The following is a 55,866-nucleotide window of genomic DNA, read 5'->3' as shown; positions in this document are numbered from 1 at the left end:
CATCTCGCGCGACATCTGCGCGGCGCGCGACCACTCGCCGCGCTCGCGCAGCACGTAGGCGAGGCAGGAGACGCACGCGCTCGCGTCGGCGTTCGGCGTCAGCCGGCACAGCTCGAGCGCGGCGTCGAGCGCCTCCTCCGCGCGGCGGAAGTCCGCCGCCTCGTAGAGCGTGACGCTGAGCCGCTGGTACAGCTCGGCCGCGACGTCGGTGAGGTCGTGCTCGAGCGCGAGCGCCAGCCCGCCGCGCACCGTCTCGAGGCCGGCCTCGTAGTCGCTGTGCTTCGCACGCGCCATGCCCTCGATGCCGAGCGCGCGGATGCGGAGGTCGAGGCGCCCGGCGGCGTCGGCGTCCCGGCGCGCCTGCTCGGCGAGCCGGATCGCCTCCTCGTGCCGCGCCGCCAGCCGGCGCTGGTTCGCCATCGCCAGCCGCTCGGCCGCCGCCTCGTCCGCCCGGCCGTCCGACGCGAACCTCTCCGCCGCGGTCGTGCGGGCGCGGATCGCCGCCTCGAGGTCGCCGCGCTGCTCGTGCACCGACGCGAGCGCGCGGTGGGCCTCGGCGCTCGGTGCGACGGCGATGAGCTCGCGGTACGCCCGCGCCGCGTCGGAGAGCTCGCCTGCGAGCTGGCAGCAGCGCGCCTGCCGGGCGAGCGCGTCGGCGCGGCCGCGGGTGTCGACGTGCTCGGGCCACAGCTCCAGCGCCTGCTCGAACGCCTCGGCCGCATCGATGTGCGCGTGCACGGCTTCGGACTCGGCGGCCGCGCGCAGCAGCGCCTCGCGGGCCCGGTCGTTGACCCGCGCGGCGAGCCAGTGCGGCGCGACGTCGCGTCCGGGCGCGCCGGCCGCCTCGAGGCCCTTCGCGAACGCCGCGTGCAGGTCGCGCCGCACCGGCCACGGCACGTCGGCGTAGAGCGCCTCGCGGGCCAGCGCGTGATGGAACGCGCCGGTTGCGGCGCCGGGGCACTCGCAGACGAGTCCCGTCTCGAGGAGCTCGGTCAGCCCTTCGCCGCTCGCCAGCGTGGTGACGAGCGCGAGGTCGAACATGTCCCCGCCGACGGCCGCGACCTCGGCCGCTCGGCGCCCGGCCTCCGAGAGCTCCTGCGCGCTGATGAGCACCGCGTCGCGGACCGTCTCGGGCAGCGGCACGTCACGGTCGGCGGCGAGCGCCAGCCCGGACGGGGTCTCCGTCAGCGCGCCGCTGACGCGCAGCGCGGCGGCGAGCTCCTCGACGAAGAACGGCACGCCCTGCGTGCGGTCGTGGATCGCGTCGGTCAGCGAGCGCGCAGGCTCGCCGCCGAGCGCGTTGCGCAGCAGGGCCGAGGTGGCGGGCACCTCGAGCGGCCGCAGCGCCAGCTCGTCGAGATGGCCGGCGCGCCGAAGCTCCAGCCGCAGGCGGCGCACGCCGTGCGTCCGCGGCAGCCCGTCCGAGCGGTACGCCGCGAGCACGAGCAGCGGCAGTGCGTGCAACGGCTCGGCGAGCGCGCGCAGCACCTCGAGCGTCGCCTCGTCGGACCACTGCAGGTCGTCGAGGACGACGACGCCGGGACCGATCGAGGCGAGCGCGCAGCGCAGCGCCTCGAACACGCTGGCGCGGTCAACGCGCTTCGGCGCGTCGCCCAGCTCGGGCAGCAGCAGCGCGAGCTGGTCGCGCAGCGGGCCGCACTGGTTCAGGCCGTCGGGCCGCTGCTGGAGGAACGCGCGCAGCACCGCGACGAGCGGGCCGTAGGGCGCCGTGCGATCCTGGATCGCGGCGCCGCGCAGCACCGGGACGCCGGCGCGGTCGGCGAGCGACGCGGCGAGGCGCGTCTTGCCGACGCCCGCGTCGCCGGACAGCAGCACGAACGCCCCTTCGCCCTCGACCGCGCGGGCGAGCAGCTCGTCGAGATGACGCTCCTCCGCGTCGCGTCCGACCAGGGGCGTCCTCATGGCGGCGAGCCTACGCGCGCGAAGGGGCCGGAGGGAAGGGCTCCCGCGGCGATACGGCATGCCGTACGGCGAACTACGGCAGTCCCGCTGATGGCACCGCACCGGGCCGGACGTAGCGTCGCCGCCATGCAGCTCTACGCGATCATCCGCCGCAACGGCTTCACCTCGCTGGACGAGCTCCAGCGCGCGGCCGTCCGCTCCACCGAGGCCGGCGACGCGCCCGGCTCGGGCGTCCGCTGGATCCGCTCCTACGTCCTCTGGGAGGAGTCCGGCGAAGTCGGCACGCACTGCCTCTACGAGGCCGAGAGCCCCGAGGCGATCCGCCGCCACGCGGCGGCCGCCGTGCTCCCCGTCGACGAGATCGTGCCGGTCGTCGACACGGTCGTCGTCCGCCCCGACCCGGTCGCCCTGGCCGTCGCCGCGTGATGTCCGCGCGCCGTCTTGCCATCGCCGCCGCCGTAGCCGCGCTGCTTGCGGGCAGCGCCGTCGCGACCGCCTCCGCCGGCTCGCCGTCGGTCGACGCCGCACGTGCCGCCACCGCCCGCTTCCACAACGGGCATCCCGGCTACGGCCTGCTCACCGACGCCGCCGGCATCGCGTGCATCGACAAAGCCGGCGAAGGCGGGATGGGCATCCACTTCGTCAACGGCGGACTCGTCGCCGACGGCCAGGTGAACGCCCTGACGCCGGAGCTCGTCGTCTACGAGCCGGAGCCCAACGGCCGGCTGCGCCTCGTCGCCGCCGAGTACGTCGTCTTCCAGGACGCCTGGGACGCCGCGCACGACGCGCCGCCGGAGCTGTTCGGCCACGAGTTCGAGCTCGTCGAGGCCGGCAACCGGTACGGCCTCCCGCCGTTCTACGAGCTGCACGCCTGGCTGTGGAAGCACAACCCCGCGGGCATGTTCGCGGACTACAACCCGCGGGTGACCTGCCCCTAGCGCACCCGCAGCGTGAAGCTCCGCGAAGCCGTCTGGCCGTCCCGCGTCGCGGTGACGGTCAGGCGGTAGCGGCCCTTCGCCGCGCGGCGCCCGGCGAGCCGCCCGTTCCAGGTCAGGGTCCGCACGCCGGGCCTCACGGATCTCCGCGAGACGACGCGCGCCTTCGCCCCCGCGGCGATCCGGCGGACCGACAGCCGCACGTTGGCGGCGTCGGTGATGACGAAGCGGACGCGCGCGGTGCGGCCGCGCCTGACGCTCTTCGGCGGGTTGAACACGACGAACCCGATGCGGCTCGTTCCCGCCGGGCCGGTCGCGCCCGCCGGTCCCGTGGGACCCGCCGGACCCGTCGCGCCGGCAGGTCCGGTGGCGCCGGCCGGGCCGGCCGGGCCGGGGATCTGGAAGGTCGACTTCGCCTGCGCCGTCGTGATCCGCCCGATCGTGTCGTACGACGGCATGGTGACCCACACGCCGCCCGCGTCGGCCGCGATGCCGAGCGGGGCGCCGGGCAGGATCTGCGCGCGCAGGACGACGCCGCCCGCGGTGCCGAGGCGGCCGATCTCGTCGCTGCCCTCCATCGTGAAGTGCAGGAGGCCCTCCGGGCCGACGACGATGTCCATCGGGCCCTTCGGGCCGACGCCGGCGATGGCGAACTCGTTCGTGATGACGCCCGCGGTCGTGATGAAGCCGATCTCGTCCGAGCCCGACTCCGTGAAGAAGAGGGTCCCGATGCCGGCGGCGGACGTGATGCCCGTCGGCCAGCTGCCGACGCCGGGCACGACGAACTCGGTCAGCGCGCCCGCCGGCGTGATGCGCCCGATCCGGTCCCCGCGGCGCTCGGTGAACCACACGTTGCCGTCGGCGGCGGGTCCGTTCGTGATCCCCCAGGGCTCGCGGTCGGCGGGCAGCGGGAACTCCGTCAGCGTGCCGGCGGTGGTGATCGCGCCGATCTGGCTGGAGCCGAGCTGGGTGAACCAGAGCCGGCCGTCCGGTCCGGTGGCGATGTCCCACGGCGTGCTGCCGGCGCCCGGGACCGCGAAGCTCGTCACCGCGCCGTCCGTGGTGATGCGGCCGATCCGGTCCACGGCCGGCTGCGTGAACCACAGCGCGCCGTCGGGGCCGGTCGTGATGTTGAGCGGGTTCGAGCTCGCGGGCAGCGGGAACTCGGTGATCGTCCCGTCCGCCGCGATCCGGCCGATGCGGTTGCCCGCGGTCTCGGCGAACCACATCGCCCCGTCCGGTCCGGCGGTGATCCCGCGCGGGTCGGCGGGCGCAGCCGCCTGCGTGGTTCCGGTCAGCGCGAGCGTCCCGAGCGCGGCGGCCAGGAGCGCTGTCGTCGCCCTCATGAGACGACACTACCGGCGCCGCGGCCGGCTATGCGAGCAGCGCGTCGAGCTCGGCGTCCAGGTGGTCGGCGAAGCGGTCGGCGTCCGGCAGCGTGCGGCGGTCGGCGTACAGGCCGAAGCAGGCGCGGTCGGCGACGCTCATCATCCCGATCGACAGCGCGTGGGCGTCGGCGAGCGGGACGATCGGGTACGCGGACTCCAGCCTGCAGCCGCGGAGGTAGAGCGGCACCGCCGGGCCGGGCACGTTCGACACGACGAGGTTCGAGACGTGCGGGCTGGCGAGCACCTGCGCGACCGCGTTCTGGAGGAAGCGCGGCAGCACGCCCGCGGCGTCGACCGCCGCCTTCGCGCCCTCGGAATCGCCCTCGTCCTTGTGCCGGCGCATCTGCGTCGCGACGTCGTCGAGCCGCGCCGCCCGGTCCGGCTCGTCGCAGGGCAGGCCGACGAAGACGAACGAGATGCGGTTGCCGAGGCCGCCCGCGCCATCGTCGCGCACGTTGACCGGCACCATCGCCTTCAGCGGCGCCGGCTGCTCGCCGCGCTCGAGCAGGAACGCGCGCAGCGCGCCCGCCACCGCGGCCAGCAGGACGTCGTTGATCGTCACCTCGTGACGGCGCTTGGCCCGGCGCAGGTCGTCCAGCGGCCGGTCGACGGCGGCGAGGTGGCGGTACGGCGAGGACGGGCGGTTGAGCAGCGGGTGCGGCGGCGTCGGGCGCAGCGCTCCGGTCAGCGCGCGCAGCGCGCGCTCGAGCTCCACGGCCGCGCCGGCGACGCGCCTGCCGTCGAGCAGGAGGCCCGCGCCCTTGCGTGCCAGGCGGACCGGCTCGGCGACGCGGTCGCGCACCGCTCCGGCGAGCACGCCGAGCGACGACGGCGGGCCGGCCGGCGCCGCGTCGCCGGCGGGCGGCCGCTCGTCGCCCTCCGGCGAGGCGTCGAGCAGCATCGACGTCAGCTCGACCGCGGCGATGCCGTCGACCATGCAGTGGTGCGCCTTGCCCACCATCGCCATCCGCCCGCCGTCGAGATGGGCCACCCACATCTCCCACAGCGGCCGGTCGCGGCGAAGCGGCTCCGACATCACGGCGTCGACGAGCTCGTCCACCGGCACGTCGGGCGCGGGAAGCACATGGCGCGCGACGTCGAAGTCCGGGTCGTCGATCCACACGGGGTTGTGGACGTCGAGCGGTACGCCCGCCAGGCGTTGCCGGTACCGGGGCGCCGCGCCGATGCGCCCGCCGATGTGCTCGCGCAGGTCCTCGAACGAGGGAGGTGCGCCGCCGTCCCGGGGCGCGGCGAAGTACGCCTTCCACCCGACGTGCATGTGCGCGGTCGGGCGCTCCACGGCGAGGAACGACGCGTCGAGGGTCGAGAGCCGATCGGTCATCGAACCACCTCCTGACGGGCGACTTGGTGGGTCGCGAGCAGTCTGTCCCATCGCGTCCGCTGTGCGAAGGCGCAGAGCGGCGGAAGTACGCAAATTGCGGCATCGCTCCCCGTGCGAAGCGCTTTTACCGGCGTCCTACCGGCATGCAACTGCGCCGCGGTGGACTCGCGGCATGCCGCTTCGCACCCCCATCTCCGTTCCCTCGCGGAACCGTCTCGGCCGCCTCGGCGGCTGGGCCGCCGATCACCGGCGCGCGATCGTCGTCGCCTGGTGCGCCGTCGTCGTGTGCCTCGGCACGCTCGCTCCGTTCGCCGACCGAGCGCTGTCCGGCGCCGGGTGGGAGGCGACGGGGTCCGAGTCGGTCGCCGCGCGGCACGCGCTCGGCGAGCGCGGCAGCTACGCGCTGTCAGCGGTCGTCGCCGGGGACCCGGCCGCGGTCCGCTCCGCCGTGCCGCGCGTCGAGGAGGTGCTGAGCGCCGATCCCGCCGTCGCCGGCGTCGAGGCGCGCGGCGAGCGGACGGTCGTGGTCACCGGGCTCGCGGGCGGCGACGCGAACGAGATGGTCGACGCGGCCGGACGGCTCTCCGATCGCCTGGGGCGGCTGTCGGCCCCCGGCGTCACGGTCCGCCTCACCGGGCCCGCGGCGATGTGGGCGGACTTCAACGAGTCGAACAAGGCGGCGATGCTGCGGTCCGAGATGCTGTCGTGGCCGTTGACGCTCGGCCTGCTGCTGCTCGCGTTCGGGACGCTCGTCGCCGCCGGGCTGCCGGTGCTGCTCACAATGGCGGGGCTGATGGGCGCCGGCGGGCTGCTGTTCGTCGCCGGGCAGTTGGCGGACGTCTCGATCTGGGCGATGAACTTCGCGATGATGTTCGCGATCGCGCTCGGGATCGACTACGCGCTGTTCATCGTGGTGCGGTTCCGTGCGGCGCTCTCGGCCGGCCTCGATCCGCGCGAGGCGACGGTGGCGACGATGGCGACCGCCGGCAAGGCGGTCCTGGTGAGCGGCCTGACCGTGCTGGCCGCGCTGCTCGCGCTGACGCTCGTGCCGGTGCCGGCGTTCCGCACGGTCCCCTCCGGGATCGGGCTCGCGGTGGTCATGGTCCTGGCCGCGACGCTGACGCTGCTGCCCGCGGTGCTGTCGCGGCTCGGGCACCGGATCAACGGCGGCCGCCTGCGGATGCGCGGCGCGATCGAGCATCGGAGCGAGCGGTTCGCCGCGTGGGGCCACCGCATCTGGGCGCATCCGCTGCGCTGCGGTCTAGTCGCCGGGGCGATCCTGCTCCTCCTCGCCGTCCCGGCGCTCGGGCTGAAGACGGGGATGCCGGCCGCCGAGCAGCTGCCGGCGGGCGCCGACGCCCGCGAGGGGCAGGCGCTGCTCGAGCGCGGCTTCGGCCCCGGCGCCTCCGATGCGCTGCAGGTGGTCACCGACGAGCGGGACGCCGTCCGCGCCCGCGCGGTCCTGGCCGCCGATCCCGGCATCGCCGCGGTGAGCACCGCGGAACCCTTCGGCCGCAGCGAAGTGCTTCTCACCGCGACGCCCGGCGAGGACGACCTCGGCGCGACGATCGACCGTCTGCGCGCGGAGCTCCCGAGCCGCGCGCTCGTCGGCGGGCCGGCGGCGGAGACGCACGACCTCGAACGGGCGCTCCTCGCGCGGCTGCCCGTCGTGGTCGGCGTGGCGCTCGGACTCGGGTTCCTCCTGCTGCTCGTGCTCCTGCGTGCGCCGCTTGCTGCGGCGGCGGCCGTCGCGATGAGCGTGCTCGCCACCGCGGCCGCGTTCGGCGTCGCGCGGCTCGTGTTCCAGGAGGGAGCGATCGACGGGCTGCTCGGCTGGCACGCGCAGGGGTTCGTCGACGCGTGGGCGCCGATCTTCTTCTTCGCGCTCATCTTCGCGCTGGCGATGGACTACACGGTGTTCCTGCTCTCGTCGGTCAAGGAGGTCCACGACCGCACCCGCGACGAGCGCCACGCGCTGGTCGAGGGGCTGACCGGCACCGGCCGGGTGATCAACGCGGCGGCCGCGGTGATGGTCGTCGTGTTCCTGACCTTCGCGCTGTCGGGGCCGATCGCGCCACGCGAGATGGGCGTGATCCTCGCCGTCGCGGTGCTGCTCGACGCGACGCTGATCCGGCTGCTCCTCCAGCCCGTCGCGCTGCGCCTCCTCGGAGCGCGGGCGTGGTGGATGCCGCGCTGGCTCGACCGGCTGCTGCCCGACGTCGGGCTGTCGCACGGGCGCGCGTAGATGGGGTGCCCGGGCGGCTGGTAGCGTCGCTCGGGCGCATGGAGTTCCGCCTGCTCGGCCCGCTCGAGGTGCTCGACGAGGACGGCCCGATCGGCCTCGGCGGTCTCAAGCAGCGCGCCCTCCTGGCCCGGCTGCTCGTGTCGCCGAACCGCAGCGTCGCGGTCGACCGGCTCGTCGAGGACCTGTGGGGCGAGGACGCTCCCGACTCGGCCGCGAAGATGGTGCAGATCCTCGTCTCGCAGCTACGCAAGCGGCTGCCGGCCGGGCTGCTCGTCACGCGTCCGCCCGGCTATCTCGCCGAGGCCGACGAGGACGCGATCGACGTCTGCCGCTTCGACCGGCTGCGGCGGCTGGGGCGGGCGGCGCTCGAGGCGGGCGAGGCGGACACCGCGGCGTCGCAGCTGCGCGAGGCGCTCGCGCTGTGGCGCGGCGACGCGCTCGGCGAGTTCGACGAGCCGTTCGCGGTCGTCGAGCGCCGCCGCCTGGAGGAGCTGCGCCTCACCTGCCTCGAGGACCGCATCGAAGCGGACCTGCTGCGCGGCCGGCACACCGAGCTGGTGGGCGAGCTCGCCGGCGAGGTCGCGCGCCTCCCGCTGCGCGAGCGGCTGCACCGCCAGTCGATGCTCGCGCTCTACCGGTCCGGGCGGCACGCCGACGCGCTCGCCGTCTACCAGGCGTTCCGCCGCCGGCTCGACGACGACCTCGGGCTCGAGCCGTCCGCCGAGATGCGCGAGCTCGAGAGCCGGGTCCTCCGGCAGGACCCGTCGCTCGAGCGGCCTCCCGCCGCCGGCCACGACCATGACGGCGTCGCCGGCTCCGGCCTCTCCGCCGGGCCCCACCCGGACCTCGCCGCCGGCTTCGAGGCCCTCGGCCGCGGCGCGTGGGACGACGCGCGCAATGCCTTCTCGCTCGCCCTCGATGCGGGCGAGAGCGCGGAGGCGCTCGAAGGGTTCGCGCAGGCGACGCGCTTCCTCGGCGAGGGCGACGCGAGCCTCGACGCGCGGGCGCGCGCGTTCCGCGCCTACCGCGCGCGCGGCGACGCCCGCTCGGCGGCGCGCGCAGCGGCGTGGCTGGCGTACGACACGGTCGTGTTCCGCGGCGACGACGCGGTGGCGCAGGGGTGGTTCGCGCACGCCCACCGGCTGCTGCGCGACGACGACGACGCGGTCGAGCACGGCTGGCTCGCGTTCCTCGAGGGCGAGGTCGTGCTCGTCGCGTACGGCGACACCGCCGGGGCGGCGGAGCACGCGGCGCGCGCGCTCGAGATCGGCCGGCGCCACGGCGTGATGGACCTCGAGATGCTCGCGCTCTCGCTCATCGGGCTCGCGCGCGTGGCGGCCGGCGAGATCCGCGAGGGCATGCGCGACCTCGACCAGGCGACGGCCGCCGCGGCGGCCGGCGAGCTGTCCGGCCTGCCGTTCGCGGGCGCGATCTGCTGCCACATGATCTACGCGTGCGAGCGCGTTCACGACGTCGAGCGCGCGGCGCAGTGGTGCGAGACGCTGAGCGGCCTCGGCGAGCTGGCGAGCGTGCCGCAGCTCTTCGGCTTCTGCCGCTCTCACTACGCGTCGGTGCTGATCCGGCGCGGCCAGTGGACCGACGCCGAGGCCGAGCTGCAGCTCGCCGCGCAGGCCTTCGAGCGCGGCGCCCCCGCGCTGGTCTTCGAGGGGATCATCCGGCTCGCCGAGCTGCGCCGCCGCCAGGGCCGGCTCGACGAGGCCACCGAGCTGTGCGAGCGGATCGCCTGGCACTCCGCCGCCCTGCTCTGCCTCGCCGAGATCGCGCTCGACCGCGGCGATCCCGCGGCCGCCCGCTCGCTCGCCGCGCGCCACCTGCGCGCGCTGCCGCCCGGCGAGCGCCTCGGCCGCGCGTCCGGCCTCGAGCTCGAGACGCGCATCCACCTCGCCCTCGGCGACGTCGCCGCCGCCGAGACCGCGGTGCAGGAGCTCGAGGACCTCGCGAACACCGCCGGCACCGCGCAGCTGCGCGCCGCCCTGCGGTTCTCCCGCGGCCTCGTCGCCCGCGCCCGCGGGGAGACGGACTCCGCGCGCTGGAACGTCGAGGACGCGGTCGACCTCTGGAGCCGGATGCGCGCGCCGTACGAGCTCGCGCGCGGCCACCTCACGCTCGCCGAGCTCGCGCTCGAGGCCGGCGCGCCCGACGAGGCCGAACGCGAGGTGGGCCGCGCCCGCGCCGCCCTCGAAGGCCTCGTCGCGCCGGCCGAGCTCGACCGCGCGACGGCGCTGTTCAGCGGAACGGCACGTCCCAGAACAGCGTCAGCGTGAGATCCGGGAACGCCTGGTGGCGCCCGCGCATGACGGCGGCGACCTTCCGGTTCCGCCGCGCGACGACCCGCCACGATCCGGTGCCGGCCATCTGCCCGAGCCGGGCCCGCCCCGACCGGACTCGGGCGCAGTGCCGCAGATCCGACAGCGTGGGCCGGCTCTTCCGCGTGACGCAGATGTCGAACCCCGCCGCCGACGGATCCCGCTCGCCCTCCTTCGTCACGACGACGCTGAGCTTCATCGGCTTCGTCGCCGCCGGCGCTGCCGTGGGGCCGAGCATCGAGGCGGCGAGCAGCGTGGCGAGCGGCAGGAGGCGGCGCGGCATGGCGCGCCACGGTACTGGCGGCCCGATCCGAGCGCGTCGACTGACGCCGCCCGTGCCGGGGAAGACCGGTCCCGTGGCGGGCACCGCTGACATCGTCTCCGCCGTCGCGGCGCTCACGGCCCTGAGGGACGAGCTGGTCACGCTCGACCTCGCGCTGACCACGCCCGGCGCGGCGGAGGGGCGGGCGATGCGCGACGAGGTCGCCGGCCAGGTCGACGACTACCTCCTGCCGCGGCTGCGCAACGTCGACGCTCCTCTGCTCATGGTCGTCGGCGGTTCGACCGGCGCCGGCAAGTCGACCCTCGTCAACAGCCTCGTGGGGCACGAGGTGAGCAGCGCCGGCGTCCTGCGCCCCACGACGCGCGCACCGGTGCTCGCGTGCCATCCCGGCGACGTGCGCTGGTTCGAGGACGACCGCGTGCTCCCCGGCCTGGCGCGGACGACGGGCGGTCCCGCCGGGCCCGGCGGCCTCCAGCTCGTTCCCACCGACCGCGTGCCTCCGGGCGTCGCGCTGCTCGACGCACCGGACATCGACTCGGTCGTCGAGGCCAACCGCTCGCTGGCGCGCAAGCTGCTCGCCGCCGCCGACGCCTGGCTGTTCGTGACCACGGCCGCCCGGTACGCCGACGCCGTGCCGTGGGACCTCCTGCACGCGGCCCGCGATCGCGGCACGTCGCTGTCGCTCGTCCTCGACCGGGTGCCGCCGGATGCGGTCGGCGAGATAGAGCCGCACCTGCACGCGATGCTCGCCGAGCGCGGGCTCGGCGACACGCGCGTGCTCGTCGTCCGCGAGACCACGCTCGCGGACGGCCTGCTCCCGGCGGCGGATCTCGAGCCGGTGCGGGCGTTCCTCGACGGGCTCGCGGCCGATGCGCGGTCGCGCGCGGAGGTCGTCCGCCGCACGCTCACCGGCTCGCTCGACAGCCTCGAACGGCGCGTCGGCGTCGTCCGCGACGCGGTCGCCGAGCAGGAGGCAGCGGGCCACGCGCTCGCCGCGGCAGTCGACGGGTCGTACCACCACGCGCAGGAGGAGGTGGGCGAAGCGGTCAGGAACGGCTCCCTGCTGCGCGGCGAGGTCCTCGCCCGCTGGCACGACGTCGTGGGCACGGGCGACCTGATGCGGTCGATCGAGTCGCGCGTCGGCCGCGCGCGCGACCGGCTGAGGGAACTGCTGACCGGCGTGCCGCGCGCGGACGCCGAGCTGCGGACGGCGGTGGAGAACGGCGTCGAGGCGCTCGTGCATGCCGAGGCCGACCGCGCCGCCGAGCGCATCGCCCGCGCCTGGCGCGCGGAGCCCGCCGGACGCGCGCTGCTCGAGGACGTCGACCGCGCCGATCGCGCGTCCGCGGCGCTCGAGGCCGAGGTCGCCGACCTCGCGCGCGCCTGGCAGGGCGACGTCTTCGAGCTCGTGCGCGCCGAGGCGGCGGGCAAGCGCACCACCGCGCGGCTGGCGTCCCTCGGCGTCAACGGCGCGGGCCTGGCCGTCATGATCGCCGTCTTCGCCAGCACGGGCGGGCTGACCGGCGCGGAGCTCGTCGTCGCCGGCGGCACGTCCGCCGTCAGCCAGCGGCTCCTCGAGGCGATCTTCGGGGACCAGGCGATCCGGACGCTCGCCGCCCGTGCGCGGGAGAACCTGCTCGACCGCGTCGCGCGGCTCTACGACCACGAGGCCGAGCGCTACCGCGGGCCGCTGGAGCGCCAGCTGCCGCCCGCCGGAAGCGCCGACCGGCTCGCCGCCGCGACGCAGGCGCTGCGATGAGCATCACGCTGCGCCGCCGCGGCGGGACGTCCGCGGAAGGTCTCGACCGGCGCCTGGAGGCGCTGCGCGAGGCCGCGCAGCTGGCTCGGGGGCGCGCCGCCGACGAGGCGGTCGACGCCGCCGACGCGGTGATCGCGCGCGCGGGCGCGCGTCTCGGGCTCGGCGTCGAGGCGACGGTCGTCGCGCTCGCGGGCCCGACGGGCGCCGGCAAGTCGACGCTCTTCAACGCACTCGCCGGCGAGGACGTCGTGACCGCCGGCCGGCGCCGCCCCACGACGTCGACCTCGACCGCCGCGGTCTGGGGCACCACGCCCGATGCGCTGCTCGACTGGCTCGAGGTGCCGCGGCGCCACAGCGCCGGCTCAGCGGATGGCGCGCCGCTCGTGCTCCTCGACCTGCCCGACTTCGACTCGGTCGAACGGGCGAACCGCGCCGAGGTGGAGCGCGTCATCGCGCTCGCCGATCTCCTCGTCTGGGTCGTCGACCCGCAGAAGTACGCCGATGCCGCGTGGCATGAGCGGTACCTGCGGCGGCTGACCGGCCACGCCGGCGTCATGGAGGTCGTCCTCAACCAGGTCGACACGCTGGGCGCCGAGGGCTCACGCCGGTTGACCGACGACCTGGCGCGGATGCTCCGGGCCGACGGCCTCGACGACGTCCCGGTGCACGCGGTGTCCGCGCTGACCGGCGAGGGCCTCGACGGGCTGCGCACGGCGATCGAGCGCCGCGCCGCCGCGCGGACCGCGGCGGTCGAGCGTCTTGCCGCCGACGTCGGCGCGGCCGCGGAGGCGCTGGGCAGCTCGTGCGGCGCGAGCGGGCGCGCGCGGGGCGTTCAACCGGCCGACCGCACACGCCTGGTGAGGGCGCTCGGCGAGGCGTGCGGCGTCCCGGCGGTCGTCGACGCCGTCGATCGTGCCCACCGGCGCCGCGGCGCGCTCGCCACGGGATGGCCGGCCGGACGATGGGTGCGCCGCCTGCGGCCCGATCCGCTGCGCCGCCTGCGGCTTGACCAGCCGTCGCCGGAGGGCGCGGCCGCGCGGCCGTCGATCCCCGCGCCGACGGCGGTCCAGCGCGCGGGCGTCACCACGGCGACGCGCGCGCTCGCCGACGCGGCTTCGGACGGGCTGCCGCACCCGTGGCCGCAGACCGTCCGCGACGCGGCGACGCGCGAGGAGGATCGCGCGGTCGAGGAGCTCACCGCGAGCCTCGGCGAGGTCGACCTCGGCACGGGCGCGCCGCGCTGGTGGCCGGTCGCCGGGGCGCTGCAGCGGGCGCTGCTCGCCGTAACGCTCATCGGGGTCGTCTGGCTCCTCGCGCTCGCCGCGCTCGGCTGGCTGCGGGTCGAGGACTTCGTCCCGACGCCCGACCTCGAGGGCGTCGCCGTGCCGACGCTGCTCGCGGTCGGCGGCACGCTCGCCTCGCTGCTCGTCGCGTTCATCGCCCGTCTGCTCAACGGCGCCGGAGCGCGCCGCCGAGCCCGCACCGCTCGACGCCGGCTCGACGCCCGCGTCGCCGAGGTGGCCGAGGCCCGCGTCGTCGAGCCGGTCACGACCGAGCTCGACGCGCGCGAGCGCCTCTGCGCGGCGATCGCCGCCGCGCGGGAGCGCTCCTGACCACTGCGAGGGGCCGAGGCTCACGGCCAACCCCATAGGGAGGTTGCCTGCATCGCTTCTCCCTCGCCGGGTAACTGGGCTTCAGGGATGGAACATCGAGCCTCCACGTTGAGCCACCGGCGCACCCTCCTGCGCGAAGCGCAGGCGATCATCGACGCCGAGTACGCCATGCCCCTCGCGCTCGATGACATCGCCCATCAGATCGCCACCTCGCGCCGGCAGCTCCAGCGGTGCTTCGCGGAGCTGGCGGGGACGTCGTTCCGCACGTACGTCCGCCGCGTGCGCATGACGCGCGCCGCCGAGCTCCTCCTCGAGAGCGACCTGCCGGTGGCCACGGTCGCCAGGCGCGTCGGCTACGAGGAGGCCGGCCAGTTCGCGAAGGCGTTCCGGAGCGAGTTCGGCGTGGTGCCGAGCGAGTACCGCGCGAAGGTCCCGACGCAGCGCCTCGTCCCGGCCTGAACCCGCCGCACCGGCTTCTACGGCACGAGCACGAGCTTCCCCTTGTCCGCCGAGCTCTCCAGCAGCTCGTGCGCGTGGCGTACCTCGGACAGCGGCAGGCGCTCCGCGACGACCGGATGGATCTTGCCCTGGCGGAGCAGCTCGAGCAGCGCGCTGAAGTCCTCCCTGAACCACTCGGGGTTGCGCGGGCCGCCGCCCACCGGAAGCGGTCGGCCGAAGCCGCTGACGGGCAGCACCTGGTGGCCCTCGCGCAGCTTCTGGACCCGGTAGGCCAGCAGCTGCCGCCGGGGCGGCACCAGGCTCCACAGCGCGACCGCGGCGGTCGTCGCGTACCACTCGATCCATCCGCGCCAGCTCTTCCGGCCGTTCGCGACCGTGCCCGAATGGCCGTACAGGACGAGCCTGCCGCCGGGCCGAAGCGCGCGGAAGGAGCGGATCGACAGCGGCCCGCCGAACCCGTCGAGCACGACGTCGACGCCTTCGCCGGCGGTCATCTCGCGCACGCGCGCCACGAAGTCCTCGGTGGGACACACCGGCCGCGAGAACGCGGACGAGCACTTCCCCGGGGCCCGGTCGCGGCTCCTCGTCCTCCACGACCTTGAGGACCTCGGGTCCGCCGTAGTGGTCGACGACGACGCGCTTCATCTGATCGCCCCCCTCGGGCTCGGTGACCCACCGAGGATCCCGCCGTGGCCTGCGCGGGCATCGGGGGTTCCGTGCCTACCGAGGGGGGCTGACTACGGAGCTGCGCTAGAGACCGAAGCCGCGCCGGCGCCCGCCGTAGCGGGCGCGTGGATCGCGGTGGCCGTAGCCGTGCCCGGCGCGCTCGCGCGAGCGGCGGATGAGCCACACGAACAGCGTCGCGACGGCGACCGACAGCACGAGCCCGCCGCGCGGGCGGCCGTCGAACAGCGCCATCGCGATCAGGCCGGCGACGAACGAGCCGGCGACGCCGACGAGCATCGTCTGGAAGAGGCTCATCGGGTCGCGGCCGGGCAGCGCGAGGCGCGCGAGCGCACCGACCACGAGGCCGGTGATCGCGAGCAGGATCAGGTAGGTGATCAGACCCACGTGCTACCGGCCGCGGTCGTCGTCGGCGTCATACGGATCGCGGCTCCCCGACTTGGCGAGCCCGCGGCTGATCATGTAGCCGACGGTGAGGATGGTCGCGTACAGCCAGACCTGACGAGCGCCGTAGCCGCCGGCGTCGGAGGAGTCGACGACCTGGCCGGCGATGAGGATGCCGACGAGGACCGCGAGGTACGCGAAGAACTCGGTGGTCTTGAACGCGGCCTTGGTCTCAGTACTGAGACGGCGGTGCTGCCGCACGCCGCGACCAGCGGTGACGGGGTCGTGGCCCCGGGTGGTTCCTGTGGTTCCTGCAGCCATGGGACAGGCTCCTTCTGAGGTAGAGGTGCTGTGACCGAGATCCCCACATCGGGCGGGAGAGCAACCCGCGAACTGACCGAACGTCAGTTGGCAACCTCGCTCGGGGGAAGGTCCGCGGCGCTCACGCCGGCGCGAGCTCGGATGCGGAGCCCGGCAGCGCGTCGGACAGCTCGTGCCGGGACCGGATCCCGAGCTTGGCGAAGACCTTGCGCAGGTGCCACTCGATCGTGCGCGGGCTGAGGAACAGCTGCGCTCCGATCTCCGGGTTCGACAGCCCGTCGCGGGCGAGCCGCGCGATCTGCCGCTCCTGCGGCGTCAGGTCGTCGCGCGTCTCCGCCGTTCGCTTGCGGACCCGCTCCCCGGTGGCGAGCAGCTCGACCCGCGCGCGCTCGGCGAAGGCCTCCATCCCGATCTCGTTCAGCATGTCGTGCGCGGTCCGCAGCTGCTTGCGCGCATCGACGCGGCGGTGTTCTCGGCGCAGCCACTCGCCGTAGAGCAGATGCGCCCGTGCGAGGTTCGGCCGCAGCCGCGTGCGCCTCAGGCGGTCGATGGCCTCGCGGTACGAACGCTCCGCGGCTTCGCCCTCGCTCACCAGCGCGCGCGCATGGGCGTGGATCCCGCGCGCCCAGTGGGCATCCGTGGCCTTCGTCTGCTCGCCGAGCCGCGCGACCGCGTTGCGCGCCTGCTCGGCGTTGCCGGTCCGGGCAGCCGCCTCGACCAGCTCGCCGAGCGCCCAAGACGCGATGAAGATCTGCGGGAGCTGCGCGCTGGCCTCGGCGGCCGCCTCCAAGGCCTCCTCGTAGCGACCGAGGCCGTTCATGAGGACGGACTTCGCCCAGTGCGCGTACTGGACCGCGGTTCCCTGGCCGGCCGCGGCGGCTCCCTCGATGACCGCGTCGATCAGCTCCGCGGCCTCGGTCTCGCGGCCGCGGAGCCCGACGAGCGAGATCGCGGCGTACGGGCCGATGCGGCTGCCGGTCGCCTCCTTGACCGCCTCGACCTCGGCCACCATCAGCGCGCCGAACTCGAAGTCGCCGCCCCACACGGCGGCCTGCCCGCACACGTTGTTCGCCACGGCGAGCACCTCGAGCGCGCCGTGGTCACGCGCGAGCCGGACCGCCCGCGCGGGGATCTCGAGGCCGTTGTCGTAGTCCCACAGCCAGATCGCCGCCCGGGCCGCGATCCAGCCCCACCGGAGCACCTCCTCCGCCGACGCCTCGCCCGTCGCGAACGCGGCGATCGCGCGCTGCAGCACCGGCGTCGCCGCACGCACGCCGTCGGTGAAGATCAGCGCCAGGCCGTCGAGCAGCAGGTCGCGCGGCAGCGCGCCGTCCGGCGCAGCGGGAGCGGCGGCCGCTGCGCGGCAGACGTCGAGCAGGTGGCCGCCGGGATCGGCGAGGTGGCCCGCGAACAGCGCCGCGCCCCAGGCATCGAGGTACGTGTTGCGTGAGAGGCGCACGTCGAGCGGCTCGAGCCGCGTCGCGGCTCGGAGGAGCAGCAGCGGGGCGTCGCCCCCGCGGCGCTGTGCGAAGACGATCTCGGCCCGGAGCAGATCGATGCGCGCTCGCCCGAGCTCGTCGAGCGGCCCGGCCGCGGCGATGCCCAGCAGCCGGCGCGAAGCGTCGAACGCTCCCGCGCCCAGGCTCGCCCGGGCGGCCGTCAACGCACGGTCGGCGCGCCGCGCGGGGTCGCTCGTCAACGCGACCGCACGCTGCAGGAACGCGGCGGCGGCGGCCTGGCCGCCGCGCGCCTCCGCGCGGCCGGCCGAGAGCTCGAGCTCGCGCGCCACGTCCTCGTCGGGCCCGGCGGCCGCCGCGGCCAGATGCCAGGCGCGGCGATCCGGGTCGACGTCCACGTCCGTCGCCTGCGCCAGCGCGAGGTGGGCCGCCCGCCGCTCCGGCTGGCTGGCGGAGCGGTACACGGCCGAGCGCGCGAGCGGATGGCGGAACGTCACGGTCTCCTGCACGGCGAGCAGCCCGTCGGTCGCATGGACCGCGGAGAGCGCGATCCCGAGCCGGTCGCACGCGCGCTGCAGCACAAGCGGATCGCCCACCGGCTCGGAGGAGGCGACCAGCAGCAGGCGTCGCGCCTCCTCGGGGAGCGCCTCGAGCCGCCGGGCGTAGCTGTCCTCGATCCGCTTCGAGAGGTCGTGCGCTTCCGGCATCCCGAACCCGCCGGCCAGCTCGGTCGGCGTCAGCCCGCGCGGCAGCTCCACCAGCGCGAGCGGGTTCCCGCGCGTCTCGGCGATGAACCGGTCACGGACTCGCTCGTCCAGCGGGAACCGGACGGCCGAGCTCAGCAGCGCGCGAGCGTCGCCGTTGACCAGCCCGCGCACCTCGAGCGCCGGGATGTGCCGCAGCTCCTCGCCATGGTCGCGCGCCGCGAACACGAGCCCCACCGGTTCGGCCAGCAGCCGGCGAGCGACGAACGCGAGCGTGAGCGCCGAGGTCCGGTCGAGCCACTGCGCGTCGTCCACGACGCACAGCAGGGGACGGTGCTCGGCCACCTCGGAGACGAGGCTGAGCACGGCCAGGCCGACGAGGAAGCGGTCCGGCGCAGGTCCCGCGCTCAAGCCGAAGACGATGCGAAGGGCGTCGCGCTGCGGAGCCGGGATGTCCCCGAGCCGCCCGAGCAGCGGCCCGCAGAGCTGATACAGGCTCGCGTAGGCGAGCTCCATCTCCGACTTGACGCCGGTGGCCCGCACGACCCGCATGTCGTCGGCGGCCTCGACGAGATGCCCGAGCAGCGCCGTCTTCCCGATGCCGGCCTCGCCCCGCACGACCAGCGATCTGCTCTCGCCGCGGCGGACGTCCGCGATCAGGCCGTCGAGCGCGGCGCACTCGTCTCTTCGACCGAGCAGGCTCATGCCCGCGCCGGTCCGGAACGCCGGCGCCCGGCCGGGGCCGGCGAGCGCGAGGGCATGGCGGCAAGCCTCCCACGCTCGCCCCCCGATTCCTAGTGGCCGGCGGCGACGCGTTCAGCGCAGCGAGCGGAAGGCGGCGCGAAGCTCGGTGGCGAACAGCTCGGGCTCCTCCCAGGCGGCGAAGTGGCCGCCGCGGTCGACCTCGTTGAAGTACGCGAGGCCGGGGTAGACGGTCTCGGCCCAGCTGCGCGGGGCGGCCCAGATCTCGCCGGGGAACGTCGTGAAGGCGACCGGGACCCTCACCGGCGGAGGCGCCTGGCCCGAGGCGGCCACTTCGGCCAGGAACCGCCCGAACTCCCAGTACCACCCCGCCGCCGAGGCGCCGGTGCCCGTCAGCCAGTACAGCGTGATGTTGTCGAGGAGCGTGTTTCGCGTGAGGTTGCCGACAGGGGCGTCCTCGACGAACGCGCGCGAGATCTTGTAGTAGCTGTCGGTGTCGTGGTCGAGCAGCCAGGCCGCGAGCCCGACGGGCGAGTCGACCAGCGAGTAGCCGATCGTCTGCGGGCGGGTCGACTGCTCGAGGAAGTAGCCGAAGCCGTCGGTCATGAACGTGGTGAGCGCCTCGAGCGCCTTGCGTTCCTCATCGGTGTTCGCCGGCAGGGCGTCCTTGATGCCGAGCGCTCCGGCGAGCAGGCTGACGTGGATGCCGGCCAGTTCCTCCGGTCCCTGGCGGCCCATGGCGTCCGTGACCGAGGCGCCGATGTCGCCGCCCTGGGCGACGTACCGCCTGTAGCCGAGGCGGCGCATCAGCTCCGCCCACGCGAGCGCGATGCGGCCGGACTCCCAGCCGAGCTCGGACGGCTCGCCCGAGAAGCCGTAGCCGGGCAACGAGGGCAGGACGAGGTGGAACGCGTCGTCGGCCGTGCCGCCGTGCGCCGTCGGATCGGTCAGCGGGCCGATGGAGTCGAGCAGCTCGATGACCGAGCCGGGCCAGCCGTGGGTCATGATCAGCGGCAGCGCGTTCTCGTGCCGCGACCTGACGTGGATGAAGTGGATCTCGACGCCGTCGATCTCGGTCCGGAACTGCGGCAGCGCGTTCAGCCGCGCCTCGCACGCCCGCCAGTCGTACTCGGTCGTCCAGCACCCGGCGAGCGCCTGCAGCGTCGCCAGCTGCACGCCCCGCGAGCGATCCCCGACGATCTCGCGGGACGGCCAGCGCGCGGACGAGACGCGGCGGCGCAGATCGTCGAGCTCCTCCTCCGGCATCTCGACCCGGAACGGACGGATCGCTGTGGCTTGGGCGGTGACGGACATGCGCGCCTCCTCGGTTGCTGACGTCCCGAAGCCTCATCCGCACGCCGTCGCCTCGCGCCCGTGGGTCCCCAGTCGGGCCACTGGTCGTACGGAGCTGCTGTAGAAGGCGGCGGTCATCATCCGACGTGTGGATGAAGACGATCCACAGAAGGAGCGATCCACATGCGGTACATGGTGTTCGTGAAGATGCGCGAGGACGTCGGGCCCGCCCCGGAGGCGCTGCAGCGAGCGATGGGCGAGGAGATGGGCGCCGCGTTCGCGGCCGGGTCGATGATCGACGCCGGCGGCTTGGGCGGTTCGGCGCAGGCGACCGAGATCCGGCTGTCGGGTGGCGAGGTGATCACCACCAACGGCCCGTGGACCGAGGCGGTCGAGGTCGCCGGCGGGTACTCGATCCTGGAGGCGCGCTCCCACGAGGAGGCCGTCGAGGGCGCGCGGCGCGTCATCGAGCTCCACAAGGAGCACTGGCCCGGCTGGGAGGGCTCGGTCGAGGTGCGCCCGATCTCCGGTGGTCCGGACGGTTGACGGCCGACGCGCAGGCGGCCGTCACCGCCGCCTGGCGCCATGAGTCGCCGCGCCTGATCGCGGCGCTGACGCGAGTGACCGGCGACGTCGGGCTCGCGGAGGACCTCGCGCAGGATGCTCTCGTCGCGGCACTGAGCCAGTGGCCGCGCGAGGGCATCCCCTCCAACCCCGCGGCGTGGCTGATGACGGTCGCCAAGCGGCGCGCGATCGACCGGTTCCGCCGCGACGCCGTCGCGCGCCGCGAGGCGGAGTCCATGGCCGCCGATCTGCGGGAGGACACGCGCGAGGCCGATCTGACCGGCGCCGTCGACTACATCGAGGACGACGTGCTCCGGCTCATGTTCCTCACGTGCCATCCGGCGCTCAGCCCCGAGTCACGGGCGGCGCTCACGCTCCGCCTCGTGGGCGGCCTGACGACGACCGAGATCGCGAACGGGTTCCTCGTGCGCGAGAAGACGATGGGCCAGCGGATCTCGCGCGCGAAGGCGACGCTGGGGCAGGCGGGCGCCACGTTCGAGGTGCCTCAGGGCGAGGAGCGCGAGGCGCGGCTGGCCGACGTGATGGCCGTGATCTACCTGATCTTCAACGAGGGGTACGCGGCCACCTCCGGCGACAACTGGATGCGCCCTGAGTTGTGCCTGGAGGCGCTGCGACTCGCGCGGCTGCTGGCGACGCTCATGCCGGACGAGCCGGAGGTGCACGGCCTGCAGGCGCTGCTCGAGATCCAGGCCTCACGCATGCGCGCGCGGCGCAGCGACGATGGCGAAGCGGTCCTGATCGAGCAGCAGGACCGGCGCCGCTGGGACTGGCTGCTGGTCCGGCGCGGACTCGCGGCGCTCGACCGTGCGGAGGCGACCGGCCGCGCCGTCGGGCCCTACGTGCTGCAGGCCGCGATCGCCGCGTGCCACGCACGCGCGCGGCGGGCGGAGGACACCGACTGGGTCCGCATCGCGGAGCTCTACGACGTCATCGCGGAGGCCTACCCGAGCCCGGTGGTGGAGGTGAACCGCGCGGTCGCCCACGGCCGCGCCCACGGGCCCGAGGCGGGGCTGCGGATCCTGGACGCGGTCGCGGGCGACGCGGCGCTGGCCGGCACGTCGTTGCCGGGCGCGGTCCGTGGCGACCTCCTCCTGGCCGCGGGAGACCGGGCCGGCGCCGCCGCCGCCTTCGACGAAGCGGCGGCGCTGTCGCGCAACGAGGCGGAGCGCCGGCTGCTGCTGCGCCGCGCGGCGGAGATCTCGCAGGACGATGTAGAAGAAGACGATGGCCGCCCGACGTAGGGACATGAGCACCCTGACTTCACCCACCACCACCGGGACCCAATTCGCGACGTCGGCCGACGGCACGCGGATCGCGTACGAGGCCCGCGGGACCGGCCCCGCGCTCGTCATCGTCGAAGGCGCGCTGTGCCATCGCACGATGGGCGTGTCGGCAGGACTCGCCGACGCGCTGGAAGATCGCTTCACAGTGTTCGCCTACGACCGCCGGGGTCGAGGCGAGAGCGGCGCCGGCGCGACCCCCTGGTCGCTCGAGCGCGAGATCGAGGACCTCGAGGCGGTCATCGACGCCGCCGGCGGACGCGCGCACGCGTTCGGCGCCTCGTCCGGCGGCGCGCTGTGCCTCGAGGCGGCGCAGCGCGGTGTCGCCATCGACCGCCTCGCGGTGTACGAGGCGCCGTTCATCGTCGACGGCACGCACGCGCCCAACCCCATCGACCTCCCGCAGCGCCTCGCCGGCTTGGTCGAGCGCGGCCGGCGCGGCGAGGCGGTCAGGACCTTCATGCGCATCGTGGGCGTTCCGGCCCCCTTCATCGGGCTGATGCACGTGATGCCGGCGTGGAAGAAGATGACCGCCGTCGCGCACACGCTGCCGTACGACCTCTCGCTCGTGGTCGGTCGCCAGCAGGGCGAGCCGCTGCCGCCCGGGTGCTACGACGACGTCGAGCAGGACACGCTCGTCATCGCGGGCGGGAAGAGCCCGGAGTACATGCGCAACGCACAGGCGGCGATCGCCGCGGCGGTCCCCAACGGCACGCTCGAGACGCTCGCCGGGCAGACGCACATGGTCAAGGCGAAGGCCACCGCGCCCGCGCTCGCCGAGTTCCTCGCCTGAGCGGAGGAAGACGGGTGCGTGCACCCTCGCGCGCCGGGGCCGCCGCGAGGAGGATCGGGGCATGGGCCTTCTGCGCAGACACGACGACCTCGGCGGCACCAAGTACCAGATGCACGAGAGGCTGTTCTCCATCGGCGACGACTTCTGGATCGAGACCGACGACGGCCGGCGGGCGTTCAAGGTCAACGGCAAGGCGCTCCGCCTTCGCAGCACCTTCGTGATGGAGGGCCCGTCGGGCGAGGAGCTCTTCAAGATCCAGGAGAAGAAGCTCCGGATCCGCGACACCATGCAGGTGGAGCGCGACGGGGACACGAAGGCGACGGTCCGCAAGGCGCTCGTGAGCCCGCTGCGCCAGCGCTTCGCGATCGAGACCGCCGACGGCGGCGAGCTGAGCGCCAAGGGCAACATCGTCGACCACGAGTACGAGATCGAGCGCGACGGCCGGAAGATCGCCGAGGTCTCCAAGCGCTGGTTCCGCCTGCGCGACACGTACGGGATCGAGATCGCGCCCGGAGAGGACGACGCGCTCATCCTCGCCACCGCGGTCTGCATCGACGAGATGGCGCACGACTGAACCCTCTCCCGCGCCGGAGCCGGCTCAGGTATGTTCGGCGATCGTGAGACCGGTCACGAAGTCGTTGCCTTTCGTCGTGCTGCTGGCCGCCTTCGCGGCACCGAGCCCCGCCGGGGCGTCGGTCACCATCGGGCACGTGCTCGGGACGGGGACGCCCGGCGAGCTGTCGTGCTCCCCGACCTGCACGCTTCGCCAGGCGAGCCTCGCGCCGGAGGACGGGCTCTCCACCGACGGCCTGACCTCGCCGGTCAACGGCGTGGTCACGAGCTTCGGCATTGGCGTCGTGGCCGAGAACCAGAGCGGCGACCTGACCATCCGGCTGCGTGTGCTGCGCGGCCGCACGGGCGTGTCGAGCTCGCAGCCGACGACGCTCAGGGACGCGGACGGCATCCAGACCTTCCCGGCGCAGATGCCGATCGCCATCGGCGACGGCATCGGCCTCGACACGATCCCGTCCACGCCCAAGGTCAGCATCGGCATCGGCCGGGGGACGGCGGCGTTGAACTCGGTGATCGAGCTGTTCAGCCCGCCGCTCATCGACGGCGGAGCCGAGCAGTCGCCGCAGGCGACCACCGGCGGCGTCCTCGACATGAACGCCGTCATCGAGCCGACGAGCACCTTCACCTTCGGCAAGGTGGTCCTCGACAGGAAGAAGGGAACCGCGACGCTGCCGGTGACCGTCCCGAACCCCGGCTCGCTGGCCGTCGGGGGCACGGGCGTCCGCGCGGCGACCACGGCCGTCGCCGCGCCGGCCGTCGTCAAGCTGACGATCCGGGCGAGCGGCGCCAGTCAGCGGAAGCTCAAGAGGACCGGCAAGGCGACGATCTCGGCGAAGGTCACGTTCACGCCGAAGGGCGGCGCCGCCCGGACGCAGTCGAAGCGCGTGACGCTGAGGAAGAAGCGCTAGGGGCGCTTCTTCTTAGGGCGCTTCACCGTGATCTTCGGCTTGTAGGTCTTCGCGACCCCGCTCGTCAGGTTCTTCACGCTGACGGTCGGCCGGAAGGAGACCTTCTTCTTGCGGCGCAGCGCCTTGGCGAGCCGTCGTTGCGTCGACGCGGGCAACCGCAGCTCGAACGTGGTCGTCCGGCCCGCCCGAACCGTCTTCGTCACGGTCTTCAGCTTCCGCTTCGCGTCCTTGGCGCCGACCCGCACCCGGGCGGCCGCCGTCGTCTTGTTCGAGAGCCGCACGCGCAGCCTCGTTCCGGCGACGCTGAAGCGCGGCTTGCTCAGCCCGAACACCGGCGGTGGCGGTGGCGGTGGCTGCGGAGCCGAGACGCGCACCGGAGCCGACAGCTCCGAGGTGCCGTCGTCCGTCGTCGCGGTCGCCACGAGCGAGTCCCCCACGGCGGCGGCCAGCGGGAACGTGAACGCCGCGTTCCCGGCGCCGTCCGTCGTCACGGTGGTGTCGCCGAGGAGGGCGTAGGTCTCCCGCCCGTCGGCGGACGCCGAGAACAGCTGGACGCGCACCGGCGTCGAGGCCTTGGTGGCGACCGTGCCGTCGACGCCGTTGGCCCGCGCCGCGGTCAGGACCGGGGCGTTCTGGAGGCCGTTCGGCCCTGCGTCCGCGTCGCCCGGGTCGTTGGCGGTCTGGGCGGGAGGCAGGAGGTCGATGCCGACGCTCGCCGGCGTGCCGCGCAGCAGGTTGCCGAGCAGCCGGGTGCCGAGCTGGTCCGCTCCCTCGACGCGGATGCTCGGGAAGAGACCGCCGTCGATGAGGTTCGCGTCCCCCGGAGCGTCGCCGCCGATGACGCCGCCCTTGCCGGTGTCGAGCCACACGCCGCCGTAGAAGCCGTTGGGCCGCGACTCGGCGCCATCCGCCGTCCGGCCGATCACGTTGCCCGCGACGACCGCGCCGACCGTGCCGCGCAGCAGGACCCCGGTGTCGCCGTTGCCCGAGATGACGTTCGCGCCGGCCGGCGTCCCGTTGCCGACGCGAAGGCCGTCCGCCGCTCGATCCAGGACGATCCCTTGCACGTTGCCGACGACGGTGCGGCCGTCCGGCGCGAGGCCGACGAGGTTGCCTTCGATGCGCGTGCCCGGGCCCGCGGCGTAGATGCCCTCCCCGTTGCCGCTCACGACGTTGCGGGCGCCGCCGGCGGTGCCGCCGATGACGGGACCAGCCGAGTTGGCGTCGATGCCGATGCCGATCTCGTTGCGCAGCGGTCCGCCGCCGTCGGCGCGGAGGCCGACGACGTTGCCCTGGATCACCGTCCCGGTCCCGCCGGATTCGGTCCCGATCCCCGTGTTCGCGAAGCCGCCGACGAGGTTGCCGCTGCCCGGCGTCGTTCCGCCGATGGTCGTGTCGACGGCCTTGAGGACGCAGATCCCGCTGAAGCCGGCGGGCGTGAGCGCGGCGAGGCCCGACGCCGTCGTGCCGACGCGGTTGCCGGCGATGACCGTCCGGGTGGAGGGGAGGTCGCCGTCGTACTGCACGGCCACGCCGCAGTGGCCCGCCCCCGGCGCGGCGGCGATGACGTTGCCCTCGCCGGCCCCGGCGCCGCCGACCGTCGCATCGACCGTGCCGAGGAGGTTGACGCCCTGGAAGCCGTTCGGGACCGCGGTCGCGCCGGCCGCGTCCGTGCCGATGCGGTTGCCCCTGATGACGGCGCCCGTCCCTCGCGTGAGCTTGATGCCGTTCTCCGTGTTCCCGGACACGACGTTGTCCTGGATCACGGCGCCGGCGGCGTTCGTCAGCGCGAGGCCGCTCTGCCCCGAGCCGGTGATCGTGTTCCCCCGGATGACCGTTCCCGCGGCGGGGTCGGCGGCGGCGATGGCGGTGGCGCCGGTGCCGGCGAAGACGTTCCCGTCGCCGGCGGCCGGACCACCAACCACGAGCTTCGCGCCCCCGATCGCACCCAGCCCGTTCGAGGTGTTGCCGTCCGTGGTGCCGGTGCGGCTGCGGCCGATCCACGAGCCGCGCAGGGCGAGCTCGCTGTTCGCCAGCGCGAAGACGCCGTTCGTGCAGTGGGTGATGCTGAGTCCCGTGATCACGACGCCGGTCTGGCCGGCGGCGGCCTGCAGCCCGGTCCCCGGTCCGGCGAAGGCGCAGTGCAGCTCGACGTCCGGCACGCCGTCCGTCCGGGTCCCGGTCACCGTGGTGTCCGTGGCCAACACGGGCAGCTGCGCGGACGTGATGTTGATCGTCCCCCGGCCACCCGGCCCGAACGCGATCTCGTCGGGACCGCCGGCCTGGGCGGCGATGATCGCCTGACGAAGCGACCCCGCACCGTCGTCGGCGGTCGTCGTCACGGTGTAGGTCGCAGCGGACGCGCCGGCGGGAGCGGTCAGGGCGACGAGCACCGCCGCGACGACGGACATCCGTGTCATCCGGCGCAACGCTACCGCCGGTGGCTCACGCGTCGCAAGCGCACGCGCCGGAGGCGATGGCGAGACCCGGACTCGAACCGGGGACACCACGATTTTCAGTCGTGTGCTCTACCAACTGAGCTATCTCGCCGAGCGGCGTCCAGAGTAGCGCCGCCGGGCCGCGCGGCGACGCACGGAGAGGCCGGTCGCAGGGACCGGCCTCTCGGCGTTCTCCGGGTGTCTCGGCCCTCCGGGACGTCGGTGGGCGGTCAGGTCAGGCCTGACTCAAGCTCTCGTTGTGGGGCCGCTCGCGTGGCCAGACGTCCTGATGATCCGGACGGCTCCCCTGCCAGGACCGTCCTCCGACCCGCTCGTTACCCGGGCGACGGCCGACGGCAAACAGAGGACGTCAGACGTCCCAGGTCCGGAGCTGCGGGAGGGGGTCGATCGGGCTGGTGCCGTCGTGGTCGCGCCAGCCGCCGGGCCAGATCTCGAAGTGCAGATGCGGGCCGCTCGAGGAGCCCGTCGTGCCGACGCGGCCGAACATGGACGCCCGGGCGACGCGCTGCCCCTCGACGACCGTGATCGACCCCTTCTGGAGGTGCGCGAAGAAGAACGAGCGGCCGTCGTCGGCGTTGAGCACGACGTAGTAGCCGGCGCCGCCCGCCTGGAAGTCGACGAACGCGACGGTCCCGGCGAGGGGCGCGACGATCGGCGTTCCCTCGGCGGCGATGATGTCCTGGCCCTGGTGAATGTGGCCGGGGCGGCCGGCGCCGAAGCGGCTGTCATCGCCTCCGAACGTGTGTGGCCCGGCAACCGGGAAAGTTCCCCCGGCAGTCGCCGGAGGGGTAGGGTCGGCCTGCGGCTCCGGCTGCGGTTTCTCCGGGCGCGGTCGGGGCCGCTCCACGACCACGAGGTCCGTCTTGCCGGAGGTGCGCGCCGCGCGCGCCAGCGTCGCCCCGTCGGGGTCCTTGACGTGCAGTCGCACGACGTACGTCGCGGCGGTCAGCTTCACGCGCGAGGGCCACTTCAGCTTCACGACGCGGTTCGTCCGGACGCGGCCGAGCGAGAACCGCCCGCCGACCGCGCCGGTCCGGGCGTCCAGCACGACGACGCGCGCGCTCACGCGCTTCACGCCGGGCTCGTCGACGCGGACCTCCAGCGACAGCTTGCCGCCCTCGCGGATCCGGCCGGGGGACACGGCGAAGACCTTCGCGACGGGCCGGCGCGGGGCGGGAGCTCCGTAGGCGAGGGCGCCCGATCGGCGCGGGTCCTCGGCGCCGTCCTCGGCGCCGTCGGCGGACACGCCGCCCGAGGACGAGAACGTCACCCGCGCCGGGGAGGACGAGACCGGCTGAGCGCCCTCGTCGGGAGCCTGCGCCTGCGCGCGCGCGGCGGACACGGGCGTGATCACGATCAAGAGGAAGAGCAGGAGGAGCGGCAGGCGGCGGGCCATCTCCTCCGGAACCGTCGAGATCGGGCTCCGGGCGCGAACCCGGAGCGCAAGCCCTGCGCAGGTTCAGTCGCCCGAAGCTGCGCGATGACGCTGCAACATGCGGTGCATCAGCTCGATCGCTCCGCGCTTCGAGAGCGGCTCGTTGAGGTTGCCGCACTTCGGCGACTGCACGCACGACGGGCATCCCGCCTCGCACGGGCACTCGCTCACGAGCCGGTGCGCGTCGCTCACCAGCACGTCGAACAGCCGGAACCCCTGCCGCGTGATCCCGACGCCGCCGGGGTGGCCGTCGTAGATGAAGATCGTCGGGACGCCGGTCTGCGGGTGGGCGTTCGTCGACAGGCCGCCGATGTCCCAGCGGTCGCACATCGCCAGCAGCGGGAGCACGGCGATCTGCGAGTGCTCCGCCGCGTGCAGCGCGCCGAGCAGGACGTCCTGCGGCAGCTCGGCGATGTCGGGCGGCAGCTCGTACCACAGCGCCTGCGTCACGAACTCGGTCTGCGGCAGATCGAGCGCCTGCAGGTCGATGACCTCGTGGTCCGGCAGGCGCTTGCGCTGGTAGGCCATGACCGTCTCGCTCACGCTCACGCGCCCGAAGGAGAGCTTGCAGCCGAGGAACTCGCGCTGGTCGAGCAGCTGCTCGATCCACGTGTCGGTCTCCTTCTTCGGCTGCGTGTACCAGCCGCCGTCGAACGGCTTGACCATCGCCCGCCGGCCGTCGAGGTCGAGCGTCACCACCTCGTACGAGCGACCGAGGTGCAGGTACACGGCGCCGTCGTGCACGGTGGAGAACGCGCGCGCGGCCTCGACGGTGCCGAGCAGCTCGCCGCTCGTCACGTCGACCACCGCGAAGGAGTCCGGCGACGCGGACCGCAGCGAGACGCGGGCGGCCGGGTAGTCCTCCGGCTCGGCCAGCACGTAGCCGCCGCGCGCCTTGCGCAGCGCGCCCGCGCTCTCCAACGCCGACGCGTGCAGCTCCCACCGCGGGCCCAGCGAGTCCGCGTCCGAGGCGTTCAGCGGCGCCTCGTGCGCGGCGCACAGCAGGTGCTGCAGGTGGATCTGTTCGGACTCGTGGTCGAGGATCGCCGCCTCGACGGGCCGGTCGAGGAACTCGTCGGGATGGCGGCAGAAGAACTGGTCGAGCGCGTCCTCGCCCGCGATGTACACCGCCAGGCCGCGGCCCCGCCGGCCGGCGCGCCCCCACATCTGCCGCAGCGACGCGACCGTGCCGGGGAACGTCACGACGACCGCGGCATCCAGCGCGCCGATGTCGATGCCGAGCTCCAGCGCGTCGGTCGTCACCACGCACCGCAGCTCCCCCGACACGAGCCGCGCCTCGATCTCGCGACGCTGCTGCGGCGTGTAGCCGGCGCGGTAGGGGGCGACCGTGTCGGCGAGGTCGGGCGCGACGTCGCGCAGCTTGTCGCCGACGAGCTTCGACGTCAGCTCGACCGCCTTGCGCGACTTGATGAAGCAGATGGTCCGGGCGCCCTCGCGCACGAGGTCGACGAGCACGTCCGCCGCCTCGCCCAGCGCCGACCGCCGCGCCCCGATCGCCTCGTCGACGAGCGGCGGGTTCCAGATCGCGATCTTGCGCTGCGCCTTCGGCGACCCGTCCCGCTCGACGAGCGCGACCTCGTCGAGCCCCGTGAGCCGCTCGGCCAGCTCGACCGGGTTGGCGATCGTCGCGCTCGCCATGAAGAACCGCGCCTGCGGAGCGAGCCGCCGCAGCCGCCGCAGCACGTTCCCGACGTGCGAGCCGAACACCCCGCGGTAGACGTGCGCCTCGTCGACGACCACGACGTCGAGCCGGTGCAGGAAGTCCGCCCACGCCCGGTGGTTCGGGAGGATCCCGACGTGGAGCATGTCGGGGTTCGTCAGCACGACGTTGGCCCGCCGCCGGATCGCCGACCGCTCCTCCCGCGGCGTGTCGCCGTCGTAGATCGCCGGCCGGATCTGCTTGTGCAGCCCGAAGGCGTTCAGCGCCCGGTACTGGTCCTGCGCGAGCGCCTTGGTCGGGTAAAGGTACAGCGCCCGCGCCGACGGCTGCTGCAGCAGGTGGTGCAGCGTCGGCAGGTTGAAGCACATCGACTTCCCCGACGCCGTGCCGGTCGTGACGATGAAGTCGCCCTCCATGGCCGCGTGCACCGCCTCGACCTGATGCGCGTAGAGCTGCTCGACGCCCATCCCCTCGAGCGCCCCGACGAGCTTCGGATGCAGCGGCGGGACGTCGTCGAGCACCGGAGGACGTGCGCCCTCGTTGGCCTCCCGGACGAGCCGCTCGTCCGCCCGCCCCGCCTCCAGCAGCGCGTCCCACGGCTGCGCCTTGCGCGTCGTCCCGGCCACGACGACCACCGTAGCCGCGCCGTCCTAGGCTGCACGGCCGGATGTCCGCATTGCGCGCGCTCTACGTCGACCTCGACAACACGCTCCTCGGGCGCAACGCCTCGCTGTTCCACGACGGCGACGGAGTGCTGACGAACCTCGGATGGCGGGCGATCGAGGCGTGCCATCGGGCCGGGGCAGAGGTCGTGATCATGAGCGGGCGGCGGCGGTCGTCGGTGCGGGAGGACGCGCGGCTGCTCGGGTGCCCGTCGTACATCTTCGAGTCGGGCGCCGCGATCTCGGACGGGCCGGACGAGGACTGGCTGACCGAGCCGTTCACGCCGCGGGCGAAGACGGTGTTCGAGCAGATCGAGGAGACCGGGGCACCGGCGTTCCTGCTCCAGCGCTACGCCGGGCGGCTCGAGTACCACACGCCCTGGCACACCGGGCGCGACGTCGGGCACCTCTTCCGCGGCACCATCGATGCGATGGAGGCGACGGCGCTGCTGCAGGAGCACGGGCACGAGTCGCTGCGGCTCGTCGACAACGGGAACGTCCACGTCGACGCGGACCCGGAGGCCTACGCGGGCTGGCGCGCGTTCCACCTCATGCCGCACGGCGTCTCGAAGGGGCGCGCGGTCGAGCGCCACATGCAGCGCCGGGGCTACCGGCCCGAGGAGTGCATCGCGGTCGGCGACAGCCGCGAGGACCTCACGGCGGCCGAGGCGGTCGGGACGGTGTGGCTCGTCGCCAACGCGCTCGACACCGACCCGATGCTCGTCACCGCCCTGCCGCGCAACACGCGCGTCGCCGAGGCCGCGAACGGTCCCGGCGTGTACGAGGCCGTGATGACCGAGCTGGCCGAGCGGCGCTAGCTCGGGCCCGCCTCGAGCTCCCGCCGCTCGGTGCTGCCGCCGCCGGTGCGCAGGCGCCGCAGCCACCCGACGAAGCGTCCCCACGCTCCGGGCTGGGGGCGCGGGAGCCGCCGCCGGGCGGGCGACGGGGGAACGGTCGTGCGGACGAGCTCGATCCAGCGGTCGAGCGGCAGCTCGCCGGCGATGAGCTGCGCGAGGCCGGTCGTGACGGGCGCCTCGATGCCGGCGTCGCGCAGGGCCGTCGCCAGCATCGGGACGAGATCGAGCGACTCCACCGCCTGTCCGATCCGGGCCGGGATGTCGGCGGTGGGAACGCCTTCGCCGAGCAGCTCGCCCGCGCGCCGGTTGCGCGACTGGGGAGCGAGCGCGGTGGCGACGAGATCGCCGGTGCCCGCCAGGCCGATGAGCGACTCCGGCTCGGCGCCGCGCTTCTCGGCGTACTGCCAGACCTCGGCGAAGATGTGGCCGGCGGCCGCGCCCGCGGCGTTCAGCCCCTGCGCCTCGGTCGCGCCCGCCGCCAGCGCCGCGGCGTTCTTCGCCGCGCCCGCCAGCTCGACCCCGACGGGATCGTCGGACTCCTCGCACACGACGCCCGCGCGCATGAAGACGGCGGCGATCGCCTCGGCGAGCTGCTCGTTTGTCGATGCGGCCACGAGGCCTGCCCCCTCGTGCACCATCTCGCGCGCGTGCGCGGGCCCGCCGATCACGGCGACGCGGCCCTCGCCGAGCAGCGCGGTCAGCAGGCTGCTCGGCGCGCGCCCGTCGGGCGGGACGAGCCCCTTGGCGAGCGAGATGACCGCCGCGCGCTGCGGCAGCCCCGCCGCGACGAGCCCCGCGATCACCTCGTCAAGGCCCTTCGAGGGGACGCCGAGGAACACGAACTCCGCGCGCGCGAGGCCCTGCGAGATGTCCTCGATGCGCAGCTCACGCGGCAGCTCGACGCCCGGCAGGTACGTCGTGTTCTCGCGGTCCTCCGCCAGGCGGCGCGCCTGCTCGGAGGTCCGGGCCTGCAGCGTCGTCCGCAGCCCGCCGCGGGCGAGCAGCACCGCGACAGCGGTCCCGAACGAGCCCGCGCCGACGACGATCGCGCGGCGACCGGGGCTGGGGAGGTAGATCGACGGCATCAGAGGTTCAAGGCGAGGTACTCCCCCGCAGCCTCGAGGTCACGCAGGGTCGGCGCCTCGACCACGCGCTGGAGGTCGAGGATCCGCTGATCGAAGGATCGCAGGGCGTTGGCTCCGCATACGGCGTGACAGGGCACGCCGGCCTGGCGGGCGCGCACCGCGATCTCGCCGCAGATCTTCCCCTCGAGCGTCGTGACGTCGAGCCGGCCCTCGCCCACGATCGTCGCCCGCGACTCCCGCATGCGCGCGTCGAACCCGAGCGCGTCGAGCACGAACGCCGCGCCCGGCTCGAGCAGCGCGCCGAACGCCGCCCACAGCCCGCCCGACAGCCCGCCGGCCGCGCCGGTGAGCGGGACCCCGCGCGGATCGCGCGGCAGCTCGGCGGCGAGCGCGTGCAGCCGCGCGGTCAGGCGCGCGACCGCCTCGGGCGACGCGCCCTTCTGCGGGCCGAACCGCTCGGCCGCCAGCTCGAACGGCGTCTGCACGTCGCACAGCACGACGAGCCGTGCGCCGCGCAGGCCGCCGCGCTCCTCGATCGCCGCGATCGCGCCGCGGCCGCCGTCCGTCGTCGCGCTGCCGCCCGCGGCGACCAGCACGACCTCCGCACCGGCGTCCACGGCGGCGGCGATCAGCTCGCCCGTCCCATAGGTGGAGGCCGCCTCGGCGTCGCGCTCGTCCTCGCCGACGCGCCCGAGCCCCGACGCCTCCGCCACCTCGACGACCGCCGTGCCGCCGTCCTCGATCAGCGCGAAGCCCGCAGCCACGGGCCGGCCGAGCGGATCGGTCGCCGTCGTCCCTGCCGTCTCGCCGCCGAGCGCGGTCAGCAGCACCTCGAGCGTCCCCTCGCCGCCGTCGGCGACGGGGCAGAGGTCGGGCGGCTCGAGACCCGCGCGCTCGACGCCGCGGCCGACGGCGGCCGCCACCTCCGCGGCGCGGAAGGTGCCCTTGAACGCATCGGGGGCGATGAGCAGCCGTCGGGGCATCCGGGTAGGTTCGCAGCCGTGCCCGGACGTGACGACGAGCTGCGCGTCATCGTCCGCGACGACCTCCGGCGCTCGCGCTGGTCGGTCGGCTTCCGCCTCATCCTCGTGATCCCGCACGCGATCTGGCTGACCGTGTGGGCCGGCGCGCTGCTCTTCCTGCTGCCGGTCCAGTGGTTCGCGCTGCTGTTCCGCGGCCGGCCGATCGACGGCCTGCACCAGGTCTTCGGGATGGTCGTCAACTACTCCCTGCACGTCTACGCCTACGCGTTCCTCGCGGCGGACAAGTTCCCCGGCTTCCTCGGCGCGCGCGGGTACGCGGTCGACGCGATCGTCCCGAAGCCGCTGCCGCAGAACCGCTGGACCGTCGGGTTCCGGCTCTTCCTCGGGCTGCCGCCGCTGATCCTGTCCGGCGCGCTCGGGACCGGGATCGCGAGCGGCGCGACGTCGACGCAGGGCGGCGGCGTGGCGATCGCCGTCGCGGTCCTCGCGTGGTTCGCCTGCCTCGCGCGCGGGCGGATGCCGGCCGGGTTCCGCGACGTGCAGGTGTGGGCGCTCGGCTACGGCGCGCAGGTCGCGGCGTACCTGTTCCTGCTCACCGACCGCTTCCCCGACAGCGATCCGCGCGCGGTGCCGCTGCTGCCGCGCCCGCGGCATCCGGTGCGGATGACGTTCGACGACGAGCGGCGCCAGCACCGGCTGCTGACCGGCTTCCGGCTCATCCTCGCGTTCCCGCACATCGGGTTCCTCGCGCTGTGGGGCGTCGTCGCGTTCGTCGCCGCGGTGCTCGGATGGTTCGCGGCGCTGGCGACCGGGCGCCTGCCACGGGCGCTGCACCGCTTCCTCGCTCGCTACGTCCGCTACCAGGCGCACGTCACCGCGTTCCTCTACCTGGCGAGCGGCCTCTTCCCCGGCTTCACGGGCCGGCCGGGCAGCTACCCGCTCGACCTCGAGATCGACGAGCCGGCGCGCCAGTCGCGCTGGCGGACCGGCTTCCGCCTCGTCCTCGCGTTCCCCGCGCTCCTGCTCAGCGGCGTGCTGGGGACCGCGCAGCTCGTCGCCGCGATCGGCGCCTGGTGGTGCGCGCTCATCACCGGGCGCGTCCCGCGCGGGCTGCAGCACCTCGTCGCGTACACCGTGCGGTACGCCGCGCAGGTCTTCGCGTACACGGTGCTGCTCACCGACGTCTACCCCCACAGCGGGCCGAGCGAGCGGGAGCCGCTCACGTGGGAGCTCGCCCCGGAAGCCGTCTTCGCGGAGGTGGCCGCGTGAGCCGCGAGCGCCTCGGCCTGACGCTGTCGCTCGTCATCGTCCTCGCGGCGGCCGCGGTGCTCGGGTCGCTGCTGTGGGACACGGTCGTGCCGGGCGACCTGAACCTGCGCGACATCCCGGACGCCGCGTTCGGCCAGCGGGCGGTCGAGCGCGCGCAGGACTTCGAGGCGCTGCCGCGCGTGCTGACGATCCTCTCGCAGCTGACGCTGATCGCCGTGCTCGCGGTCTACGCGAAGCGCGGCGTGCGGCTCATGAAGCAGTCCGCCGCCGGCCCGATCGGGACCGGCACGATGCTCGCCATCCTCGGGCTCTGCCTCGTGTGGCTCGCGCAGCTGCCGTTCGGGCTGATCGAGACGTGGTGGAGCCGGCGGCACGACGTCGTCGACGTCAACTACGCCGAGTGGCTGCTCGAGAGCTTCTTCGGCCTCGGCGGGGTGGCGATCCGCGTCGCGGTGATCCTGCTCGTCGTCATGGGCTTCGCGCGGCTCGTGAAGTGGGCGTGGTGGGCGCCGGCCGTCGCGCTGCTCGGGGGCATCGTGCTGCTCTTCGCGTGGCTGGCGCCGTACCTGGTCGTCGACCTCGACAAGCCGTCGCCCGCGATCGCGCGGGACGCCGACCGGCTCGCGCGCGAGGAGGGGTTGCCCGACGTCCCCGTGCGGGTCGAGAAGGTCAGCGAGTTCACGTCGCAGCCGAACGCCTACGCCTTCGGGCTCGGCGCGACGCGCAAGGTCGTCCTGTGGGACACGCTGGCCGACGACTTCCCGCGGCGGCAGGTCCGCGTCGTGCTCGCGCACGAGCTGGGCCACCACCAGCACCACCACATCCTGAAGAGCCTCGGTTGGATGCTGCTCGTGCTGCTGCCGGCGGGGATCGTCGTCGCGCTGTTCGCCGTGGGGCGGGGCGGCATGGGCGTGCCGCAGGCGATCCCGGTCGCGCTGCTCGTGTTCTCGATCGTGCAGTTCGTGGCGACGCCGCTGGTCACGGCGGCCGGCCGGCGCTACGAGGCCGAGGCCGACTGGGCCGCGTTGCAGGCGACGCGCGATCCGCGCGGGATGGAAGCGCTCTTCAAGCGCTTCACGACCGAGGCGCGAGCCGATCCGAACCCGCCCGGCTGGGCCCACATCTGGTTCGACGGCCACCCGAGCGGTGGCGAGCGCGTCGCGATGGCAAGAGCCTGGGCGGCGCGGGAGGGAAGGTGATGGACCTTCGCCGTATGTGGTTCCCGAGGAGGGGAGGAAGCGGGGCGCATCGCGGGTCGCGGCGCCCCGCCAGGGGCACTTCGAAGTTCTTGCAGGCGGTAGACACGCGACCCTGTCTCCGTCTGCGCTCGACGCTTAGCCGTCGTTCATGGGTGGCACTTTGGCGTCGGCCGGGAGGCGTGGCATCGGGGGGATCCCCCTAGTTCCCCCAAGAGACCCCCGGAAGACCCCGGGGGTCCGGGAGCCGGGGTGCGGATCGCCGCCACGGCCTAGGCCGGGCAGCACCAGCCGACGAGCCGAGCTTCCCCAGCGCCGAAACGCTTCTCCGGATTCTGGACTTGCCTCGGGCGACCCCGGGCGAGCGGAAGGAACAGCCAGCTCCGCGCCGCCCGCCAGTCGACGACCACCCACCGGCCATCGGGGCTTGCGACCAGCCCCGAGACGCCGCGCGCGGCGAAGATCCGGCGGAGGGGCGGCGTCGCGGGAGACCGCGCCGCGTCGTCTGGCGGCCCCCCGGAGAGCTCTCGCCGGCTCGCCGCCGTCGCCACGACCACCTCTTCCGTGTTCCCTCGATGGCGGAGCGCGACGATCGACTTCCCGCCGCGCGCCCACACCGCGTCTCCGAAGGTCGCGCCTTCCCCCGCGCGCACGCGGGTGAGGAGCCGGCCCGTCTTCGCCGACCGGATCTGCATGGTGCGGATCCCGGCGAGGAGGAGCCGCCTGCCGTCCGGCGAGAAGGAGGGCGCCGGCGCCTCGGGCGGACCGTCGACGACGAACTGCCGCTCGCCGGTGTCCGCATCGGCGACGGTGATGCGCCGGCTGTCACCGAACGCGATCACGTGGCGGGCGCCCGGTCGCCACGCCGGTGCGACGTGCGCGTCGCCGGCGCCCACGGGATGGTCGCCGGTGCCGTCGCCGGCGACCACGCGAACGGTCGAGCCGGCGATGTACGCGACGCGGTAGCCGTCTGGCGACCAGCGCGGGTTCGAGACGGCCGCGCGGGCGGCGACCGACCAGCGGCGCCGGCCGTCGAGGCCGACGACGAAGAGCTCGCTGCCTCGCGTCACCGCGGCGAAGTGCCCGAAGGCGGACCACGTCGCATCGCTCACCGCGCCCGCGAGCCTCCGGACGCCCGACCCGTCGGCGACCCACGGCTCTCCCGAGAGCTCCACGCCGTCGCGCACCGCCGGTCGCCCGGCGAGGACGAGCAGCTGCCCGCCGCCCGGCAGGTCGCCGAGCGCCGCGGTGCGCGCCGGCCGCTCCGGAGCGGGATCGACGACGGCCTTCACCCGCTCCCCGACCCACCCGGCCACCGCGTTCCCCGGCGAGGTCAGCGCCAGCGCCGCGCCGAGCACCGCGAGCCCCGCGACGATGAGCGACCACGCCGCGCCCGCCGCCAGCGGAGGCCTCATCGGCCGCCGCGCTCGCCGTGGTGCCTCGCCCGCGGCGGCGGAGACCGCGCGCCACGCCCGCGCCCGTGCGGCGCCCTCACCCGGCGCGGAGAGGTCGCGGAGCGTCTTCATCGATCCCCCTCCATCCCGCGCTCGCCGCGCGCCCACGGCTCGAGGGCGTCGAGGCCTCTCCGCAGGCGGGAGTTCACCGTGCCGCGCGGGAGGTCGAGCACCGCGGCGATCTCGCCGGGCGTCAGCTCGAGGACGTGGCGGAGGACGACGACCGTCCGCTGCTCGTCGGGCAGCGCCGCAAGCGCCGCGCCGAGGCCGTCTGCGGCCGGGACCGCGTCCGGGGCGGGCAGCGCGGCGAGCGGCTCGTCGCCCACCTCGCGCCGCACCGTGCGCGCCCGCAGCGCGTCGATCGCGCGGCGGGCGACGATCGTGCGCAGCCACGGCCCGAACGGCCGCCGCCGGTCGAACCGGTCGAGCGCCGCGACCGCCGCGAGGAACGCCTCCTGCGCGATGTCCTCGGCCGTCTGCTCGTCGCGCACGACGAACCACGCCGCTCGGTACGCGGCGGGCCAGTGCAGCCGGAAGAGCCCCTCGAGCGCGGCGACGTCGCCGCGCTGCGCGGCCCGCACCAGCGCCCGCTCGCCGCGCGGGCTCACCCGCGGCGCACGCACCGCGCGGGGCACGGCAGCAGCGGTCGCCCGCGACGACACGACGCCACGCTATCCGAGCAGCCGACGCCAGACGAGCCTCATGCCGCTTCTACGTGAACGATCGGCTCAGAGGTCCCGGCATGCCGGGACCTCCGCGCCGGCCCGGGTCGTATGGAGGACGTGATCGCGTCGCTCATCGCCGCCGTGCTCACCGCCGCGGGGCCCGCGCCGCCGGAGCTCGCCGACCCGCCCTACCTCGGGATCGCCTGCCCGATCCCCAACTCGACGGCGTGCGACCGCGTCGGCCTCTACGTGCCGCTCGAGCGACCGCACCGCCGCGTGATCGCGCGCATCGGCGACGACGTCTTCGCGCTGGACGATCCCAGCTGGAGCAACCGGCGCGCCGCGGCCGGCTTCCTGCAGCCGGCGCACCTCAACGGCGGCGGGCCGCTGGCGGTCCACGACGCGGATGGAGCCGCCCGCTACCTCGGGGGCGAGGCCCCGACCGTCCTCGTCCGCCTCGACGTCGATGGCCGCCCGACGGCGGTCTTCGCCCAGCTCCACGCCGGCTGGGGCTGACCTACTGCGCGAGCTGGTCGACCTTGCAGTCGGCCGGGTCCTTGTCCTCGCGCCAGCGCTGGATCTTCGCGCCGTGCCGGATCCGGCCGTCGGAGACGTGGTCGAAGGTGACCTCGACGACCAGCTCGGGGCGCAGCTCGCGCCACTCGAGCTCGCGGTCGTTGGCCCAGCGGCTCGGGTCGCCCATGCCGCTCTTGCCGGTCTCGTACGGCTTCAGCTTGTCCACCAGCGCGCGCTTCTCGGCCGCCTTGAAGCCGCTCGTGTGCCCGACGACGCGCAGCTCGCCGGCGTCGTCGTGCAGCGCGAGGATCAGGGAGCCGACCGTTCCGGCCTCCTTGCCCGGCCGCCAGCCCATGACGACGGCGTCGATCGTGCGGACGCGCTTGATCTTCACCATGCCCGTCCGCTCGCCCGGCCGGTACGGCGCGTTCAGCTCCTTCGCGATGACGCCCTCCGCGCCGCGCAGCCAGGGCTGGGCGTCGGCGGCGTCCTGCGTCCACGGCGTCAGGTCGACCGGGGCGTCGACCCGCTCCTCCAGGGCCGCCCGGCGCTCGACGTACGGCAGGTCGAACAGCACCTCGTCGTCGCGGGCGAGCAGGTCGAAGGCGATGAACCGCGAGGGCGTCTGCTCGGCGAGCATCTTCACGCGCGAGGCCGCCGGATGGATCCGCTGGCCGAGCGCGTCGAACAGCTGCACGCCGCCCTCGCCGAACACGACGATCTCCCCGTCGAGCACGTAGCGGCCGGCCGGGAACTCCAGCTCGGGGAAGTACCGCGTCAGCGGCTTGCCGTTGCGTGACTGCAGATGCACCTCGTCGCCGTCGACGAACGCGACGCAGCGGAAGCCGTCCCACTTCGGCTCGTACGCCCAGTTCTCGCCCTCGGGCAGGCTGGCTCGGGAACGGGCGAGCTGGGGGAGGACCGGAGGCTTCAGGGGAAGTGGCACGCGCAGCCCAGTCTCGCGGATCGGGGGCCGATATGGTCACTCGCATGTCCGCCGAGCACGCCACCGTCGCCGAGGAGGAGTACCTCCAGACCCTCTTCTGGCTCCTCGAGGCGGGCCTTCCGATGACGGGTGCGAACGTCGCCCGCGCGATGCAGCTGTCGGCGCCGACGGTGCACGAGATGATCGGGCGGCTCGAGCGTGACGGGTACATCACGCGGGCCGGCGACAAGACGATCCAGTTCACCGACTCGGGCCGCGAGCACGCCGAGGGGATCGTCCGCCGTCACCGCCTGATCGAGCGGTTCCTCACCGACGTCCTCGGCATCCCGTGGGACGAGGTCCACGAGGAGGCCGAGCGGCTCGAGCATGCGATGTCGCCCGTCCTGGAGGAGCGGATGCTCGCCGCGATCGGCGACGCGAAGACCTGCCCGCACGGCCATCCGATCACGCCCGGCACGCGCATCGAGGGCGTGCCGCTCGCTGACGTCGAGGTCGGCGCGTCGGTGAAGATCCTGCGCTTCGAGAACGAGGCCGAGGACCTGCTGCACCTCCTGCGCGAGTCCGGTCTCGAGCCCGGCCTCGAGGGCACGCTCGCCGAGAAGGACGAGCACGAGGTCGTCGTCCAGGCGAACGGCGCCCGCGTGTCGGTCACGCCGTCCGTGGCCGAGACCGTCTCCGTCGTCGCCGACCCATCGCCGCCCCCGCGCACCGCCCTTCCGGAGCAGCTCGTGCTCTCGAAGGAGCGCTACGGCCGCTAGCTAGGCCAGCGCGGCCACGCCGCGCACGAGGAACACGACGCCGAAGGCGAGCACGACGACGCCGGCGGCGATGCCGATCCGCCGCAGCGCGTCCGGGCCGAGCCACCGCCCGGCGACCGTCGATGCGGTCGCCAGGCCCGTGAACCACGTCAGCGTCCCGAGGAAGACCGCCGGCGGCAGCACCCCGACCGTCGCCGCTCGGCTCAGATGCAGCGCCGGCACGACCGCGGCGAACGCGGCCGCCCAGGACAGGATCGTCGACGGGTTCGCGAGCGTCGCGGTGAAGCTGACGCCGAGCCCGCGCGGGAACGTCCGCAGCGAGACGAGGTCGCCGCCGCGCGGGTGCACCATCTTCCATCCGATGAACAGCAGCGCCACGCCGCCCACGACCTGCAGCTCGTCGCCGGGCACGAGCGCCGCGAGACCGAGACCGGCCAGCAGCGCGTACAAGGCGTCGACCGCCGCCGCGCCCAGGCCGACGCCGAACGCCGGCGCGAACCCGTACCGCAGCCCGGAGCTCAGCGCGAGCACCGAGATCGGCCCGAAGCCCGCTGCCACGACGAGCCCGAGCAGGTAGCCGGAGAGGACCGCTTCCATGGCGGCATCCTCACCGCTTCCGCCGGCGGGCGGAAGCGATCCCGTGGATGTCGCGGCGAGACCCCGTGCCCGCCGCGCGAACGTCGGCGAGCACGGTGATCACGCAGTGCTCGCTAGACGGTGGCCTGCTTCTGCTGGGCGCGGAACGCCTCGGCGAGGCGCGCGACGCCCTCGTCGATCTGGTCCGCCGTGACGCCCGAGTACGCGAGGCGCAGCGTGTTGCGGCCGCCCTCGAGGAGGAAGTCGGTGCCCTTGACGAACGCGACGCCGCGCTCGGCGGCGGCGGTGAAGAGGGCCTCGACGTCCGTGTCCTCCGGCAGCTCGACCCACATGAAGTAGCCGCCCTCGGGCGGGGTGAACTTCGCCTCGGGCAGCTCGCGCTCGAGCGCCGCCGACAGGAGCTGCACGCGCTCGGCCAGCGCGCTCTTGACCGTGTCGACCGCGCCGCGCATCCGCCCGCTCGAGACGAACTGGTAGACGATCGACTGCGCGACCATGTTGGGCGAGATGTACGTGTTCGTCGCCCGCTTGACGATGCGAGCGATGAGGTCGGACGGCCCGACGAGGTAGCCGACGCGGATGCCGGGGCAGACCGTCTTGGAGAACGACGAGGCGTAGACGATGCGCTCGTTGCCGTCCATCGAGAGCATCGTCGGCAGCGTCTCGCCCGCGAAGCGGATCGAGATGTACGGGTCGTCCTCGAAGACGAGGAAGTCGTGATCGTTCGCCAGGTGCAGCAGACGCTCGCGCTTCTCGCGCGAGAGCGTGTAGCCGGCCGGGTTCTGGAAGTTCGGGATGATGTGCGCGAGCTTCGGCCTCGCGCCCTCGGCGAGGAGCCGCTCGAGCTCGTCGACGTCGATGCCGTCCTCTTCGAGCGTGACCATCCGGATGTCCGCGCTGCGCTGCTGGAGGCCGAGGAGCGTCCGGTCGTACGTCGGCCGCTCGACGACGACGGAGTCGCCGGGGGAGACGACCTCGTCGAAGAGGAAGGCGTCGGCCTGCATCGACCCGTTGGTCACGAGGACCTGGTCGGGGGTCACGCCGTGCTGCTCGGCGATCCACTCGCGCAGCGGCACGTAGCCGACCGCGGTGCCGTACGCCGTGGAGCCGCCGGGATCGCGCTCGAAGGCGCGTTGCGCGGACTCGCTGAGGCCCTCGACGTCGACGATGTCGAGCGAGGGCGCGCCGCGCGCGAAGGAGATGAGGTCGCCGCCTGCCATGCCAGGGAGCCTAGGACACGTCCGTGCGGGGGTGCGCCCGGGCGGTGTCGAGCACCTGCACCAGGCGCGCGGGCGGCAGCTGCTCGGGCGGCGCGGGGATCGGCGGCGGCTGGGTGCGGCGCGCCTCGATGACCATGGGCTCGAACTCGCCGGCGCCGTCCTCGAGCACCTCGCTCGCGACCCGCTCGGCCGCGGTCCCGAGCGCGGCGACGAGGTCGTCGAGCTGCTCCTTGACCTCGAGCGCCTCGCCGAACCGCCGGTCGACCGTCTCGGCGGTGGCGATCAGCCGGTCGGTCAGCTCGCGCAGCCGCGCGATCCGCGCCTCGGCGATCGCGTCGGCCCGGCGCCGCGTCGCCTCGAGGTACGCCTCCGCCTCACGCCGGATCCGGGCGGCCTCCTCGTGAGCGTCGGCGATCTCGGGATCCATCGGCTCGCCGAGGCTAGCGGAGGTCGACGGCGAGCCGGCCGTGCCGGGCCTCGACGACGGCGACCGGCGCGCCGAGCGCGCGGCGCAGCTCCGGGACGAGCGGCACGCCGCGGTCCAGCGTCAGGTCCAGCGCCGCGTGCCCGCCCGCGTACGCGCGCAGCGAGACGGCGGCGACGCCCTCGATGCGCCGCAGCGCGCCCGACAGCGCGCAGAGCCCGTCGAGGTCGACGTCGACCTCGAGCGCGACGTCGTCGCGGAAGAGCAGCCCCTCGCCGGGGTCGAGGCCGCGCGTCTCGGCGATCGCGCGGTCGTAGGCCGAGACGAGGTCGCTCGCCGCGCGCCGCAGGCTCTCGCCGAAGCGGTCGAGCGCGTCGCCGGCCGCCGGATCCGGCGCGGGGCGCGCAGGCGCGTCGTCCGCCGCCGTTCGAGGCGGTCGCTCCTCGCCTTCGAGCTCCGCCTGCAGCTCCGTGAGCCTCCGCTCGAGCCCCGCGAGCGCCTCGTGGACGTCGTCCTCCGACACGCCGGTCGTTTCGCCGTCGGACGCGGAAAGCCTGCCGTTAAACACGACTGCCGGCCCGTGGGGCCGGCAGTCCTTGCCTTCGGCGCTGGCGCCCGTCCCGGAGATGCCGGACTACCGTCGCCTCAGCGCTTGCGCTGAGTCACGTGCGCTTAGGCGCGACAGTACAGATGCCTTAGAAGCGGTTTCGGCAAGTGGACGAACGTTCTAGGACTGACGTTCCGTCAGCTCAACCGCCGAGGATCTCGACCGCGATCTCGGCCACCTGAGTCGGCGTGCGACCGACCCTGACGCCCTTCGCCTCGAGCGCCTCGGCCTTGGCGGCGGCCGTGCCCTTCGAGCCGGAGACGATCGCGCCCGCGTGGCCCATGGTCTTGCCGGGCGGAGCGGTGAAGCCGGCGATGTAGCCGACGACCGGCTTGGAGACGTGCTCGCCGATGTACTCGGCGGCCTCCTCCTCGGCCGAGCCGCCGATCTCGCCGCTCATCACGATGAGCTCCGTCTCGGGATCGGCCTCGAACTTCGCGATGATGTCGATGAACGAGGAGCCCGGGACCGGGTCGCCGCCGATGCCGACGATCGACGAGTTGCCGAAGCCGCGCTGGGCCAGCTCGTTGCCGATCTGGTAGGTCAGCGTGCCCGACCGCGAGACCACCCCGACGTTGCCCTCCTTGAAGAAGGCGGCGGGGATGATCCCGACGTTCGCCTTGCCCGGCGACAGCGCGCCCGGGCAGTTCGGCCCGATGTGCGTGATGTCGCGGTCCAGCGACTGCAGGAAGTCGTAGACCCGCAGCTCGTCGTGGGCGGGGATGCCCTCGGTGATGGTGATGATCGTGTCGATGCCCGCGTCGGCCGCCTCGAGGATCGAGTCGGCGGCGAAGCGCGGCGGGACGAAGATCATCGCCGTGTTGGCGCCCGTCTTGTCCACGGCGTCGTGGAACGTGTTGAACACCGGGACGCCCTCGACGTCCTGGCCGCCCTTGCCCGGCGTCACGCCCGACACGACGTCCGTGCCGTAGCGCTTGTTGTTCATCGCGTGGAACGTGCCCTCACGGCCGGTGATGCCGGAGACGCACAGCTTGGTGTCCTTCCCGACGACGATGCTCATGCCTTCGCCAGCTCCACGACCTTCTCGGCCGCCTCGTTCATCGTCGTGGCGGTGTGGACGTTCGGGAGGTTCGCGTCGGCGAGGATCTGCCGGCCCTCCTTGTCGTTGGTGCCGTCGAGGCGCACGACGAACGGCACCTGCGGGCTGATCTGGTTGAACGCCTCGATCAGGCCCTTCGCCACCTCGTCGCAGCGGGTGATGCCGCCGAAGATGTTGAAGAGGACGGCCTTGACCTTGTCGTCGGACAGGATGACCTCGACGGCGCTGGTGATCGCCTCGGCCTTCGAGCCGCCGCCGGCGTCGAGGAAGTTGGCCGGCGCGCCGCCGTACTGCGCGACGACGTCGAGCGTCGACATCACGAGCCCGGCGCCGTTGCCGAGGATGCCGATGTCGCCGTCGAGCTTGACGTAGGTCAGCCCGCGCTCCTTGGCCATCCGCTCCTGCTCGTCCTCACCCGAGACGTCGCGCAGCTGCGCGTTGTCGGGATGGCGGTACATCGCGTTGTCGTCGAGCGTGACCTTCGCGTCGAGCGCGCGCACCTGGCGGTCGCCGGTGATGATCAGCGGGTTGACCTCGACGAGCACGGCGTCCTCGCCGACGAACGCGTCGTAGAGCTTCGCCAGCAGCGCGCCGATCGGGCGGACGACGTCGTCGGCGACGCCGGCCTCGAAGGCGAGCCGGCGGCCGTGGAAGTCCTGGAAGCCCAGGAGCGGATCCACGTGCAGGCGGGCGATGGCGTTCGGGTCGCGCTCGGCGACCTCCTCGATGTCCATGCCGCCCTGCGTGGAGAGCATGAACAGCGGCGCCTTGGCGGCGCGGTCGAAGACGATCGAGGCGTAGTACTCCTCGGCGATGTCGCTGGCTTCCTCGATCCACACCTCGTGGACGGTGAAGCCGCGGATGTCCATCCCGAGGATGGCCTCGGCGTGTTGGCGAGCCTCTTCGCGGTCCTTGGCGACCTTGATGCCGCCGAGCTTGCCGCGGCCACCGATCTGGACCTGCGCCTTGACGACGCAGGGGAAGCCGATCGCGTCGGCGGCCGTGACCGCCTCGTCGACGGTGGTGGCCGGGCGCCCGGACGGCACGGGGACCCCGTGCTTCGCGAAGAGCTGCTTGCCCTGATACTCGAGCAGGTCCATAGGCGGCGGTGAAGCTAGCAAGCCGCCCGCCCCCGCAAGCCGTCAGCGCCCGGTGGATGCTCGCCTTCCTACAATCCACCACCCTATGGCGCTTCCCAAGGACATCAGCTGGGTCACCTTCGACGTGTACGGGACCCTCATCGATTGGGAGAAGGGCGTCGCCGAGGCCTTCCAGAAGGAGGCCCAGCGGGATGGGTTCCAGATCGACAACGACGAGCTGATCCCGATGTTCCACGAGATCTCGCGTGACGTCGAGGGCGGCTCGTACGAGCTGTACGCCGAGGTCCTGCGCCGCACCGCGGTCGAGATCGCCAAGCGCCTGGGCTGGCCGCTCGAGCCGTCGCGCTCCGGCTTCCTCCCGGATTCGGTGCACCGCTGGCAGCCGTTCCGCGAGACGAACCCGCAGCTGAAGAAGTTCGTCAAGAAGTTCCAGACCGGTCTGATCTCGAACATCGACGACAAGCTCCTCGGCCAGACGCGCCGCCACATCCCGCACGACTACGAGCTCGTCGTCACCGCGCAGCAGGTCCGCTCGTACAAGCCCGACCCCGCGCACTTCAAGGAGTTCGCGCGCCGCATCGGCGGCAAGAAGGGCTGGGTCCACGTCGCGAGCTCCTACTACCACGACGTCGAGCCGTGCCTGAAGGAGAAGGTGCCCGTCGTGTGGGTCAACCGGAACGGCGAGGAGCTCGAGACCGGCAAGAAGAAGCCGGACGCCGTCGTCTCGAGCCTCAAGGAGGCCGCCGAGCTCCTCGGCGCCTAGGGACGCGCGCGCGTGCGCGTCGTCTCGCTCCACGAGGACGTGCTCGTCGCGACGAGCCGCGTCTACCGGACCACCTGCACCATCGTCCGCCGCGACGACGAGGCGTTCGTCGTCGACTCGCCCGTCTACCCGGACGAGCTCGAGGTGCTCCCCACGCTGCTGCAGCAGGCGGGCTTCCCGTTCAGCGGGCTGCTCGCGACGCACGGCGACTGGGATCACCTGCTCGGCCGGCTCGCGTTCCCCGGCGCCGCGCTCGGCGTCGCCGAGACGACGGCGGCGCGGCTGACCGGCGCGCCCGGCGAGGCGGCGCGCGAGCTGCGCGCGTTCGACGACGAGCACTACGTCGAGCGGCCGGCGCCGCTGTCGCTCGGGCAGGTCGAGGCGCTGCCGGTGCCGGGCAAGCTGGCGATCGGCAGCGGCGGCGACGAGCTGGAGCTGCACCCGACCGAGGGCCACGTCGCCGACGGCATGGCGATCGTGGTGCCGTGGGCGAACGTGCTGATCGCGGGGGACTACCTGTCGCCGGTCGAGATCCCGATGCTGAGCGCGACCGGCTCGCGCGACGCGTACCTCGCGACGCTGCGCCGGCTCGAGCCGCTCGTCGAGCAGGCGGCCGCGGTCGTGCCCGGCCACGGCGACGTGCTCGACTCGGTGCGGGCGCTGGCCATCCTGCGCGAGGACGCGGCCTACCTCGAGCAGCTTCCCGGCGACGCGCTGCCGCTCGCGCGGCGCAGCGCAAGTCAGCGGAAGATCCACCTGGCCAACGTGCGTGCGCTGACGTAGGGTCGGCTCATGGCTTACGGCGATGTCTTCCATCCGGCGGGCACGGCCCGCGACGTGAAGGTGCGCGGGCCCGTCTGGGTCGGCGTGTGGAGCCTCGTGACGTTCGGGATCTACGCGATCTGGTGGATCTACGTGACGGCGAAGGACCTCAAGGAGTACGGCCAGGCGAAGGGCCGCGACCTGGGCCAGAGCCCGGGCATGACGCTGCTCGCGGTCACGCTGGGGGCGCTCATCATCGTCCCCGCCGTCGTCGCGATCTACCGGCAGGCGAAGCGCGTCCAGGACGCGCAGCGGCTCGCGGGTTCGGAGGCCGTCATGAACGGCTGGCTCGCGCTCGTGCTCTACCTGGTCTTCGCGCCGCTGTTCCTCGCGTACGAGCAGTCCGAGCTCAACAAGGCGTGGGCGCACGAGGGCGGCCCGGTGCCCGCCGCGCCGCAGGGCATCCAGGCGCCCGAGCTGCACTCGACCGACGCCCTGACGACGCCGGCCGACTCGCACACGCCGGAGCGCCCCGTCGGGTGATCCAGCACGTCGCGCTCGAGGTCCGCGAGAGCGACGCCGACGCCTGCGTCGCGTTCTGGGCGCTGCTCGACTTCGAGGAGGTCGAACCGCCCGGGACGCTGCGCGAGCGATCCCGCTGGGTGCAGCGCCGCGGGTCGCAGGTGCACCTGCTGTTCACGGACGAGCCGGTCGCGATGCCGTCCGGCCACGTGGCGGTCATGGCGGGCAGCCACTACGACGAGTGGGTCGCCGCGCTGCGCGACGCCGGCTTCGAGGTGGACCCGCGCGAGGAGCACTGGGGCGCGCCGCGCTCGTTCGTCCGCTGCCCGGCCGGGCACCGCGTCGAGCTGATGGCCCTGCCGCCGACCGTGTGAACTTCCCGTCAACGGGCGCAAGACCGCGGCGCGCGCGTCGTTGGTGCAGGCATGCGTCCCGACGAAGAGAGCCTCCTCCGCCGGCGCGAGTTCCTCGCGCGCACGGCCTCCATCGCCGGGATCGCCGGCGCCGCCACGCTGCTGCCCTCGGGCACGATCCTCCAGCAGGCCGCCGCCGCGCAGGCCCAGCGGCTGCCGAGCCCGCGGAACATGCCGATCGACCACTTCGTCGTCGTGATGATGGAGAACCGGTCGTTCGACCACTACTTCGGCTGGCTGCCGGGCGCGGACGGCGAGCAGCACCAGACGTTCACGGCGCCCGACGGCCGCTCGGTCCCGACGCAGCACGCGTCCGAGCTGGAGGCCGAGTGGCAGGGCTGCGGCCACCCCGATCCCGGCCACGGCTGGGACTCCGGCCGCGTGCAGCTGCGCGACGGGTTCATCGCCGAGGGGTCGGGCAACGACGAGTTCGCGCTGAGCTACTACAACGAGGGCGAGCTCGAGTTCATCCACGCGGCGGCGAAGAACTACACGGTCTACGACCAGTTCTTCTGCTCGCTGCTCGCCTCGACCTGGCCCAACCGGTACTACATGTGGTCGGCGCAGTCGGGCGGCCGCACGAACAACGACCCGCCGCTCGACACCGCGGGCAACCAGTGGGAGACGATCTTCGACCGCGCGATCTCGAAGGGTCTCGACGCGCGGTACTACAACTCCGACCTGCCGTTCAGCGCGGTGTGGGGCGCGCGCGGCGCGACGTGGACGCGGCCGCTCGCCGAGTTCTACGCCGACTGCGCGCTCGGCACGCTCCCGTCGATCTCGTTCGTCGACCCGCCGTTCCGCGACGGCGGCGGCGGCGACGGCATCTCGGCCGACGAGCACCCGCACGGCGACGTCCGGCTCGGCCAAGCGTGGATGGCCGATGTCGTCAACGCGTTCGTCTCGTCGCCGAACTACCGCCGCGGCGCGCTGTTCATCGTCTACGACGAGTGGGGCGGGTTCTTCGACCACGTCAAGCCGCCGAGCGTCCGCGACGACCGCTCGAGCACCGAGCTCGACGAGGACTTCGGCCAGATGGGCTTCCGCATCCCCGCGGTCGCGATCTCGCCGTACACGCGCAAGCGCAAGAAGAGCGGAGCGGTCGCCCGCGTGAGCCACGAGCAGCTCGGCTTCGAGTCGATCCTCAAGCTCATCTCGTACCGCTTCGGCCTCGGGTGGCTGTGCACGCGCGACCGCTACGCGTCGAACATCGGCCGGACGTTCGACTGGCGGCGCCCGCAGTTCGAGGCGCCCGACCTCCCCGACCCCGCGCAGGTCGCTTCCCGCCCCTGCTCGCTGGGAGGCGGGGACGTGCTCGAGGAGGAGTCGGCCGCCGCCCACGTCAACGACCTCGCCGCGCTCGAGGAGCTCGCCGATCGCGTCGGCGTCCCGGTCTACGACGGCAAGACGAGCGACCTCTTCACGAAGCCCGACTCGCTGCTGCGGGCCGTCGGCAAGCGCTAGCTCCCATACCGCTGCGCGACGGAGAAGTAGGCGTCGGCTCCGAAGCGCACGGAGTCGACGGGGATGCGCTCGTCCGCGGCGTGGATCAGCTCGGTGAAGTTGAGGTCGGCGGGCAACTGCATCGGCGTGAACCCGTAGCCCTGGATGCCGAGCCGGCCGAAGTGGCGGGCGTCGGTGATCGCGGCGAGCAGCAGCGGGATCGGCGTCGCCGCCGGATCGGCGTCGCGGATGACGCCGGCGAGGAGGTCGAAGAGGCCGAAGTCGGGCTCGGGCGGGCCGGGCTCCGACCGCACGACCTCCAGCTCGACCTCGTCGCCGAGCAGCGCCCGGACCTCGGCGAGCATCCCGTCCGGCGTCTGCCCCGGCAGCGCGCGGCCGTCCAGCGTCACCGTCGCCACCGACGGGATGACGTTCACCTTGTCACCCGCCGCGATGATCGTCGCGTTCACGGTGTTGTGCAGCAGCGGATCGAAGAACGCTCCGCGGTCGCCGAGCAGCCGTAGGACGCCGTCCGTCGTCCGCGGATCGAGGAGCCGCCGCAGCAGCAGCGCCAAGGGCGCCGGAAGGCCATCGGCGAGCGCCTCGATCATCCGCGACACGACGGGCGTCACGTGCACCGGCAGGCGCTTGCGGTCCAGCGTGCGCAGCAGCGCCGCCAAGCGCGCGGTCGTCCCGCCGTGCATCGGCAGCGACCCGTGCCCGCCCGGCCCGCGGACCGTCGCCTGCAGCCAGCACACCTGCTTCTCGGCCACCTGGATCGGCGCGAACCGCCGGCCCGCGATGTCCATCGTGAACCCGCCGAACTCGCCGAGGGCGTACCGGACGCCTTCCAGCAGGTCGGGCCGTTCGCGCACGAGATGCAGCGCGCCGAAGTCGCCCCCGGCCTCCTCGTCGGCCAGCACCGCCAGCACGATGTCGCCACCCGGCCGCACGCCCTCGCGAGCGCACCGGATCAGCGCGTGGACCATCATCGCCACGCCCGCCTTCATGTCGAGCGTTCCGCGCCCGTGGAGCATCCCGTCCTCGACGACCGCGGCGAACGGATCGTGCTTCCACTGCTGGCCGGTCGTCGGCACCACGTCGACGTGCCCCTGCCACAGCAGCGGCGGCGCGACGCCCCGGCCGGGCAGCCGCGCGACGAGGTTCGGCCGCTCCGGATCCTTCGCGACGATCGTCGTCTCCAGCCCCGCCTCCTCGAGCAGCCCGCGGACGAACTCGATGCACGCCCGCTCGTTCCCCGGCGGGTTCGTCGTGTCGAAGCGGATCAGCTGCTGCAGCAGCTCAAGAGGCTGCATCGAGGTGCTTCCGCAGGAAGAGGTTGCGCGCGCCGTAGCGCGAGTCGATCGCGCTGAAGCCCAGCGACTCGTACAGCGCGACCGCGGTCGTGTTCTTCTCGTTCGTGTCGAGCTCGACGCGCCGGCACCCGCGCTCGACCGCCAGGTCCACGACCGCCGAGACGAGCGCGCGCCCGAGGCCGGCCCCACGCGCCCGCTCGTGCACGAACAGGTCCTCGAGCAGGCAGTCCGTCGCCGCCCACCAGATCCCGTAGCGGAAGCGCACCTGCGCGACGCCCGCGGGCGCGGAGTCCGCGTCGGCCGCGCCCAGCAGGAAGGCAGTGTTCGGGTCCTCGATCAGCCGGTCGACGCCGGCGAGGAACGCGTTGTCGGACGGCCACGTCATCCCGAGGTGGTCGCGGAACGCGATCAGCAGCTCGCCGACCGTGTCCGCCTCGTGCGGTGCGGCCCGCCAGACGACGGCCGCGCTCACGCGTTCTTGCGGACGTGCCAGCGGACGGTCATCTCGGCGACGACCTCGCCGCCCGTGTTCGTGAGCTCGACCTCGACGCCGAACCGCACGGCACCGTCGCTGTCGAGCTCCTCGAGCAGGCTCGCGGGCTCGCAGTCCAGCGTTCCCTTCGCGGTGATCGCCCCGCGCGCGATCTTCCTGTAGGCGATCTCCGCCGACTCGGCGAGCGGCGTCACCTCGCCGAGGCGCTCGACGAAGGCGCCGATGAACGCGCCGCCGGACGCCGCCTCCCCGGCCGAGAACAGCGCGCCGGCGTGCTGGGAGCCGACGTGGTTGCGCGTCTCGTCCCGATCGGGGAGCACGACCACGCCGATGCCAGGGCCGATCTCGGTGACCCGCAGGCCGACGTGCGCGTTGAACGGGATGGCCGTCTGCAGGCCACCGCGGAGCGCCTCGTAGTCCATGCGGCGCAGCCTACGGCTTGCGGCTGCGCCCCACCCGGACGACGAGCGGCTTCTCGAACGCGCGGCCGTACCGCTCGCCGTCGGCGGCGGTGCGGCGGCCGGGCAGCATGACCATCTGCCAGTCGTTGACGATCTCCGTCAGCGGCACCGTCTGGCGCGCGTTGTCGGACTCGGCGACGAAGAGCATGTGGACGCCGTGCGTCGCGATCGAGCCCTGGAAGAACTCGTCGGTCCCCTCGGCCGGCACGCCGTCCTCCGGGTGCCAGCAGCGCCGCGGCGTGCCGTCGGCGCGGGTGCGCGGCTCGGTCGCCGTGCGCTTGCCGATGTCGATCCCCGGATCGGAGCCCGTCCCGTCGTCGAAGCAGCTGTCGTCGCGGTAGTACGGCACCGCCGCGACGGCCTGCACCGCGCCGCCCGGCGAGTTCTCCGCCGACATCGTGATGCGGTCGACGATCGACCCGTTCGCGCCGCTCACCATGCTCCATCCGAGCCCCGCGTTCGGGTCGTTGAACGTCGGGTCGCTCAGGTCCGCGGACAGGTGGTAGGGGAACTGGCAGAACTGCAGCTCCTGGTACATCGAGCGGTACGTGCTGTCGAGCTGCGTGCGGTCGTTGTCGTCGTAGTGCGGGTTGCACGGGTCGTCGAGGTTGCCGCCGAGCACCTCGTCGTTGCGCCCGTCGATCGGCACGCCGTTCGTCTGGCGGCTGTTGAAGAACGTGTCGACGCGGCCGGCGTTGAAGTCCCACTGCGCGTAGATGCCGTCCAGCGGCGGGATGACGTGCACGCGCAGGAACGTGCGCTGCGACATCTCGTCGCGCGTGAACGTCTCGCGGCGGATCACGTTCGTGCCGGAGTCGGCGCCCCACGTCTCGCGGATCGCGCGCACCGGGCCGACCTTCTCGCCGAGCAGCGTCGACGAGCCGCCCCAGTTGTTGTCCTCCTCCTCGTAGCCGCAGCACGGCGTCTCCGACTCGGGGTCCTGCGCGAAGGCGCGCGCCTTCCAGCGGTCGACGAGGTCCGGGCCGTACGTCTTGCCGCCGTCGGGCGAGATCTGGACCTTCGTCATCAGCCAGCGGCCGTCGTAGCGGAAGCGGTAGCGCGAGGTCGTGATCGTCGCGGTGTCGCGCGGGCGCCGGCGGCCCTCGCCGATGACGTTGCCGTTCTCGTCGCAGTACTTGCCGACCGCGGCGTTGCCGTAGTTGTCGTAGCTCGACTGGGAGAACGCGAAGAGGTCGGCGTTCGCGTCGCGCTGGTAGCGCACGTAGCCGTTGCCGGCGTCGAACGCGGGCTCCGGGCCCTTCGCGCCCGCCAGGCCGATGTAGACGTAGCCCGTCTTCGCCGCGGGGTTCGTCGGGTCGAGCACGGAGACCGTGCGGAGCCGCTCGACGCCCTTCGGCAGCGGCGCGGTCGCCGGCGCCTTCGGCCCGGCGTCGAACGCCATGAACGAGACCTCGTCGTTCTGATCCAGGCCCTGCACCGGGTCGGCCGCCGTCGGCGTCGCGGGCTGCGCGCGGCACGGGTCGTCGGCCGGGCCGTCCTTCGTGTACCGGAAGCCCTCGCGGTCGAACGCGTACGTCGTGTGCTGGTCCTGGCCCGAGTAGAGCGCGAAGCCCGACGCGGTGTTGTCGAGGTAGCGGGTGAACTGCTCGTCGACCTGGAACGGGATCTGCTTGTAACGCTCGTGCTTGGCGTCCCACTTGAAGCCGAGCAGCCGGTCGACCGGCACGCCCTTGCCCGCCGCGTCCTTCGTGTCGAGCGCGGGGTCGGCGTAGTGGTTGTGCGCGTCGTAGCCCTCGGGGCACGACTGCTCGAACCCGCCGGTCACGCCGCTCGCGCCGTCCTCGGCGGGGTTGCCGAAGCCGGACGGGTTGATCGTGTACGGGCAGTCGAGGAAGTCCATCAACGGCGGCTGCACCGTCTGGTTCGCCGGCACCGCCCACGTCCCGAGCTGCTTGCCGCTCAACACGACCAGCGAGGTGTTCCGCGCCGCGGGCACCGTCGGATCCTGTGCCATCGCCTGCGGGGCGAACCCCAACGTCATCACTGCCGCCGTGACCCACGCGCTCCTTCGCATGGCTCTCTGAACGCCGCCGTTTCCCGGAACTTGCGGTCACACTGCAGGCGTGCTCAAGCAGGCCGCCGAACGCATCGCCTCCACGCTGCCCGACGGGGCGGAGGTCCTGCAGGTCGGTGGAGCCGACGACGTCTTCGCCCACGCCACGACGGTCATCTCGGACTTCGCGCCCGAGGTGCGCGGGCGGGCGCGGTGGGTCGTGCGGGACGTCTGCGGCCGGGAGCCGTGGCCGTTCGAGGACGGCCGGTTCGCCTTCGCGGTCTGCACGACGCTCGCGCTGCTGCGCGACCCGGTCGGGGTGTGCGCGGAGCTCGGCCGCGTGGCCCGCGGCGGCTACGTCGAGGTGCCGACCATCGAGCACGAGCTCGCCGCCGGCGACGGGCGCTGGCTGTGCGACGTCGTCGACGCCGAGCTCGTCTTCGTCCACAAGTCCGGCCGCGTCCACCGCGACCCGCGCGTCAAGGTCCCGCCGCGCTGGCACGAGCGGCTTCGCGAATCCGAGCGCGTCAACGGCCTCTTCTGGGAGAACCGCCTCCCGGCCCGCGAGCGGCTCGTCGACGACGACGTCCTGGTCGACGATCTCGCCGACCGGCTCATCCGCCGCTTCGAGCCGAGCTCGGCCGAGGTCGCGCTCGCCGAGGCACGCCGGCTCGGAGGCCTCGCGGGCGCCGCCGCCCAGCGAGGCCTCGGCGCCCTAAGAGGACGGTGACCGAGGGGCCGGCGGCCGGGGCCCCTCGCGACGTCTCCGGGCTCAGGCCGGCAGGTCGACCTCCGGCTTGAGGATCGGGCACATGAACCCGAACGTCGGGTGCGGCTCGAACGCGGTGCTGTCGAGCGCCGGGCTGCCGAACCACTTGGACGGGACCGGCGCCTTGACCCTCTTGCCGGTCAGTCCGCCGTCGGTGATCCGCAGCACGTCGACGCCGCGGTACGCGTCGGCGGTGTAGACGATCTCGCCGGCCGGGTCGGTCGGCGACCAGTAGGACGCCCACGTCGAGCCGTTCGCCGGGATGTAGTAGCCGACCTGCTGGATGTCGGTCGGCGTCCGGTAGTCGAGGAAGCGCGTGCCCTGCTCGTACCAGCCGACCGAGGCGATGCCGCTCTTCGCGTCGAACCAGTGCGACGAGCAGTTCACCGTCACCGGCGCCTTCGAGTCGACCGCGCCGCCGGTGAACATGCCGTTCAGCTCGGTCTCCCACGTGTCCTGCGGCGTGATCGAGCCCCGCTTCAGCCCGGACAGGTCCCACGTCTCGAAGTGGCCCTGGCCGCGGCAGCCGCCGGGCGGAACCTCGTCCGTGTCGATGTAGTCCTCCTCGGTGATCAGCAGCGTCTTCCCGCGCCGCTGCGAGTTGTGGAGGATGAAGTCGTTGTACGGGGACGGGTTGCGGCCGGCCTCGCCCGTCGTGCCGAGCAGCTTCGGCTTGAGCGGGTCGAGCGTCGTCTGGTAGCCGGCCGCACCGCCGCCGCCGACGTTCCACAGCGTGCCGGTCGAGTCGAGCTCGGTGTCGTGCGTGACGTTGAACGCGTCGCTCATCGACGCCGCCGACTGGAACTTGCCGAGCGAGCGCGGCGCGGTCGGGACGGTGAGGTCGACGACCTCGACGAGGTTGCCGCCGTCGACCCACAGCTGCGAGCAGTCGCTCTTCACGAAGTTCGCGATGTGGCCCGACCCGCGGCCGCTGCCGGTCAGCCCGAGCGGCAGGATCGCCGTGACCAGCGGCGTCGTGGGCTGCGTGATGTCGACGACGTAGAGCACGGATCCGAGGTCGGCCGCCTCGCGGTCGTTGACCACGATGAGCGTGTTGCCGCAGAGGTCGACGTCCTCGTTCTCGAAGTGCGGCAGCGGCAGCTCGCCCACGACCTCGGGCGACGCCGGGTCGGCGATGTCGAGGACCGTCACGCCGGTCCAGCCGGACACGAACGCGTAGTGATCCTTGAAGTTCATGCCCGCGGCGCTGCCGGGGACGCGGCCGAGCAGCTCGATGTTGTCGGATTTGGCGAGCGGGGGATCGGCGGGCGCGAGCGCGGCGGAAGCGGGGGCGGCGGCGACGGCGGCGAACGCGGCCGCCACCGCGCACGCCGTCAAGCGCCTCGTTGCGGATGACACGAAGGTCGGCATACCCGCTGCAACGCAGCGGGCACTCCGGCCTTGCGCCTTTCGCTACTAGCCGTCGCCGTTGGCTGACGCGCCGTCCGAGGAGATGACGGCGATCGTGGCGCCGGTGGAGATGGGATCGCCCTCCTTGACGGCGAGCTCCTTGATCACGCCCGCCTTGTGGGCGGTGATCTCGTTCTCCATCTTCATCGCCTCGATGATCGTGACGAGCTGGCCCTCCTCGACGGACTGGCCCTGCTCCACGAGCACCTTCCAGACGTTGCCCTGCAGCGGCGAGGCGAGCGTGTCGCCGCCACCGCCGGCGCCGCCCTTCTTGCGCGCGCCGCGCGAGGGCTTCGCACGGCCGCCGGAGTTGGCGCCCGCCGCGGCCGGCGCGGCGAACCCGCCGCCGCCCGCGAAGGCCGCGCCGCGGACCTTCACGTCGAACCGCTTGCCGGACACCTCGACCTGGTACTCGAGCTCGACCTTCTCCTCGGCCTCGTCGTCGTCGACGGGGACGGGGGCCTGCTCGGGCGCGGTCGACTTCAGCCAGTCCTTGTCCTCGATGAGGTCGTGCGCCGTCTCCGCGTTGGCCCACTGCTCACTCGAGAGCATCGCCTTGTGGAACGGG

Annotated in this window: 52 protein-coding genes and 1 tRNA gene (2 of these 53 only partly in view); 23 read left to right on the top strand and 30 right to left on the bottom strand. The window is 73.7% G+C overall.

Annotation, left to right across the window (positions count from 1 at the left end):
- A protein-coding gene (locus AC1UE4_RS15565; protein ID WP_482918150.1) for a helix-turn-helix transcriptional regulator crosses the window boundary here: on the bottom strand, positions 1-1,923 show its 5' portion. The gene continues 900 nt to the left of window position 1, outside the view; 1,923 of the gene's 2,823 nt are visible here — the first part of the coding sequence; it begins with the start codon at positions 1,921-1,923; its stop codon lies beyond the left edge, outside the window.
- A 126-nt stretch (positions 1,924-2,049) separates the two neighbouring features.
- Here AC1UE4_RS15565 and AC1UE4_RS15560 point away from each other — a divergent pair, with 126 nt between their 5' ends.
- Both AC1UE4_RS15560 and AC1UE4_RS15555 read left to right on the top strand, forming a co-directional pair.
- A complete protein-coding gene (locus AC1UE4_RS15560; RefSeq protein WP_482918149.1) occupies positions 2,050-2,349 on the top strand; it encodes a nickel-binding protein in 300 nt (99 codons plus the stop codon).
- A complete protein-coding gene (locus AC1UE4_RS15555) occupies positions 2,349-2,861 on the top strand; it encodes a hypothetical protein (RefSeq protein ID WP_482918148.1) in 513 nt (170 codons plus the stop codon). Before AC1UE4_RS15560 ends, AC1UE4_RS15555 begins: the two co-directional genes overlap by 1 nt.
- Here AC1UE4_RS15555 and AC1UE4_RS15550 read toward each other — a convergent pair.
- Together AC1UE4_RS15550 and AC1UE4_RS15545 are read right to left on the bottom strand one after the other, a co-directional pair.
- Positions 2,858-4,204, bottom strand: coding sequence for a Vgb family protein (locus AC1UE4_RS15550; protein WP_482918147.1), 1,347 nt, complete (start codon positions 4,202-4,204; stop codon positions 2,858-2,860). The genes AC1UE4_RS15555 and AC1UE4_RS15550 overlap by 4 nt on opposite strands.
- A gap of 28 nt (positions 4,205-4,232) precedes the next feature.
- On the bottom strand, positions 4,233-5,588 hold the full coding sequence (locus tag AC1UE4_RS15545; RefSeq protein ID WP_482918146.1) for a wax ester/triacylglycerol synthase family O-acyltransferase: 1,356 nt from the start codon (positions 5,586-5,588) through the stop codon (positions 4,233-4,235).
- Positions 5,589-5,760: 172 nt separating this feature from the next.
- On the opposite strand from AC1UE4_RS15545, the gene AC1UE4_RS15540 reads away from it, so the two are divergent.
- Positions 5,761-7,833: an MMPL family transporter gene (locus AC1UE4_RS15540; RefSeq protein WP_482918145.1), complete on the top strand. Its 2,073-nt coding sequence runs from the start codon at positions 5,761-5,763 to the stop codon at positions 7,831-7,833.
- Between the two features lie 38 nt (positions 7,834-7,871).
- The gene (locus tag AC1UE4_RS15535) at positions 7,872-10,118 is read left to right on the top strand and encodes an AfsR/SARP family transcriptional regulator (protein WP_482918144.1); all 2,247 of its coding nucleotides are present in this window, start codon (positions 7,872-7,874) and stop codon (positions 10,116-10,118) included.
- On the opposite strand, the gene AC1UE4_RS15530 is transcribed toward AC1UE4_RS15535, so the two are convergent.
- On the bottom strand, positions 10,081-10,443 hold the full coding sequence (locus AC1UE4_RS15530) for a hypothetical protein (protein ID WP_482918143.1): 363 nt from the start codon (positions 10,441-10,443) through the stop codon (positions 10,081-10,083). The two genes, AC1UE4_RS15535 and AC1UE4_RS15530, sit on opposite strands and share 38 nt — an antisense overlap.
- A 73-nt stretch (positions 10,444-10,516) precedes the next feature.
- Here AC1UE4_RS15530 and AC1UE4_RS15525 point away from each other — a divergent pair, with 73 nt between their 5' ends.
- From AC1UE4_RS15525 to AC1UE4_RS15515, 3 genes are all read left to right on the top strand, one after another.
- On the top strand, positions 10,517-12,202 hold the full coding sequence (locus AC1UE4_RS15525; RefSeq protein ID WP_482918142.1) for a GTPase family protein: 1,686 nt from the start codon (positions 10,517-10,519) through the stop codon (positions 12,200-12,202).
- Positions 12,199-13,815 (top strand): GTPase, encoded by a 1,617-nt coding sequence (locus AC1UE4_RS15520; RefSeq protein ID WP_482918141.1) that lies wholly within the window; start codon positions 12,199-12,201, stop codon positions 13,813-13,815. The genes AC1UE4_RS15525 and AC1UE4_RS15520 overlap by 4 nt, the downstream gene beginning before the upstream one ends.
- A gap of 108 nt (positions 13,816-13,923) precedes the next feature.
- A complete protein-coding gene (locus AC1UE4_RS15515) occupies positions 13,924-14,274 on the top strand; it encodes a helix-turn-helix transcriptional regulator (RefSeq protein WP_482918140.1) in 351 nt (116 codons plus the stop codon).
- Between the two features lie 17 nt (positions 14,275-14,291).
- Here the strand turns inward: AC1UE4_RS15515 and AC1UE4_RS15510 are convergent, their stop codons facing one another.
- The 5 genes from AC1UE4_RS15510 to AC1UE4_RS15490 form a co-directional block, all read right to left on the bottom strand.
- Positions 14,292-14,807 (bottom strand): zinc-binding dehydrogenase, encoded by a 516-nt coding sequence (locus AC1UE4_RS15510; RefSeq protein WP_482918139.1) that lies wholly within the window; start codon positions 14,805-14,807, stop codon positions 14,292-14,294.
- A 217-nt stretch (positions 14,808-15,024) separates the two neighbouring features.
- Positions 15,025-15,345 carry a GlsB/YeaQ/YmgE family stress response membrane protein gene (locus AC1UE4_RS15505; protein ID WP_482918138.1) on the bottom strand — a complete coding sequence of 107 codons (321 nt, stop codon included), beginning with the start codon at positions 15,343-15,345 and terminating at the stop codon, positions 15,025-15,027.
- Between the two features lie 3 nt (positions 15,346-15,348).
- The gene (locus AC1UE4_RS15500) at positions 15,349-15,603 is read right to left on the bottom strand and encodes a hypothetical protein (protein ID WP_482918137.1); all 255 of its coding nucleotides are present in this window, start codon (positions 15,601-15,603) and stop codon (positions 15,349-15,351) included.
- A gap of 181 nt (positions 15,604-15,784) precedes the next feature.
- Positions 15,785-18,529: an ATP-binding protein gene (locus tag AC1UE4_RS15495; protein WP_482918136.1), complete on the bottom strand. Its 2,745-nt coding sequence runs from the start codon at positions 18,527-18,529 to the stop codon at positions 15,785-15,787.
- Between the two features lie 111 nt (positions 18,530-18,640).
- Positions 18,641-19,840 (bottom strand): epoxide hydrolase family protein, encoded by a 1,200-nt coding sequence (locus AC1UE4_RS15490; protein ID WP_482918135.1) that lies wholly within the window; start codon positions 19,838-19,840, stop codon positions 18,641-18,643.
- Between the two features lie 162 nt (positions 19,841-20,002).
- Here AC1UE4_RS15490 and AC1UE4_RS15485 point away from each other — a divergent pair, with 162 nt between their 5' ends.
- The 5 genes from AC1UE4_RS15485 (at position 20,003) to AC1UE4_RS15465 (ending at position 23,958) form a co-directional block, all read left to right on the top strand.
- Complete coding sequence (locus tag AC1UE4_RS15485; RefSeq protein WP_482918134.1) at positions 20,003-20,365, top strand: YciI family protein; 363 nt, start codon at positions 20,003-20,005, stop codon at positions 20,363-20,365.
- The gene (locus tag AC1UE4_RS15480) at positions 20,362-21,645 is read left to right on the top strand and encodes an RNA polymerase sigma factor (RefSeq protein ID WP_482918133.1); all 1,284 of its coding nucleotides are present in this window, start codon (positions 20,362-20,364) and stop codon (positions 21,643-21,645) included. Before AC1UE4_RS15485 ends, AC1UE4_RS15480 begins: the two co-directional genes overlap by 4 nt.
- A 4-nt stretch (positions 21,646-21,649) precedes the next feature.
- Complete coding sequence (locus tag AC1UE4_RS15475) at positions 21,650-22,477, top strand: alpha/beta fold hydrolase (protein WP_482918132.1); 828 nt, start codon at positions 21,650-21,652, stop codon at positions 22,475-22,477.
- A gap of 61 nt (positions 22,478-22,538) precedes the next feature.
- Positions 22,539-23,051 carry an LURP-one-related/scramblase family protein gene (locus AC1UE4_RS15470; protein WP_482918131.1) on the top strand — a complete coding sequence of 171 codons (513 nt, stop codon included), beginning with the start codon at positions 22,539-22,541 and terminating at the stop codon, positions 23,049-23,051.
- 43 nt (positions 23,052-23,094) lie between these two features.
- Complete coding sequence (locus AC1UE4_RS15465; RefSeq protein WP_482918130.1) at positions 23,095-23,958, top strand: hypothetical protein; 864 nt, start codon at positions 23,095-23,097, stop codon at positions 23,956-23,958.
- On the opposite strand, the gene AC1UE4_RS15460 is transcribed toward AC1UE4_RS15465, so the two are convergent.
- The 4 genes from AC1UE4_RS15460 to AC1UE4_RS15445 form a co-directional block, all read right to left on the bottom strand.
- The gene (locus AC1UE4_RS15460) at positions 23,955-26,378 is read right to left on the bottom strand and encodes a beta strand repeat-containing protein (protein ID WP_482918129.1); all 2,424 of its coding nucleotides are present in this window, start codon (positions 26,376-26,378) and stop codon (positions 23,955-23,957) included. The two genes, AC1UE4_RS15465 and AC1UE4_RS15460, sit on opposite strands and share 4 nt — an antisense overlap.
- A gap of 57 nt (positions 26,379-26,435) precedes the next feature.
- Positions 26,436-26,508 (bottom strand) — tRNA-Phe (locus AC1UE4_RS15455).
- Between the two features lie 258 nt (positions 26,509-26,766).
- Positions 26,767-27,813, bottom strand: a complete 1,047-nt coding sequence (locus AC1UE4_RS15450) for a M23 family metallopeptidase (RefSeq protein ID WP_482918128.1) — start codon at positions 27,811-27,813, stop codon at positions 26,767-26,769.
- A gap of 63 nt (positions 27,814-27,876) precedes the next feature.
- The gene (locus tag AC1UE4_RS15445; RefSeq protein WP_482918127.1) at positions 27,877-30,159 is read right to left on the bottom strand and encodes a DEAD/DEAH box helicase; all 2,283 of its coding nucleotides are present in this window, start codon (positions 30,157-30,159) and stop codon (positions 27,877-27,879) included.
- Between the two features lie 41 nt (positions 30,160-30,200).
- Here AC1UE4_RS15445 and AC1UE4_RS15440 point away from each other — a divergent pair, with 41 nt between their 5' ends.
- Positions 30,201-31,013 carry an HAD family hydrolase gene (locus AC1UE4_RS15440; protein ID WP_482918126.1) on the top strand — a complete coding sequence of 271 codons (813 nt, stop codon included), beginning with the start codon at positions 30,201-30,203 and terminating at the stop codon, positions 31,011-31,013.
- Here the strand turns inward: AC1UE4_RS15440 and AC1UE4_RS15435 are convergent.
- Positions 31,010-32,137: an NAD(P)H-dependent glycerol-3-phosphate dehydrogenase gene (locus AC1UE4_RS15435; RefSeq protein ID WP_482918125.1), complete on the bottom strand. Its 1,128-nt coding sequence runs from the start codon at positions 32,135-32,137 to the stop codon at positions 31,010-31,012. The two genes, AC1UE4_RS15440 and AC1UE4_RS15435, sit on opposite strands and share 4 nt — an antisense overlap.
- Positions 32,137-33,120 (bottom strand): glycerate kinase family protein, encoded by a 984-nt coding sequence (locus AC1UE4_RS15430; RefSeq protein ID WP_482918124.1) that lies wholly within the window; start codon positions 33,118-33,120, stop codon positions 32,137-32,139. The genes AC1UE4_RS15435 and AC1UE4_RS15430 overlap by 1 nt, the downstream gene beginning before the upstream one ends.
- Before the next feature lie 18 nt (positions 33,121-33,138).
- On the opposite strand from AC1UE4_RS15430, the gene AC1UE4_RS15425 reads away from it, so the two are divergent.
- Positions 33,139-34,389 (top strand): DUF4389 domain-containing protein, encoded by a 1,251-nt coding sequence (locus AC1UE4_RS15425; protein WP_482918123.1) that lies wholly within the window; start codon positions 33,139-33,141, stop codon positions 34,387-34,389.
- Positions 34,386-35,588, top strand: coding sequence for a M48 family metalloprotease (locus AC1UE4_RS15420; protein ID WP_482918122.1), 1,203 nt, complete (start codon positions 34,386-34,388; stop codon positions 35,586-35,588). The genes AC1UE4_RS15425 and AC1UE4_RS15420 overlap by 4 nt, the downstream gene beginning before the upstream one ends.
- Before the next feature lie 269 nt (positions 35,589-35,857).
- On the opposite strand, the gene AC1UE4_RS15415 is transcribed toward AC1UE4_RS15420, so the two are convergent.
- Together AC1UE4_RS15415 and AC1UE4_RS15410 are read right to left on the bottom strand one after the other, a co-directional pair.
- Entirely contained in the window at positions 35,858-37,111 is a 1,254-nt protein-coding gene (locus AC1UE4_RS15415) for a TolB family protein (protein ID WP_482918121.1), read from the bottom strand.
- Positions 37,108-37,701 (bottom strand): RNA polymerase sigma factor, encoded by a 594-nt coding sequence (locus AC1UE4_RS15410; RefSeq protein WP_482918120.1) that lies wholly within the window; start codon positions 37,699-37,701, stop codon positions 37,108-37,110. The genes AC1UE4_RS15415 and AC1UE4_RS15410 overlap by 4 nt, the downstream gene beginning before the upstream one ends.
- Before the next feature lie 111 nt (positions 37,702-37,812).
- On the opposite strand from AC1UE4_RS15410, the gene AC1UE4_RS15405 reads away from it, so the two are divergent.
- Positions 37,813-38,220, top strand: coding sequence for a hypothetical protein (locus AC1UE4_RS15405; RefSeq protein ID WP_482918119.1), 408 nt, complete (start codon positions 37,813-37,815; stop codon positions 38,218-38,220).
- 1 nt (position 38,221) lies between these two features.
- Here the strand turns inward: AC1UE4_RS15405 and AC1UE4_RS15400 are convergent, their stop codons facing one another.
- The gene (locus AC1UE4_RS15400; protein WP_482918118.1) at positions 38,222-39,166 is read right to left on the bottom strand and encodes an ATP-dependent DNA ligase; all 945 of its coding nucleotides are present in this window, start codon (positions 39,164-39,166) and stop codon (positions 38,222-38,224) included.
- A 44-nt stretch (positions 39,167-39,210) separates the two neighbouring features.
- Between AC1UE4_RS15400 and AC1UE4_RS15395 the strand changes: the two genes are divergently transcribed.
- Positions 39,211-39,924 carry a metal-dependent transcriptional regulator gene (locus tag AC1UE4_RS15395; RefSeq protein WP_482918117.1) on the top strand — a complete coding sequence of 238 codons (714 nt, stop codon included), beginning with the start codon at positions 39,211-39,213 and terminating at the stop codon, positions 39,922-39,924.
- On the opposite strand, the gene AC1UE4_RS15390 is transcribed toward AC1UE4_RS15395, so the two are convergent.
- The 6 genes from AC1UE4_RS15390 to sucC form a co-directional block, all read right to left on the bottom strand.
- Entirely contained in the window at positions 39,925-40,521 is a 597-nt protein-coding gene (locus AC1UE4_RS15390; RefSeq protein WP_482918116.1) for a LysE family transporter, read from the bottom strand.
- 113 nt (positions 40,522-40,634) lie between these two features.
- Entirely contained in the window at positions 40,635-41,741 is a 1,107-nt protein-coding gene (locus tag AC1UE4_RS15385) for an aminotransferase-like domain-containing protein (RefSeq protein ID WP_482918115.1), read from the bottom strand.
- Positions 41,742-41,751: 10 nt separating this feature from the next.
- Entirely contained in the window at positions 41,752-42,168 is a 417-nt protein-coding gene (locus AC1UE4_RS15380; protein WP_482918114.1) for a hypothetical protein, read from the bottom strand.
- A 13-nt stretch (positions 42,169-42,181) separates the two neighbouring features.
- A complete protein-coding gene (locus AC1UE4_RS15375; protein WP_482918113.1) occupies positions 42,182-42,688 on the bottom strand; it encodes a hypothetical protein in 507 nt (168 codons plus the stop codon).
- A 226-nt stretch (positions 42,689-42,914) separates the two neighbouring features.
- Positions 42,915-43,793 carry a succinate--CoA ligase subunit alpha gene (gene sucD / locus AC1UE4_RS15370; RefSeq protein ID WP_482918112.1) on the bottom strand — a complete coding sequence of 293 codons (879 nt, stop codon included), beginning with the start codon at positions 43,791-43,793 and terminating at the stop codon, positions 42,915-42,917.
- A complete protein-coding gene (sucC, locus tag AC1UE4_RS15365) occupies positions 43,790-44,932 on the bottom strand; it encodes an ADP-forming succinate--CoA ligase subunit beta (protein ID WP_482918111.1) in 1,143 nt (380 codons plus the stop codon). Before sucC ends, sucD begins: the two co-directional genes overlap by 4 nt.
- An 85-nt stretch (positions 44,933-45,017) precedes the next feature.
- On the opposite strand from sucC, the gene AC1UE4_RS15360 reads away from it, so the two are divergent.
- From AC1UE4_RS15360 to AC1UE4_RS15340, 5 genes are read left to right on the top strand one after another with little or no spacing between them, the layout of a single operon-like run.
- A complete protein-coding gene (locus AC1UE4_RS15360) occupies positions 45,018-45,695 on the top strand; it encodes an HAD family hydrolase (RefSeq protein WP_482918110.1) in 678 nt (225 codons plus the stop codon).
- Positions 45,696-45,707: 12 nt separating this feature from the next.
- A complete protein-coding gene (locus AC1UE4_RS15355) occupies positions 45,708-46,478 on the top strand; it encodes an MBL fold metallo-hydrolase (protein ID WP_482918109.1) in 771 nt (256 codons plus the stop codon).
- Between the two features lie 9 nt (positions 46,479-46,487).
- Positions 46,488-47,000, top strand: coding sequence for a DUF4234 domain-containing protein (locus AC1UE4_RS15350; protein WP_482918108.1), 513 nt, complete (start codon positions 46,488-46,490; stop codon positions 46,998-47,000).
- A complete protein-coding gene (locus AC1UE4_RS15345) occupies positions 46,997-47,353 on the top strand; it encodes a VOC family protein (protein WP_482918107.1) in 357 nt (118 codons plus the stop codon). The genes AC1UE4_RS15350 and AC1UE4_RS15345 overlap by 4 nt, the downstream gene beginning before the upstream one ends.
- Before the next feature lie 51 nt (positions 47,354-47,404).
- Positions 47,405-48,856, top strand: a complete 1,452-nt coding sequence (locus AC1UE4_RS15340; RefSeq protein WP_482918106.1) for an alkaline phosphatase family protein — start codon at positions 47,405-47,407, stop codon at positions 48,854-48,856.
- Here AC1UE4_RS15340 and AC1UE4_RS15335 read toward each other — a convergent pair.
- From AC1UE4_RS15335 to AC1UE4_RS15320, 4 genes are read right to left on the bottom strand one after another with little or no spacing between them, the layout of a single operon-like run.
- Positions 48,853-50,151 (bottom strand): M20/M25/M40 family metallo-hydrolase, encoded by a 1,299-nt coding sequence (locus tag AC1UE4_RS15335; protein WP_482918105.1) that lies wholly within the window; start codon positions 50,149-50,151, stop codon positions 48,853-48,855. The genes AC1UE4_RS15340 and AC1UE4_RS15335 overlap by 4 nt on opposite strands.
- Complete coding sequence (locus tag AC1UE4_RS15330; RefSeq protein WP_482918104.1) at positions 50,138-50,623, bottom strand: GNAT family N-acetyltransferase; 486 nt, start codon at positions 50,621-50,623, stop codon at positions 50,138-50,140. The genes AC1UE4_RS15335 and AC1UE4_RS15330 overlap by 14 nt, the downstream gene beginning before the upstream one ends.
- Positions 50,620-51,066 (bottom strand): DUF4442 domain-containing protein, encoded by a 447-nt coding sequence (locus AC1UE4_RS15325; RefSeq protein ID WP_482918103.1) that lies wholly within the window; start codon positions 51,064-51,066, stop codon positions 50,620-50,622. The genes AC1UE4_RS15330 and AC1UE4_RS15325 overlap by 4 nt, the downstream gene beginning before the upstream one ends.
- A 10-nt stretch (positions 51,067-51,076) precedes the next feature.
- Positions 51,077-53,062: a hypothetical protein gene (locus AC1UE4_RS15320; RefSeq protein ID WP_482918102.1), complete on the bottom strand. Its 1,986-nt coding sequence runs from the start codon at positions 53,060-53,062 to the stop codon at positions 51,077-51,079.
- 127 nt (positions 53,063-53,189) lie between these two features.
- Here AC1UE4_RS15320 and AC1UE4_RS15315 point away from each other — a divergent pair, with 127 nt between their 5' ends.
- Positions 53,190-53,849: a hypothetical protein gene (locus AC1UE4_RS15315; protein ID WP_482918101.1), complete on the top strand. Its 660-nt coding sequence runs from the start codon at positions 53,190-53,192 to the stop codon at positions 53,847-53,849.
- Between the two features lie 42 nt (positions 53,850-53,891).
- Here AC1UE4_RS15315 and AC1UE4_RS15310 read toward each other — a convergent pair whose 3' ends face one another.
- Both AC1UE4_RS15310 and accC read right to left on the bottom strand, forming a co-directional pair.
- The gene (locus AC1UE4_RS15310) at positions 53,892-55,211 is read right to left on the bottom strand and encodes an LVIVD repeat-containing protein (protein WP_482918100.1); all 1,320 of its coding nucleotides are present in this window, start codon (positions 55,209-55,211) and stop codon (positions 53,892-53,894) included.
- A gap of 93 nt (positions 55,212-55,304) precedes the next feature.
- Positions 55,305-55,866, bottom strand: the end of a protein-coding gene (gene accC / locus AC1UE4_RS15305; protein ID WP_482918099.1) for an acetyl-CoA carboxylase biotin carboxylase subunit. It continues 1,256 nt past the right edge of the window; 562 of the gene's 1,818 nt are visible here — the last part of the coding sequence; the start codon falls outside the window, past its right edge; the stop codon is at positions 55,305-55,307.

Source organism: Parviterribacter kavangonensis, assembly GCF_056863335.1.
Note: the sequence above shows the minus strand (reverse complement) of the source record. Positions and strands in the feature narration are given on the sequence as shown.

Excerpts from the sequence above, each read along its gene's own strand:
- AC1UE4_RS15560 (WP_482918149.1), top strand. The coding sequence starts at position 2,050 with ATGCAGCTCTACGCGATCATCCGCCGCAACGGCTTCACCTCGCTGGAC.
- AC1UE4_RS15555 (WP_482918148.1), top strand. The coding sequence starts at position 2,349 with ATGTCCGCGCGCCGTCTTGCCATCGCCGCCGCCGTAGCCGCGCTGCTT.
- AC1UE4_RS15550 (WP_482918147.1), bottom strand. The coding sequence starts at position 4,204 with ATGAGGGCGACGACAGCGCTCCTGGCCGCCGCGCTCGGGACGCTCGCG.
- AC1UE4_RS15545 (WP_482918146.1), bottom strand. The coding sequence starts at position 5,588 with ATGACCGATCGGCTCTCGACCCTCGACGCGTCGTTCCTCGCCGTGGAG.
- AC1UE4_RS15540 (WP_482918145.1), top strand. The coding sequence starts at position 5,761 with ATGCCGCTTCGCACCCCCATCTCCGTTCCCTCGCGGAACCGTCTCGGC.
- AC1UE4_RS15535 (WP_482918144.1), top strand. The coding sequence starts at position 7,872 with ATGGAGTTCCGCCTGCTCGGCCCGCTCGAGGTGCTCGACGAGGACGGC.
- AC1UE4_RS15530 (WP_482918143.1), bottom strand. The coding sequence starts at position 10,443 with ATGCCGCGCCGCCTCCTGCCGCTCGCCACGCTGCTCGCCGCCTCGATG.
- AC1UE4_RS15520 (WP_482918141.1), top strand. The coding sequence starts at position 12,199 with ATGAGCATCACGCTGCGCCGCCGCGGCGGGACGTCCGCGGAAGGTCTC.
- AC1UE4_RS15495 (WP_482918136.1), bottom strand. The coding sequence starts at position 18,529 with ATGAGCCTGCTCGGTCGAAGAGACGAGTGCGCCGCGCTCGACGGCCTG.
- AC1UE4_RS15490 (WP_482918135.1), bottom strand. The coding sequence starts at position 19,840 with ATGTCCGTCACCGCCCAAGCCACAGCGATCCGTCCGTTCCGGGTCGAG.
- AC1UE4_RS15485 (WP_482918134.1), top strand. The coding sequence starts at position 20,003 with ATGCGGTACATGGTGTTCGTGAAGATGCGCGAGGACGTCGGGCCCGCC.
- AC1UE4_RS15475 (WP_482918132.1), top strand. The coding sequence starts at position 21,650 with ATGAGCACCCTGACTTCACCCACCACCACCGGGACCCAATTCGCGACG.
- AC1UE4_RS15470 (WP_482918131.1), top strand. The coding sequence starts at position 22,539 with ATGGGCCTTCTGCGCAGACACGACGACCTCGGCGGCACCAAGTACCAG.
- AC1UE4_RS15460 (WP_482918129.1), bottom strand. The coding sequence starts at position 26,378 with ATGACACGGATGTCCGTCGTCGCGGCGGTGCTCGTCGCCCTGACCGCT.
- AC1UE4_RS15450 (WP_482918128.1), bottom strand. The coding sequence starts at position 27,813 with ATGGCCCGCCGCCTGCCGCTCCTCCTGCTCTTCCTCTTGATCGTGATC.
- AC1UE4_RS15440 (WP_482918126.1), top strand. The coding sequence starts at position 30,201 with ATGTCCGCATTGCGCGCGCTCTACGTCGACCTCGACAACACGCTCCTC.
- AC1UE4_RS15435 (WP_482918125.1), bottom strand. The coding sequence starts at position 32,137 with ATGCCGTCGATCTACCTCCCCAGCCCCGGTCGCCGCGCGATCGTCGTC.
- AC1UE4_RS15430 (WP_482918124.1), bottom strand. The coding sequence starts at position 33,120 with ATGCCCCGACGGCTGCTCATCGCCCCCGATGCGTTCAAGGGCACCTTC.
- AC1UE4_RS15415 (WP_482918121.1), bottom strand. The coding sequence starts at position 37,111 with ATGAAGACGCTCCGCGACCTCTCCGCGCCGGGTGAGGGCGCCGCACGG.
- AC1UE4_RS15405 (WP_482918119.1), top strand. The coding sequence starts at position 37,813 with ATGGAGGACGTGATCGCGTCGCTCATCGCCGCCGTGCTCACCGCCGCG.
- AC1UE4_RS15395 (WP_482918117.1), top strand. The coding sequence starts at position 39,211 with ATGTCCGCCGAGCACGCCACCGTCGCCGAGGAGGAGTACCTCCAGACC.
- AC1UE4_RS15390 (WP_482918116.1), bottom strand. The coding sequence starts at position 40,521 with ATGGAAGCGGTCCTCTCCGGCTACCTGCTCGGGCTCGTCGTGGCAGCG.
- AC1UE4_RS15385 (WP_482918115.1), bottom strand. The coding sequence starts at position 41,741 with ATGGCAGGCGGCGACCTCATCTCCTTCGCGCGCGGCGCGCCCTCGCTC.
- AC1UE4_RS15380 (WP_482918114.1), bottom strand. The coding sequence starts at position 42,168 with ATGGATCCCGAGATCGCCGACGCTCACGAGGAGGCCGCCCGGATCCGG.
- sucD (WP_482918112.1), bottom strand. The coding sequence starts at position 43,793 with ATGAGCATCGTCGTCGGGAAGGACACCAAGCTGTGCGTCTCCGGCATC.
- sucC (WP_482918111.1), bottom strand. The coding sequence starts at position 44,932 with ATGGACCTGCTCGAGTATCAGGGCAAGCAGCTCTTCGCGAAGCACGGG.
- AC1UE4_RS15360 (WP_482918110.1), top strand. The coding sequence starts at position 45,018 with ATGGCGCTTCCCAAGGACATCAGCTGGGTCACCTTCGACGTGTACGGG.
- AC1UE4_RS15350 (WP_482918108.1), top strand. The coding sequence starts at position 46,488 with ATGGCTTACGGCGATGTCTTCCATCCGGCGGGCACGGCCCGCGACGTG.
- AC1UE4_RS15340 (WP_482918106.1), top strand. The coding sequence starts at position 47,405 with ATGCGTCCCGACGAAGAGAGCCTCCTCCGCCGGCGCGAGTTCCTCGCG.
- AC1UE4_RS15335 (WP_482918105.1), bottom strand. The coding sequence starts at position 50,151 with ATGCAGCCTCTTGAGCTGCTGCAGCAGCTGATCCGCTTCGACACGACG.
- AC1UE4_RS15325 (WP_482918103.1), bottom strand. The coding sequence starts at position 51,066 with ATGGACTACGAGGCGCTCCGCGGTGGCCTGCAGACGGCCATCCCGTTC.